Genomic DNA, 56,224 nt, shown 5'->3' with positions numbered 1-56,224 from the left:
AGTTAAAAGGCGTCCAAGTGGAAGTAACAGAAGAAAGCTATACGTCACAAGACTGTCCGTTTTGCGGGGGCAGACACCACGCGAATGGACGAAACTTTCGTTGTTCTGTTCACCAAACAGAAATCCATCGTGATGTAAACGGCGCGCAAAACATTGCCCGTAAACAACACCACATGGCCGCGAAGCCGCTTTTATCGGTTGTCTACAAGCAGCCCGTTTGGTATAAACGGTTTTTGTCAGATGAACAACGACAAAAAATGAAACATCCAAACGATCAGCCGAAAAAAGAAAAACGTATCGCCAGTCGGATGGCGTAGTCGGCACAGACCTTGCCCTCTTGAAGGACTGTTTTTCTTTCAAGAGTTGTTCGCCTAAGTTCCGCCTCTGTCTCTTTCAATGAAAGAAGGTAAGCGGGATGTTTGCGAAAAAGAACCCCATGGCTTCAGCCGTGGGAGTGGTCAGAATACATTAAACAGATCCTAACGATTTTTGGATGGCTGGCAATAAATAGTTTAATCACCCAACTGAAAACGGTGAATACACTAGGTATGTTCATTTTAAATGAAGGAGGAATCGTTCATGTATCAACCATATCATTACCCATATGTAGGATACGTGCCAGTGCAAGGGACAACGATTCAAGAGTTAGAGTATACTCAACAATGTTTGCAAACAGCTTTACAGTATATAAAGGAATCCGTTCAGGGCGAACGGGAAGATGAACTTTTTTATCAATATTTAATTTCGATTGCACCAACTCAAGAAGAGAAAGAGATCATTGCTTCAATAAGGGATGATGAGAAAAAACATAATCAAATGTTTAGAACGATTTACGAAGGTTTTACAGGACAAGAAGTTCAGAACGTGAATGGAGAGCAGTTTGAAAAACCGGCGAACTATATCGATGGGATAAAAAAGGCGTTATTTGGGGAATTAAAGGCTGTAGAAAAGTATCGGAAAATCAAGCAATGTTTGCCTGAAGGTGTGTATCAACATATGTTATTTGAAATTATTACCGATGAGTTGAAGCATGCAGCAAAATATAATTATTTATTTACGTTAAATAAATAATAAAGATCTATTTCCATCTACTTTTGCAGTCGATTTATTTGCCGCTGCATATACTCCATTTGCTTTCGTAATTGTTCTGTTTCTCGTCGCATCTGTACCATCTGCTGTTGTATTTGTTGATTCTGGTTATTCTCCACCTGTTGTTTTGCTTGTTCTTGCTGCTTCGCTTGTTCTCGTTCTGCTGTTAAACCGATCGTTGTCAGAATATCTCCTAAAGTAACCAATATCTGTCCAATATATTGTAATTCAGCGGGATAATCATAATCATCGTTTGTACTCTTTCCTATTTGATTATTCAGAGTAATCCCTCCATTCATAAATTACTCTAATTTATTCAAAATATCTTTAAAAAGTACATCAACTAATTTCAAAAGAACCGATCATTTTGTATGAAGATGATGAAAGACAATTTTACGTCAGTTCAATTTGAATAGCGATGGATAAAAATAAAAAGTATCAACGACCTCCAATTTGTCCATGATAACAAAAAAGGAGGTGTGATACGATGGCGAAAGATGTTCTTTGCGAGGTCAATAACTGCAAGCATTGGAGTTCAGGAAACAAATGTGAGGCCGATTCCATTTATGTCGTCAGTCATAAAGGAAAACAAGCGTCTAATACGGAAGAAACAGATTGTAAAACGTTTGTACCAGAAGTGTAATATTCCGGGGGGGTAACCATTTAGTTGGTTACCCTTTGTTTTTGATAGTATTGATAATAATTTTCATTTTCATTCATGTTTATGAAATTATATTTTTAATTTTGCCAGAACTGGATTATTTATTTCGTTTGTTTTTGATTTTCTAGCCTTTCGAAATAATGAATGTTTAATTCAATATTCACTTGGGGATAGTAAGTTTGGAAATTAACTACAATACTTGAGGGGGACAAATATGCTTGATGCGAAAACCGTTGAAATCGTTCAGTCAACAGCACCTGTGCTGAAAGAACATAGTAAGCAAATAGGAAAAAGGTTTTATGAATTACTCTTTTCGAAAGCGCCTGATTTGTATAACCTTTTTAACCAGACCAATCAAAAAAGAGGAATTCAGCAGGAAGCATTGGGCTACTCTGTTTATGCTGCAGGAGAACATATTACAAATTTGGAAGCAATCATGCCGGTGATCAAAAGGATTACTGAAAAGCATCGTGCGATTGGAGTTGTGCCTGAACAGTATCCAGTTGTCGGTGAAACGTTACTTGAAGCGGTGAAAGATGTACTCGGTGATGCAGCGACAGACGAAATTATTGACGCATGGGGACAGGCTTATAACTACATTGCCGACGCTTTTATTAGCATTGAAAGCAATCTCTATGATGAAACAGAACATCAGTCTGGTGGATGGGAAGATTTCCGAGACTTTTTAATTGATAAAAAGATAGAAGAAAGTGATGCTGTTACTTCTTTCTATTTAAAGCCGAAAGACGGACAAGCGATTGCATCTTATGAAGCAGGGCAGTATTTGACCATCAAAGCAAAAATTCCAGGCGAGAAATATACGCATATTCGTCATTACAGTCTTTCGGATTCACCTGGAAAAGACTATTACCGAATTAGTGTGAAACGGGAAGATGGACATGACGATGCGCCGGCCGGAATCGTTTCTACTTATTTACACGAACATACCCACGTTGGAGATACTCTTTCATTTTCCGCTCCTGCTGGTGACTTCGTGCTCGATCAAAATGATCTGCCAGTTGTTCTTATTAGTGGAGGAATTGGCGTGACGCCGTTGCTTAGTATGGTAAACATGATCGTAGAAAAGCAGCCAGAACGTCAAGTTACGTTTATCCATGCAACGATGAACAGCGGTACACATGCTTTTAAAGAGCACATCAAGCAATTAACGAATCATCACCAAAACGTAAAGTCATTTGTGTGTTATAATTCACCAACCGAGGAGGATCGAACCTCCCATCAATTTGACAAAGAAGGGTATGTGGATTTGGAGGTATTGCAATCCATCCTTCCATCAAAAGAAGCCATTTTTTACTTTTGCGGACCAATACCTTTCATGGAAGCCATAAATAAAGCATTACATCAATGGGGTGTACCAAAAGAACATATCCATTATGAAGTGTTTAATCCGATCGCTATTTTAGGCGGCGAAAGTTAAGGAAATGACGGCCGAATAAACATGTCGAACGGGATTTTAAAGTGGTCTAAACTAGAAAAAAGCTGATTTCTCCAAATGTAACGTAAGGGGGAAAACAGCTTTTTTGTTTATTGACAATATCGGTAAAGTCACATAATTATTGATCTTCTTTTTTAGCGATAAAAAAGGTCGTGATGAAAAAGAGAATGAAGCTAATTAATAACGTAGTTCCTCCTACGATATAGAGAACTAAAGATACCCCTTCAGGAAAATTAAATGGTTTTAGAAAGTAAACCCACATGCCCAGCACTAAACCGGTGGTGCCAATAATGGCTGTCCACGTATGAGCGATCGCTAGTTTTTTGGACGTAATCGTGAATATTTCGTAATAAACACCCCACGCAAATAATGTTAACCACCCAACAACAAGAATATGCGCATGAATGGGACGAAACGCGTAGGATCCAGCGCCAGCCATATGTGAACCTAAAAAGGCACCGATCACAGAAAATAAGGCTGAAAACCGTATAAGTGCTAAATTTCTACTCTTCATAAATCGCTCCTCCTAATAGTTAAATAGAAAAATAATTTCTACTTATTATACAGTTCATTTTACAAAACGAAAATGAACGGAAGATGAACATCTTATTACATTACTATAGGTGACTATTTATTTTTTTCCAGCTAACAAACTATTTACGGTAAAGTAGCTCAATGGTATAATCCTCTAAATACGTTCAGTTAGGGGTTCAATACGATGAATAAATATAAATTTTTTACAGCGGCAACGGCTGTTACTGTTGCTGCTGTTAGTGTTTCAGCACCAGCTAGCGCAGCATCAGTTCATCCATTTACCGATGTAGGGGCAAATTACGATGAAGCCGTTAGTTTTTTATATGAAAATGAAATTATTAAAGGGGTATCGTCTACTAAATTTGGTACTCATCAGCCATTAACAAGAGGCGATGCAGCCGTCATTTTAGCCAATACACTCTGGCTCGATACGGAAAGTGCACCGGATGCTGGATTTACGGATTTAAACAACCGGGTTAAAGGTTCGGTGAATGCGCTGGCAGAAGCCGGCATTGTGTCAGGTGTGACGGAAACAGAATTTAGACCGAACGAGACATTGAGCCGCGGTGCCATGGCAAAATTTCTTGTGTTAGGATTCGAATTGCAGGGTTATGAAATAGAAACGCCATTTACAGATGCAGGTGGTGTGTTTGCTCCTTATATTGAGGCTATGTATGGCGCTGAGATTACGAGCGGCAAGACACCGACTTCATATGGCACGCATCTTAATATTACACGAGGCGAATTTTCAAATTTGTTGTACAAAGCATTTTTATTTATGATTGAAAACACCTATTATCCAACTGTTGAAAGTGCACAAGTAACATCGACAACGACAACTCAAATTGTTTTTACAGAAGCAGTTCCGGATGAATATAGACCGACGGAAATAGCGGACTTCTTCTACTTTTCAGTTAAATTAGAAGATGGTTCGGAGACGGATTTTGAGCCAACTTTATCGACACTATCACCAGACCGCAAAACATTGACGATTCAGCATAAAAATTATGATTTAGACGGAAAAAAAGGCGTACTGCTCATTGATGATATGGAAAACATCACGGAAGTGCCATTTAACTATGAACAAACTGAGATCACGACAAGCTATTATCCATCAAATGAAATATTTGATTTTACACAACTGCCTGGAACAGTGGGAACGTCCGTATAAAAGGAAGCAGAGAGCCAAATGGCTTTCTGCTTTTTTGCTAATATCCGGGAAGCTGGGTGATGGTTTTTCATAGAATAATAGGAGGAAATTCTTTTAATCAAACTTCACTAAGTGCTTTTTTAAATAATTGCTGCGATCGCGAATAAATTGAAAGATAAACTCGGGTTCACCCTCAAATGTATGGATCGCTTTCTTTTTATAAGGATCAGAAAGGACATGTTGTCTAAGAGCTTGATGCAGAGAAAGTACTTTCGATTCCAAATGTTCGACTGTAAATATAGTCTCTAAAGTTTCCTCTAATATATCCCGGTAAAGTTTACGGAATTCGGGTACTTGCAGAAGTAGACAGCAAAGGTTATTGTCTTTCTTTCCTTCAATAGGTACGTAATCACAACGCATCACTCCACCGTCAACTTTTCGTCCCCATGTGGCATCATAATCCCAAGGGATGATTTCGAATAAACCTGTCTCACTGTTGCGGTAAAGGGCATAGTTGTGAGTAAAACCGTCATTATTCATTGTGCAGACGGCTCCAGCAAACCAGCGTAAATATTGATTAACATTAAGATACTGAGAAATTTCATCAGGGAATTTAGAAAGGTGGGTATGATTGATTTTATAAATTAAATCGTGAAGAAAATCATCGTCTGATGGGTTTCCAACCACTCGTTTATAACCTGAAAGAAGCGACTTTTTACGTTTCTCATCTCTTGTAAGAGAAAAATTAGCATCATTGTTGAGGGCATAATAAATAGGACCTGAAGGAAGACTTCTCTTTTTCAAGAATAAATCGTCCACGGATTCTAGTTGCAGATAGACACCTTTAGAAGAGCCATTTCGAATTAAATTAATATGCTGGCTGTACGGCGATAAAACACCAAGTTCTTGGAAGAAGTCAAAGGAAAGTTTATTGCGTATAAGAGAGGGATCTTTGTATTCTGCATTAAGATGAATTTCACGAGATCCAGAACAATGTTCTGGTTTAACGAATCCGATCCAATAAGATCTTTTGCGAAACTTCCGTGTATAAGATCCCCGGTAGGCAATATCGATATCGTAGGTCATGTTATCTATTTTTAAATAGGCAGGAACGGGGTCATCATTCCATAAATCGCTTCGCAGTTCTTCTAGATCCTCTTCTTTAATGATCAAAAAGTAAGAGGGGATGAGATAGGACATATCTTCTCTTTCCTTTCTATAGGGTGATAAAGTGAATCTGGGGGGTTTTACTATCCGTTAATCTGCGATAAAATTGAGACGCTTAAGCTGTATCTGTATGGAAAGTTACTTACTCTCATCATTGTACGCAGTTAATGAACAAAGTGATTTTATAACGACATACATTTAAAGGCACCTACAAAAAAACCAAGGAACGTATCCCTTGGTTTTTTTCGTTTACACGAATTCTTCTTCTTTGGCCCATCCTATTATTTGATCTAGCCTTTCCGTGGATTACGTCTTTTACGTACTCTTTTAGTCGACGTACAGCCAGTTGTAGTAGTATCTGTTGTAGTAGCGCCAGTTGTAGTAGTGTCCGTTGTTGTACAGCCAGTTGTAGTAGTATCTGTTGTTGTACAGCCAGTTGTAGTAGTATCTGTTGTAGTAGCGCCAGTTGTAGTAGTGTCCGTTGTTGTACAGCCAGTTGTAGTAGTATCTGTTGTTGTACAGCCAGTTGTAGTAGTGTCCGTTGTTGTACAGCCAGTTGTAGTAGTATCTGTTGTAGTAGCGCCAGTTGTAGTAGTGTCCGTTGTTGTACAGCCAGTTGTAGTAGCGTCCGTTGTTGTACAGCCAGTTGTAGTAGTATCTGTTGTTGTACAGCCAGTTGTAGTAGCGTCCGTTGTTGTACAGCCAGTTGTAGTAGTGTCTGTTGTTGTACGGCCTGTTGTAGTAGTCGTTATCTTACGGCCTTTCCCTTTTCTTTTTGGCAAAAAAATCCCCTCCTTTTAACAATTTAATACACTGTATTCCAAAATTCATAAAGGTGACACGGCAAATAATACAGAGCGTATATTGTAATTAATACAGAGCGTATATTGTAATTGTAGTGGTTTGTTTGGCGAAACAAGTGTATCGGGAGGAAGATATACAACCTTTTCTTTTTTCCAAGCAGTAAGGGGGTGAAGAGAACGAGATAGTGCAACCCAAAGGAAAAGGGGAAGAGGCAAATAAAAGAGGGAGTGAGACATCCGTTAAAATAAGCAGGTTATTTGTATATGCCTGACAGCCCAGAGTTTGAACAACTAATACATAGAGAAATGGACGTTAAAAGGGCGCCTATCCGAAATGATTATCACCACTATCGAAAGAGTTGAATAAGGTAAAGAGGAAAGTGAAAAATATAAGGGAGGTCCTTATTTTGGATGAGCAATATTTACAATCCGAAGAAGAACTGTTGTCGTTAAGCGAAAATCATTATTTAGAGGATGCAGTAGAAGCACAGCTGCCGTATTATTACCGTAGACCAAGACTGAGACCACCATTATTTCCATTGTTCCCATTGTTCCCATTTTTTCCGTACCCTCCATATCCATACTACCGACCTTATCCACATTATCCGTATTACCCTTATTAAGAGGGAAAATAAGACGGTTTAATCTTAACTAAAGCGATCTTAGATGAAATAGTTTTTCCTAAGCTATGGCTTATCATTACCGTTGTTGAATAAGCATTGTCCTAAAATTGGTCCCTCGATGCGTTAGTGTGTCGGAGGACTTTTCTTTTTTCTTCTTTGAACGATATGATTCTATCATTTTCGCTGCTTTAACTATGCTATACTAGCTTCAAAAAGGAGGGAGTGCTTTCATGAAAAGGTTTCAACTCTGGCTGCTCGTCTTAATGCTAGTCTTCCCGACTCTTGCATCCGCAGCTGTGACAGATGAGTTTGCGATTTCAAAAGGCGTGACTTATACGGAGATGATAGAAGAGGGAACAACGAAGCAATCTATCAGAGTGATGGAGATTGATGCGACCGATCCATATACGAAAATAAAAGCGGGTATACCAGATCCATTGAATCAATTACTCCAGACTTCGAAGCAGGCGCTTGAAGCAAGTCAGGAAGGGCATGAAGTCATCGGAGCGATTAATGGTTCTTTTTTTACCCGTCAACCGATGCCGCTTTATTTTGTGGCGATCGACAATCATCTTGTTAACGGCGGCACAATTGAGTCGGGAATAGACCAATTTGTAAATGTTCCGCTTGCATTTGGCATGAACAAAAACGGCAAGGGACAAATAGATGAATACATGACTACTTTTACATACACACATAGTGGCAACACCGGTACAATCGCGGGCCATAATGGGCAGCGCAGTCTGAATACAACGATGGTGTACACACCGAATTTTTCAGACGGAACAACGGCAACGAATCCATATGGATATGAAGTAATTGTGTCAGGAGCAGGAGCCGATCCGTCTTTGCGGTTTGGTGAAAGCTTAACTGGCAAAGTCGTTGGTTTCCGGCCATATGGAGAAATAAATGGTGCCACTATCCCGGCTGACGGCTTTGTGTTATCCGCACATGGCACGGAAACAGAAGCGCTGCGCAACATGAAAATCGGCGATACCGTTTCAGTATCAGCAGACATTGAAGAAAAATGGCAGGATGCTGAATTTATGATCGGCAGCGGCCCAATGCTTGTCAAAGATGGAAAAGTGGCGCTGAGCATGGACCCGAATAGTGCGCGGGCAAGAGAGCGGGCGCCGCGTACCGCAGTTGCCATTGACAAAACAGGAGACAAAGTAGCGTTTATTACGGTCGATGGGCGGCAGCCTGGTTACAGCACCGGCATGAGTTTATTAGAGTTTGCTACGTACATTCAATCACTTGGCTATGACCGGGCACTGAACATGGATGGCGGCGGCTCTACGACGATGCTTGCACGTAAACCGGGTGATTTTACGGTGACCATTCAAAACAAACCATCTGACTTCGGGTTTGAACGTCCGGTGTCTACCGTTTTAATGGCCGTGACCACGGCGCCAAAAGGCGTACCAACGACCATTCACGCGAAAAAGTCATCGGATGCGGAGCTGGTTGTCGGCGAATCGACGAACATTATCATTGAATCGATTATGGACGAATACGGCAATCCGATCAAAATAGAAAATGTTCAAATTACCTCAGATGTCGGTACAGTATCTGGAACGACATTTACTGCAACGAAAGCGGGGACAGGCTACATTTCGGTGAAAAAAGGCGCAGCGGAAATAAAGCTGCCGGTGACCGTTAAAGCAGCACCGGAAAACGAAGCGGTTTTACTGGATTCATTTGAAACGAATACGTGGTCGGTACCATCTGTCCATAACGTAGCCTATGAAGGCAGCCGTTCTTTGAAAATAGACAGCACGGTCTCGGCAGGTCAGCCTCTTACACTAGCCAACAGTCCGAGTTTTGTGAGCATGCGCGTTTATGGACAGGCCGATCACGCACAGGTGACCGGAACATTTTTAGATGCAAATGGCCTGGCGCATACTGCTTCATTCGGTACGGTTACATGGAATGGGTGGAAATACGTATCGGTACCGGTTCAAAGTAATTGGGTGAAAATGGTCTCCCTATCTGTTACAAAGCCAGGTATATATGTCGATGCGCTGAAATCGGTTTACGGCACGTCGTATAAAGAAGAGCTGTTCCGCGATGTACCAGCTGGTTTCCGGGCTGAAGCAGACATTGCGTCACTTGTTGACAAAGCGATTATTAGCGGTTTTCCAGATGGTACATTTAAGCCGCAAACGACGTTAACGCGTGTGCAGGCTGCGATTATGATTCAACGGGCGCTTAACTTACCGGTCGATCAAGTGAAAGATCCTGGTTTCACTGATGTTCCGAAAACATACGCATCGTTCGGCAGCATTGCAGCTGTTGCAGAAGCCGGTATCATGCTTGGCCGCACGGGACAAAAATTTGATCCGCAGGCGGAGCTGACCCGTGCTGAAATGGCCGCCGTCTTAAAGCGGGCATTGAAACTTCCTGAAACAACGAAAAATTATTTTCCAGACAACCGATCTGGCGCATTTTCATACAGCTCGATCAATGCACTTGCAGAAGCCGGCATTACACTTGGCTTCCCGGATGGAACCTTTCGCCCGGCCGAGCCGATCAAACGTGCCGACTTCAGCATTTTCCTAAAACGCGGTCTCGACAAACAATCTCTCTGGTGATACTAGAGAGATTGTTTTATTTTTGAGAAAAGAGATCTTCTTCCCCCTATACGTCATTATGTTGTTCTTTCATCGTATATTGTAGGAGAAGGGGGGGAATCAATCATGTATTTTGACTTGAATGTGATTGAAAATATACTATCCACTTTTTTTCAAAAAGGCATATGGGTGGTGGGCTTTTTCTTCTTGTTAAATAAGACATTTGTAAGCAAAAAATTAGTAGACATTTCGAAAGTCATCACGATCATTGTGTTAGCCTTCTATCTGCTCTATTCAATTATAGGAAGTATTTAGTTTTTACATCCTTTCTGCTTAAGTTAAGATCAGTTCTTCCGTTGGATCAGAGGTACCTGCTTTTTGCAAAAAGCGGTGAATCGCCTCATTAAATTCTCTGAAATGCCGAGGCGGCACTTCATGAAAAGCCCCTTTTATGTAATTTACTTTTACATGGAGGGCTGCCTCTTGAAAAGGCTTGCGGTAATGATGCATCGTTTTTTCATTTGAACCATAGATGAGAAGGACAGGCATTTTTAAGAGGTGAAGCCGTTCTGTGGATGAATAGGAAAGCCCTGCCTCACAAAATTCATAGACACGCTCCGGATTGGATTTACAAGCGTATTCAAAAAACTCTTCTTCATCTTCTTTCGTCACTTTATGTGTTTTTGCCTGCACTTTAGCAATGAGCGGTATGTGATGTCGTTTCGCTAAAGTCATGCCAAGTTTAATGGTGCTTGTTAGGAAGAAACTATTTACTTCGGAGTACCCTCCGGACAAAATTAATGCTTCTGTTCGCTCCGGATACCGTAAAGCAAATTCTTGGGCAATCGTGCCGCCATTTGAGAAAGCACAAATAACCGCTTTGGTTATCCCGATTTCATCCAGCAGCTTTTTTAAGTCTTCTGCTAAAAGGGGAATCGATAAACGTGTGTTTCCAGCGGTACTCTGTCCATGGCCTCGAAGATCGTAAAAAATCGTTTGATAGCGATCAGCCAGCTCTTCCTGATGTTTAAAAACTTTATGCCCGATAACCGGCGGGTGAATAAAGACAATGGGTTTTCCTTTTCCTTTGACCAGGTAATAAAGCGAGACAGAGTCATCTATCTTTAAATGTGGCATCAGAGCAACTCCATTCATGTCTATGTAAGTTTAACAGTTTAGTGCAGGCAGATATTTTGACGGTCTGTGTGAATCCATATAAGATCAGTTTTTCTCTTGCATGAGCGATTGCAGTTTTAGCTCTTTGTGAAGGTTCATTCTAATATCGAATGAAACACGTTTTCTTTCCACTTTTTTCTCTTCCTTTCTTGTTTTCTTCTTTTTAACGCTTTCAGCTAATGCTTGTACCGGCGTGATGACAGTTTGCTGGCGCTTTAAGTTTTTAATTCGACGTTGTCCGTAAACCCATATAAAGACAGCAGTGCAGCATGAGAAACTCAAACCAGCGTATTCATTTTTGTCTTGTCGCAGCCGTTTATTATCCCTTTTGTTAAAAATCTATTGTTCTTTGGAAGAGAATATCATACTGAAGTGAGCAAACATAAGTAATTTGAGAATAATTTGAAAATTAAGTATTGATATTAGTCAATTAATAGAATATAATCTTCTTTGATAACGATTATCATTATCGGTTAAATAGGAGGAATAATATGTCTACATACTCATCTGCAAGAAAATCTTCATTTTCTTTGCTAGCACTTGTTTTATCCATGTTGATGCTCTTAGCTGGCTGTGGAACCCAGTCATCAAAGGGAACATCAAGTGAGGGTGGCGGAGAAGCGGAACCAAAAGCGGAAACAGAAAGTCCCCGGGAAATTACCCATGCGATGGGAACAACAACCATTGAAGGGACACCAAAGAAAGTTGTTACGTTATACCAAGGAGCAACAGATGCCGCTGTGGAAATCGGCATTAAGCCCGTTGGTGTGGTTGAATCATGGCTGGAACAGCCGATTTATAACTACCTGAAAGAAGATTTAGATGGCGTCCAAATTGTTGGACAGGAAACACAGCCGAATTTAGAAGAAATTGCAAAGTTGGAGCCGGATTTAATTATTGCGTCGAAACTGCGCCACGAAGAAATTTACGAGCAATTGTCTCAAATTGCGCCAACTGTTGTACATGAAACGGTATTTGATTTTAAAGGAACAGTTGAAATGATGGGTGAAGCGATGAACCAGGAAGAAAAAGCAAACGAGCTTCTTTCTGCATGGGACAGCCGCGTTGCTGACTTTCAAGGGAAAATCCAAGAAAAAATGGGCGACCAGTGGCCGCTTCACGTATCTGTTCTCAACTTTAGAGAAGACCATGCCCGCATTTATGTGACAGGTTTTGCCGGTTCTATTTTAACTGAACTAGGTTTTGCCGGTCCTAAAAATATTACGGATAAAAGTCTAGAGGTTGTTAAGCTGACGGACAAAGAAAGCATTTCTCAAATGAACGCGGACGTCTTTTATTTGTTTATGGAAGACAATGAAGCTGTGAAGAAAACACATGATGAATGGACGAACCATCCATTATGGAAAAACCTCGATGCTGTAAAAGCTAATCAAGTGTATACAGTGGATGAAATCATTTGGAATATGGGCGGCGGAATCAGAGCAGCTAACTTAATGCTGGATGATATTTATGACAGATTTGAATTAGAAAAATAATTATGTAAGCACAGGGATAGGAGGAGGAGTATATTCTTTCTCCTATTTTTGTATACCTTTTTTTATGTTCGTTTTGTAAAGAGTATGAGATCATTAAAGATTGAAAGAAGGATTGATATGGAGCATTTACTTTCTCGTCCATCTTTGAAAATAGGAGGATTATTTGTTTGCATTTCTCTATTTATTGTCTCCTTCATGCTGAGCATGGCACTTGGCCAGACAACGATTCCACTGCAGACAACCTTCGATGCCCTATTCAACTATGACGAGTCGAACACGGAACATATTATCATTACAACATCGCGAACGACGAGAGCAATTATAGCGTCTGTCATTGGTGCCAATCTTGCCATAGCGGGTGCTCTTATGCAGGCGTTAACGAGAAATCCATTGGCAGCTCCTGATATTTTTGGCATTAATGCCGGTGCACTCTTTTTTATCGTTTTTTCTGCCACTTTTTTTTCCGTTAACTCATTGGTTAGTTATATGTGGATCGCTTTTTTAGGAGCAGCTGTTGCTGGAGTACTCGTTTTCTTCCTTGGTTCGGTCGGAAGAGATGGATTAACTCCTATTAAAATTGTATTGGCCGGGTCGGCGATAACGGCTCTTTTTGTTTCGTTTACGCAAGGCCTACTAGTGATTGATGAGCAGGCCATACAAAGTATTTTATTTTGGCTGGCGGGATCGGTTGCGGGACGCAGTATGGATATGCTGCTGCCTGTATTGCCATTTATGCTGGGTGCCGGTTTTCTTACCTTTTTTTTAGGCCGGCCTATTAATATTTTAATGTCTGGTGATGACGTGGCGAAAGGCCTTGGACAGCGGACGGTTTTTGTGAAGGTTATGATTGGGATTATTGTGGTGCTGCTAGCTGGCGGATCAGTAGCTGTAGCCGGCTCGATCGGATTTATTGGCTTAATTGTACCGCATATAGTTCGGGGTCTCGTAGGTCCTGATTACCGATGGGTCATTCCCTTTAGTGCTTTAATTGGAGCTATTCTTTTGTTATTAGCTGATATGGCAGCAAGGTTTGTGATTATGCCGCAGGAAATGCCCATTGGAGTGATGACTGCTGTAATAGGTGCTCCATTTTTTGTTTATATTGCACGCAGGGGGTTATCGAAAAATGACTAGTTTTCTCACAGTAAGAACAAAATCGGGCTCTATTTCATTCCAAACGTATAAAAAAACATGGAGGATCATTCTGCTTCTCAGTTTATTATCATTGGTGCTTTTCATGATCAGTTTATCAGTGGGAAGCAGTTTTATCGCTCCCAACGCGGTGATCAAACAGTTACTCGGCTATGGGAATGGCGAGTATGACTTTGTCCTAAATACATTGAGGCTGCCTAGAGTATTGCTTGCTTTTATGGTTGGAGCGGCCCTTGCCGTATCTGGATTGATTTTGCAGGGAGTGATCAGAAATCCCCTCGCTTCCCCGGATATTATCGGGATCACAAGCGGGGCCTCCGTTGGCGCCATCGTCTTTATTGTTTATTTAATGGGGGCAGTAAGCCTGACATGGCTTCCTGCAGCCGCAATCGGAGGAGCAGCTATTTCAGCCATCATTATTTATGGGCTGTCATGGAAAAAAGGCGTCACGCCGATCCGCCTTGTACTGATGGGAATTGGCATCGCCGCAATCATGAAAGCTTTCGTCATGATGATGCTTGTAATGAGTGAAGCAGCTGTAACGACTAAATCTTACCTTTGGTTGACAGGCAGCTTATATGGTACGAATTGGATAGACGTTTATTCGATGCTGCCATGGATTCTTCTCTTTATTCCTATTACACTTTTCTTTTCCAGGACTGTTAATGCCACCGAATTGGGTGACGATGTAGCTGCGGGTCTTGGTGTAAAAGTGGAATTGCAGCGTCTTGTGCTTCTTTTTATCAGTGTTGTTCTGGCCGGGTCTGCGGTAGCATTTGCAGGTGGAATTGAGTTTGTCGGGTTAATTGCACCTCACATTGGCAGAATGATTGCCGGACGTTCGTTTGGCGGGTTAGTCCCTATATCTGCCCTCATTGGCGGAATCATTGTCATGCTGGCTGATATGGCAGCGAGGACAGCCTTTCTACCGCTCGATATCCCAGCAGGCGTTTTTACAGCGGGGATTGGAGCACCGTTTTTTATTTATTTGTTGTACAGAAACCGAAATAAGTGAAGAAATGACATAGATTGTAAAGAAAGGACTGAGACGATGAGTGTGTTAGAAGCACAGTCTTTAACTCTGAGTTATGGAGAAAATTATATTATCGAAAATCTTGACCTAGAAATACCTGAGGGGGAAATAACCGTTTTAGTCGGGGCAAACGGCTGCGGGAAATCAACTTTATTGCGATCACTTGCCCGTCTTTTAAAGCCAAAGTCAGGGGGTATTTTATTGGAGGGTGATCTGGTAGGAAGCTTATCAACAAAAGAGGTCGCAAAACGTCTTGCCATTCTTCCTCAAGGCCCGATCGCCCCAGAGGGCCTTACTGTTTTGCAGCTGATTAAGCAAGGAAGATATCCCCATCAAAGCTGGTTAAAGCAATGGTCGAGAGAGGATGAAAAAATTGTTCAACAAGCCCTTGAAGCGACCCGTATGCAGGAATTTTCTGAAAGAGCGGTTGACTCATTATCTGGCGGGCAAAGACAAAGAGCGTGGATTGCGATGACACTGGCACAGAAAACCAATATTATTTTGCTGGATGAACCGACCACATATTTAGACATGACCCATCAAATAGAGATTTTGGACCTTTTGTTTGATCTGAATGAACAGGAAAATCGCACGGTTGTTATGGTTCTGCATGATTTAAACCTAGCTTGTCGATATGCGCATCATATTGTGGCAATTCGCGATAAAAAAATATACGCACAAGGGAAACCAGAAGATATCGTAAACACTGGTATGGTAAGAGATGTATTTCAAATGAATTGCGACATCACGGAAGACCCTTTATTTGGCACACCGATGTGTATTCCGCATGGAAAAGGCAGACAGATTAATAAAAAGAAGCAGCAGAATATTTTGTTGTAAGTTATATAATAGCATTGAATATGCAGGAGCCGGGTGATGATGAATGAGCTTAAAGCATTCAATATATAGGCAGAGTTTCACAAGCTTCACACAAGATCTCAATAATCGATCGTTACCACATCCCAGATAATTAATAGAAATTCCATTCAAAGCATCTACTCATGAACTCCTATTGTTAGCCATATATTGAAACAATATAAGGTAGTATATAGAGGAGGAGCATATGCACACAAAAGAAATGCGTTTACGAAAAATTCAACATCTTGCTCATGAAATCATGTACGAGATGAATGCAAGAAAAGAGCTAGAACAGTCTGATCCATTAAGGATTATGATTGATAATTTATCTCGGGCAATTGGCGATTTATCAGATCCATTAGGCAACTATTCGATCAGCTATATAGAGGAAAAAGTGGCTAATGCTCATTACTTGCTATTTAAAAACGAAAAAAAGAAACAGTTTCATCCTTAAATTCTCTTGGAATGCCTCAGTATAACGCAGCTAATCTAAACTTTTTTACTCCATTCCTTTTCAAAAGAGATATAAAAAATAAAAATAATTCAACAAACTTGAATGAAAATGATATTTATTATCAATAATATATAGAAAAGGGTAACCATCATGATGGTTACCCTAGAATAATTAAGCTTCTGCTTCAAAGGTTTTACAATCCGTTTCTTCACTTTGGGCTGCTTGTTTGCCTTTATGGCTAACTACATAAATAGAATCTGCAGTACATTTGTTTCCAGAATCCCAATACCTACAGTTGTTCACTTCACAAAGAACATCCTTCCTTTGTTTAGATACCCTCGTTTCCTTTTTTAAAGCATTCTCCAAATGAAAATTTTTCAGGAAGACAATTTATTCTATTTTCCCCAAAACATCCTTTGTTTGATTAAAAGCAAAAAGGGTATTCTTTTCTAGACGAATATATTGAAGAAAGAAGGGGAAAACGGGAATGGAAATGCTTTTTATCTTCCTATACTTGCTGATTATTCTGCTTGTTATTGAGATATCGGTCATTCTGTTTAATTTTACGGGTCTTGAAAAGCCGGTTTCCCGCTATCAAGTCATTTCCATGCTGACAGGAACCGGATTTACGACGGATGAATCCCAATTAATTATTGATCACCCTGTTCGAAGAAAAATTAGTGCCTTTTTAATTTTATTTGGTGCTTTTTCTCTTGCGGTGATCATTTCCGCGATTACCAATATGTTATCCAATGATTTACGTTTAACCGAGTTACTTTGGATTAATGGTGTTCTGCTCATTATTCTGCTTATCGGCAAAGCCCCTTTTCTGCGGAATAAACTACAGGGGAAAATAGATGATGAAATGCAGAAAAAGCTAGACATATCTGAACTTCCGATCAAAGACGCCTTATACCTGGATGAAAATGATGTCGTAACGGAAGTCGCGATAAAGGAAGACTCTGATCTTGCAGGAACGAAGATATTGGATCTGTTTAAAAATGAAGAAGACATTACCCTGCTCTTTATCAAACGGGGGGAAATCAACATTCGAAACACGATGCATAATGAAAGCGTTCAGGCCGGAGATGATCTTTTTCTTTATGGGAATAGGGAAGAGATTGAAAAGAAGTTTTTAAATAAAAACGGAACAGAGGAACATCAAGAAATTGAACGTTCTTAGACTGTAAAAACGATTCTTTTTATTTCACAAAAGAAAACCGCTGATCGGAATCGGATACCCTCCTAGTTTCATCGTGTCTTGACGATGCGATCCACCATACGAGTCTAACTCCAGAACTTCAGGATGAAGGAAGAACATATTGGAATTCTCTCAATGAATTGGTTGAAAATGGGATATAAATCACCGATATAAGAACGGAGTAGGTCTAGCTAGAAGGTTAATTAATGAAAATTTCAAACGGATTATTTTGTTATACAAATAGTCTTGCTACTAATCAAAATGGTGTGACTAATAAAGAGAAGCAATACCTTAATCAGAGTAATAAACAAAAAATTGGCACTGTAGAGATATTTGATCAAAGAGAGAGTAGCAGTAGGATTTTATTAGATAAAGGAACAGCTGCACATACGACTATACAGGTGGACTACGGCATATTTAGTAGAATAAGAAATTATACGCTAACAATTCTGAAAGTAATTGGACAGAGTTAGGGGGTGACGGAGAGAAAAGATGGATTGTTATTAATGGCCAACGATTCGAGTCGCCCTTAAGTCAGGAAGAAAAAAAGCAGCTGAGAAAGCAAGTGAAAATACACTTTTAGACATGCTGATTGAATACGAAAACAAAAAAGAAGAGAACGGAAAAAAACGGAGGGAAAATCACTCTTTTCCCAGTCTTATAAGAAGTAGTTGGACAATATGCAAGTATTTTATTTTACGAGTGAAAGCATTTCTTCAAGAAGGAGAAATGCTTCTTTGTTGAAGAAAGAAGCAGGTATATTGAAGAAGACAAATAATAATTGTTAAAATAACCAATATGCGATATATTGGTTTTATGAAAAAAGATATGATAAAACCAATTAAACGTTTGTCTTTGAGAGATGAAGTATATAAAACTTTAAAAAAGTCAATCATCACTTTGGAATTACATCCAGAAGAACGCTTAAATGACAAAAAGTTAGCAGAGAAGTTTGGAATAAGTCGTACCCCTGTTAGGGAGGCCCTTAAACGACTAGAAGACGAAGGTCTTGTTGAGTCACTTCCGGGGTCATCGACTCGTGTAGCACCATTAAAATTAGAGGAGGCGAAAGATGCTTTTACGGTTGTAGCCGTTTTACATGCTTTAGCTGCTAGACTTGCATGCCCATTATTAAAGGATAAGGATATTGAAGAATTAGAGTTTTATAATAAGACGTTGCGTCTTTTAATTGAAAAAGGTGATGTTGTTAAGGCGATTGAGGCCGATGCAAATTTTCACAGGGTTTTCTTAGATGTCGCTGGAAATTCTGAAATAGTATTCGCATTAGAACGTAGTGTACCAAAAATTCAACGATTAGAGTTTTCACAATTTACTGTGCTAAAAGGGTTGAATTCGGTTGAACAGCACAATCAAATTATATCAGCTTGTAAAAATAAGGAGTATGGAATAGTCGTCCATCTTGTAGAAGAAAACTGGCTTAGTCTTGGCGAACTATTAACACAACAAACGGGGCCGAGGTGAGTTTAGTTGCAACCCATTTTAATAGGTATTTTTGCAGCCTTTTTTTTTGCTTTTACATTTGTTCTCAATACAGCTATGGAGTTGTCTGGCGGTAGTTGGATTTGGAGTGCATCACTCCGTTATATTTTTATGATTCCATTTCTTTTATGTATTGTAATAATAAGGAAAAATCTACGGCCGCTCTTAAATGAAATGAGAAAATATCCTGGAAAATGGATGTTATGGAGTTTTGTTGGGTTTGGATTATTTTATGCTCCCTTATGTTTTGCAGCCGCTTATTCGCCTGGCTGGCTTATCGCGGGAACATGGCAAATAACGATTATTTCAGGTGCCTTACTTGCACCGCTGTTTTTTGAAACGATATACACAAAAAACGGACTTTTACAGGTAAGAGGGAAAATTCCCATTAAAGGACTTATCATGTCACATATCATTTTGTTAGGCATTGTTCTCATGCAATTTGAATACGCAAAACATCTTTCTGTAGGAACATTATTACTTGGCGTTATCCCCGTTCTAATCGCATCATTTGCTTATCCTTTAGGGAATCGCAAAATGATGGATGTGTGCGAAGGGCGTTTAGATGCTTATCAACGTGTATTGGGAATGACGTTGGCGAGTCTTCCATTCTGGTTTTTACTTTCGTTATATGGCTTTTATACAGTAGGATTACCAAGTAAAGGACAGAGTTTTCAATCTTTATTGGTGGCACTTTTTTCTGGAGTCATTGCGACTGTCCTCTTTTTTAAAGCAACAGATATGGTGAGAGGAAATATGCAAAAATTAGCTGCTGTTGAAGCAACGCAATCAATGGAAGTGCTTTTTGCATTGGCCGGGGAATTACTCCTTTTGTCAACGCCGATTCCATCTCTATTATCTTGGTACGGTATCTTGATCGTCATTCTTGGCATGATTTTGCATAGTTACATCTCAAATAAAAAGGTATTGGTTGAATAGATGTTTAGAAATAAAACATAATTGACTGGTAAGGTGTTTCATATAAACAAAAAAGAAAGGAAGTACACATATGGCGATTACATATCCTCACATTGAAGATTCGAGTTTAACGCATTATATTTCTCCAGAAGGAGAGTATCAACTCTTTGAAAATGAAGAACATTATGCAGAAAAAGTGAGAGAGTGGGGGCTTTCCTCCACAAAAGAAGTGAAAAAAGAATTTTGGTACAAAGATAAAACGTATCAACGGCTGGTCACAATTAAAGGATATGAGGAGTTTGGTGTTTCAAACACATTTAATACGCTTGTTATTGAATTTCAAGATGGCCATTTAAGCTGTATTTACCCGGACTATCTAAAAGATATGCAATCATCTAATTTTGGAAAAGAAAACAATGTAAATAAGACAGAAGCTGAAGATCATTCTGCTTCCTCAACACCGCCAACTGAAAAGCCGAAAGCAGAAAGTGCAAAGAAAGGAATGTCCGATACAGCACCGCAGCCTTCAGATACAAAATTAAAGAAGGCTGAACAAACAAAAATCGAATTGCCGGCAGAGAAGGTGCACTTTACGGCAACAGTAAAACAGTTTGCCCTAAGTTGGAATCATTTTAATGAAGAAAATGATGAAGTCGTCGTATTGGATCAAGTTCAAATTGAGCAAGAACATCCAATTGACGTTGGGATTGCTTGGTGCAGTCACAGTAAGACGCTAAAAAAAATGGAACTGCAACCAGGAGAAAAAATTGAATTTGACGGAAAAATAGTGAAAAAGAAATTGCCAAAAGGGAAAGAAGCAGAAGAAGAGTTTATCTTAAATGAACCGGCATTATTTAAAATAAACAATCCATCCAAAATTGTTAAACAATAGTCTTTCTATATAAGTGACAGAAAATACCTCCCTTGGACACCAAGCGGGGGTATTTCTGGATTTTCCATTGAAGAAGGGAATCTTACAATACATATACATTCACCAAATAGATCATGAATGGAATGGTTAATAAGGCCAAGAGCGTAGATAGGACCGTCGTTATCGCGCCAAGGTTTTCATCTGCGGAATATTTGGCAAACAGAATAGATGCCAGTGTCAGCGTGGGCATCATGGACTGAATGAGAACGGTTTGCAGGATGGTCCGTTCAAGGTTTAAAAAGAGCATGAGTACAGCTACTATTCCAGGAAGGAGTAACAGCTTAGTTGTTAAGGGAATCCACACTTTTGATCCGGATTCTTTCACTTTTGATTTTCGCAGCGTTGTGACAAGAACTCCAATATAAAACATCGCTAACGGTGCTGCTAATGCGGCTAATTGATCAACAAGGTTAATGATCAATAAGGGAGGAGTAAATTGGACATAAGCAATGGTTAACCCTGCTGCAATGGCTATAATGGGCAGGTTAATGACAGATTTAAATGTTTGAATGTCAAAAAACTTATTCCTTTGAAGCATAAATGCTCCTACAGTCCATGTGGTAAAGTCCATTCCTGCATCGAAAATAGCTGCATAAAGGGCACCTTCAGGGCCAAGAAGCAGCGCGCATAAAGGAATCCCAATAAATCCTGTATTACCAAGACCCGATAGCAAGGCTAATTCTCTTTTAATCGTAGATTGACGATAAAAAACAAACGAAAGCAGCCATCCAACCCCGATTCCAATCAGATTGATCAAAATAGATAAACAAAAAACGAGTACCATCATCTTAAACATATTCTCGTTCATTTCTACATGGAAAATGCTCGATAATATAATGCACGGAATGGCGACATTCACGATTACACTAATGAAAACTCCTCTTGTGTCCTCATTGAATTTGAACGTTTTTGAGAGGAGGGTCCCTATGAGAATCATACAGGATATAATAGCAATTGATTGAATAACGATGTTTAGTTCCATTTTGATACCAACCTGTCTACATAATATGACAAAAAGTCTCCAAAAAAGAGTATACAACTGATTTTGAAAAAGGAACAGGGGATTTTTTACATGAGAATGTAAAATGAAAAAGAGCCGATTTTAGAGCGGACAGGGAATCAACTTTTTTATCGATTTATTTTACAGGTATTACACATAAAGCCAATCGTGTTTTAGCTCTGAAAGGACGAACTTTCGATACTATTCTTTAGTAAGGAAGAATAAGTTCAATATAGACAAGCCATTTATTCTCATCGGTTACATGGATCAAGTCAATTTGGAGGGATGTTCATGGTAACAGTCTATACACACGAACCCTTTACTGATTTTACGAAAGAAGAAAACAAAATGGCCTTTCAGCAAGCGCTTGCTTATGTGAATAATGAACTTGGACAAGAATACCCGCTTGTCATTAATGGTGAAAAAATCGTGTCAAGAGTAAGAGTAAAGTCTATTAATCCGGCAAAAAAAACTGAAATGATTGGCATAGTATCCATGGCGGACAAACAATTGGCAGAAAAGGCGATGCAGGCGGCACTTCAAGCATTTGAAATGTGGAAAACAACAGACGCCGCGTATCGTGCCAACATTTTATTCCGCGCTGCCGCGATCATCCGCCGTCGGAAGCATGAGTTTTCAAGCTGGCTCGTAAAAGAAGCGGGGAAGCCATGGAAAGAAGCAGATGCAGATACGGCAGAAGCAATTGATTTTCTTGAATATTACGCAAGGCAGATGCTTGAATTGAAAAACGGTGCGCCAGTTAACAGCCGTCCGGGTGAGCAAAATGTGTTCCACTACATTCCTCTCGGGGTTGGCATTGTCATATCGCCGTTCAATTTTCCGTTGGCGATTATGGCGGGAACGGTTGTCGCTGCGCTTGTCACGGGCAATACTGTTCTTTTAAAGCCGGCCGAGACAGCACCAGTTGTGGCCGCAAAATTTGTGGAAGTGATGGAGGAAGCGGGTCTTCCGCCAGGTGTCTTGAATTACATTCCGGGAAGCGGCGCTGAAATTGGGGATTATCTTGTGGAGCACCCGAAAACACGGTTTGTATCGTTTACGGGCTCTCGTGCTGTCGGCTGCCGCATTTATGAACGTGCGGCAAAAGTACAGGAAGGACAAATTTGGCTGAAACGGGTTATTGCGGAAATGGGCGGAAAAGATACGGTTCTTGTTGATTTTGACGCTGATCTTGACCTGGCTGCTTCATCCATCGTTTACTCGGCCTTTGGCTTTTCCGGTCAAAAATGTTCAGCGGGCTCCCGTGCAGTCATTCATCAGGATGTGTACGAGGAAGTGCTTGAAAAAGTGGTGAAACTAACTGAAACATTAAAGGTGGGCAATCCGGAACAGGCGGATACGTATATGGGACCGGTCATTGATGAAAAAGCATACCGAAAAATTATGGACTATATAGAGATTGGCAAAGAAGAAGGCCGCTTGATGACAGGTGGAACAGGAAATACGGAAAAGGGATACTTTATTCAACCGACGATTTTTGCGGATGTAAAAGAAAAAGGCCGTCTAATGCAGGAAGAAATCTTTGGACCGGTAGTGGCCATTTGCAAAGCGGCCGATTTTGATCATATGATGGCCATTGCGAATAACACGGATTACGGCTTAACAGGGGCATTGATTTCCAATAATCGCGAACATATTAAACGGGCACGAAAAGAATTCCATGTTGGCAATCTATACTTTAACCGCGGCTGTACGGGCGCGATTGTCGGATATCAGCCATTTGGCGGATTTAATATGTCAGGAACCGATTCAAAAGCGGGGAGCCCGGATTACTTGCTTCTCCATCTGCAGGGGCAGACAATATCGGAGGCGTTTTGAAGGGAAAAAGGGTCTCCGCAAAAATCTGTTATTCAATAAAGAGGGGATGAGCATCCGCTTATAAAGTGAAACTTCATTCAGTGGGGGTTTAGGCCCATAGGACGTGGGTCATGCAGACGTTGTCGCAGGACGTGACGGGTTTAGTCTGCGTTCCGTATCACCCACTGAATAAGAGGAACTCAGGTAAAGAGCGCCGCGTCCTCGAGGTAATACCTGAGTGACCAGGCTCAGCCTGGCCCGAACCAATCGGGCTTTTACGGGCAGTTGATCCCTAACGAAGCCTTCTTTTCTTTGAGAAGTCTTGAAGTGGGGGTCTTACTGCCCGTTTATGCGGGATAAATAGTGGTTCATCCCTTCGTTTTGCAGTCATTACAAACATCTTAATTCTTTAGAAAAAAACCTTTCAACGCAAAGGAAATATTTTGAGGCCGTTCAGCGAGCCGGCGCATGAAATAACCAAACCAGTCATCGCCAAAGGGGATATAGACGCGCATTTTATATCCTTCTTGAACTAGACTTACTTGCATCTCTGTTCTGAAACCATACAGCATTTGAAATTCAAATTGATCACGCTTAATTTCATTTTGCTCCGCCAATTCTTTTACTTTAGAAATAATCTGATGATCATGGGTCGCAATCGCTGTATAACTTCCGCTCAATAAATGTTCTTCAATGATTCTCATATAATTTTCATCTACTTTTTTCTTCTCCTGATAAGCAACTTCAGAAGATTCTTTATATGCCCCTTTTACTAAACGAAGGGGAATGCCTTTCAACTCTTTCACATCCTGTTCGGCTCGAAACAAATAAGCTTGAATGACGGTACCGACATTGCTGTACGTTTCCCGCAGCTCTCTTAAAATGTCTAAGGTTATTTGGCAATGCGCGTAATCTTCCATATCGATTCGGACGAAGTTATTGTATTTTTTAGCGGTTTTGACAATTCGATGCATATTTTCGACACAGAAATCCCGGTCAATATCTAAACCAAGCTGGGTCATTTTAACTGACAAGTTGCTATTGACACCAGCCTTGGCGATGGCTTCCAATGTTCTTACATTCCATTCAGTCGCCTTTATCGCATCTTCCCGGCTTGAAACAAATTCTCCTAAATGATCGAGGGTACAAAGAAGTCCTTTTTCATTTAATCGTTGAACGTGATGGATCGCGCTTTCTATGGTTCTTCCCGCTACGACTTGGGATGCACCAAATTGAAGTCCCCATTTCTTTGCGGCTGTATTTAAAGCTTTATTTTTTGAAACATAGAGAAATACATTTTTCGAAATCCTGGCTAACATTGATATCCCCCCCTAAAGATATTTAATGTTATTTAGATGATTTCATGCTGGCTAACTTCGGGAAATGGTTCGGCCTTTCCTATCAGTGTACTTATTATATTCGCTTGTATATGTATATGTATATGCATAAAGGAATAAACTTCGCTGTTTCAGAGGAAGGATACGTTTCAAGAAAATCATCAAAAGAATGAAAATATCCTAAACAATAAGATCGTTGTTTTTCTTTTAAAAGATAACTTATGGGGAATACTATTTTCGTCTGATTACTTTTAGAAAAATATGGGAGGGAAAGACACTATGGAAAAAATTGAAGCTGGCGATATCTTAACTTTGGTTGATGAAAACGATCAAGAGCAAGAATTTGAAGTGCTGGACATGTTAAGTCTAGATGGAAACGAATACGTAGCTGTCGGATCTGTAGAAGAAGATCAAGAAGAGCTAGAAGAAGAAATTGAAGTTTTCTTTTTCAAAGTTGAAGCGGACGAGCAATTATCCATTATCGAGGACGACGAGGAATTTGAAAAAGTATTTGCTGCATTTGACAACAGGATAGAAGAGTAAAAACAAAGGAATATAATTTTTGAAAGACCAGAAAAGAGTCTAGCCAACACGTTAGACTCTTTTTGCTCTTTCTATCACGATACGTTGTATGCGCTATTGTAAATGGAGGATGAAGGCGTGACGCTCTCGCTTCATCCTGATAAGGGCTCTCACTCTGAATTTATTTGTCCAATTATGTGTAGCCGAGTGAAATATCAACAAAGGAAGATGTATATTTGTCCGGTTAATTCTGCACGGTTTGCGCTACTCCCATCGACGTTTTTCTTCTAATATGCGGCTTACGGTAGAATGATCAATAATCGCTTGTGCCTGATCAGATGAGAGTCCTCGATCCTTTTGCAGCCAGTGATACATATGAAGTTGAACGGTCTCAAACGGTTCTAATTCGTGTTTTCTTGTTTGTTTGTCAAGTCTGAGCAAATAGTCTTTATGAAGTTCAAAATAAGTAGTTTTATTCATATGAATCTCTCCTTTTTATACTGTATACCCAAAAAGAGCAAAAGAAAAAACGGAATTCCTCTGTTCATTTTACTAGATTTAGTGTATTATTTTCTTAAGGGAAGATAAAGTTTTTAAGATAAGTAGAAATATTTTTAAAATTGAAAGCGTTTCCAATTATTGTTCATTGATTTAAAAAGGTGACATGAGATAATGATAATAGAAGAATACTTATAGATGTAAACACGTTTTTAATTTAATTGGTACGGCTAAATAAAGAAATATCAGTTGACATAGACTAAATACAGGAAGGGGCAAGGAGCATGTTAAAAAGAGGGGATTGGATTACTGCTCAGATCGATAATTATCACGTGGTCGGTTTTATTGAGAACATCTCGGTGGCACGCAACGAAGTATTTATTACTAAAGTAGCAAATCAGGTTGAAGGTGTGACGTACGCGATAAAACCAACACCGAAACTATTTACCGTTGATCGTATTGAAGAACTTCCATTAACACTTGAAAAAGAAGATTGGGATTGTTTAATTGATCTGGCCATTCAGACGGATGACAAGAAATGGTTTGAACAACTGGTTGAAAGAATGTTACTTGATGAAAAAGAAAAAAGAGAAACGCAATCAACTTTGTCTTCCTTCAAGCCCGACGGTTTTTACAGTGAACGCTTGTAAAAATGAGAATTTGGTTAAATATTGCTATATAAAAACCGTTTAGATTTTCCAAACGGTTTTTTTTGATGGAATGCAATAAATGAGTGAAGGTGTTAGAACATAATCAAAATGTGAAGCATGTTTTAGCGTGTTCTCTATCGTATCCGCTTGTTATCCTTTAACCCATTCTATTTCTAATACAATGCCGGCTGCCCTCATCATCGTCAGAACGGGGCAGCGGGCATCTGTTTTTTCTTTCAGTTCAGCAATCCGCTCGGCTGATTCATTTGTTGCGACGCTTACTTTAAGCCATACTTTTTTAAAAAAGACTTGTGCTCCTGCTCCTCCTCGCATTCCTCGCGGGTCAAAGCGGCCTTTCACATCAAACTTCATTGACTGAAGATCAAAGTTCATTTCCTGTGCTACCATAGCGGCCACTATATTTTCACACCCTGCCAAAGAAGCCAAAAGATAAGAAAGCGGGTCGGGCCCCTCATCGTTTCCACCTAAAATAGGCGGTTCATCAATGATAATTTCATGTTGCTTTGCTTTTACAGTCGTTTTCATTTTTTCTGTTATACCTGTAACGTGAAAGGTCATTATATCGTTTAAATTCAATCTATTGATCCTCCTGTTTATGAATGTTGCTTCTGTATCTTGCCACTATAATGAAAAATTAAACGTTCTATAGGCAGTGAACATGAGGATCGGCATCTAACTGGAGATCATTTGAACGGGGTATAAACTTGCTAATCTTTTCAGATGGATTGATACGGCTTGGAAAAATTCCAGTTCAATAAGCGATTAAGGGCTTATGAGCAAAAGTGAAAAGGATTACGGATAAATTACATCGTGTTGAACATACTAATCAGAACTTTTATAGACGAGGCGAATCATATTGAAAAAGAAAGCAATCCTGATTTTAAGTATCTCTTTTGTTGTCTTAATGGCTGCTGCCTTTATCTTCAAGGTTTTAAATGGAGACTCTGCTAGCTGGTTAGATGCGCTTGGCCGAATTTTAGTCAGTTTGCTGCCTATATTGCTTCTCTTTCTGAAAAAAATCCCATTTAGTTTGTCTCTCATCATTAGTTTTTATATTTTGCTGTTCTGTACGTTCTTTTTGGGAGCCATTCTGAAATTTTATGATCGTTTTCCTTGGTGGGATACGACTCTTCATTTCTTCGGAAGTGTTTTTATGGCCTTTGTTGGCATGACAATGTATTCACTTTTCATACCTGTACGGGCAGAAAAGGATATTTCCCGATGGATGATCTTTACATTTGTTTTCTCATTCGCTGTGACGGGAAGCGCCATTTGGGAAAGCATTGAATTTGTTGGGTCCGTTACCACTATACTGAAAGAAGACAGCAGTAAGGATATAATGACCGATTTGCTGGCAGGTGTGGCAGGAGCCTGTTTGATAGCCGTTTATGCCTTGCTTCAAAAAAAGACAAATGTCGGAAATAATATGGGCAGCGGCACTGGCGAATGAATGTCTGTTTTTAAAGATGAAGAAGGGTTTAAAAAATGATCCAAATCGCTGTACTGTTCATTACAGATATACCAAAATCTTATCGTTTCGCTTATGATATCGCAGCAATACATGAAGCGGGGATCATTATGGGATTTGATGATAAAACATTTCATCATGAGGAAGAAATGACACGTAACGAAATGGTGGCCATCCTCCATCATGCGTTACATACAAAGACATCAGTTAAAGTCACTGAGCATATGAGGACATCGTGACGAAGGTTTCAATCGATAAAACAGGTCTTTTCAAAGGTGAAAATTCTACAATAATCATCATGCAACACGTGAAGCATTTACGGCTGCTATCTATAATGCTGTCAATGCAAAAAAAGAAAAAATAAGTCCCCGATCCGTCCGGATCAGGGCTTATTTTTATACAAAATTTTTGAACTTCTCTGTCTATGAAGAATGCTGCTAGAATGGCTAAGGGTGTTTGATAGCACATATCGAGAGAAGAATGGCTTAAAGATTGAAAATGAAGATTACCAGAAGAACGCCGTTGCTAAGACAATCCCCGTAATGAAACCGAGAGCCAATGGATAACCATATCCGCCTCCAAATCCTCCGAAAAATCCATAGCCAAAGCCTCCAGGGCTTTTAGGACGCAGCCAAACATAATCCTTATTAACTCTAGTAATTTCTCCCACATGAACCCGGCCATTACGATCTGTTATTCTGACCATTTTCCCGTGGTATTTACAGCAACGATTATACATATTTGAATAGGGCATACATATCCTCCTTTTAATCTTATTTACATGCTTGCATGTATATTATTAACATATGTAGAAAATGAGATTTCGTAATAGACACTTGTCTTCATCTACGCACTATATTTATTAAAATGAAAATATAGTGTCCTCCTTTAATAATGAGACATCCGAGATCATATAAATAAGAAAGTACGTATGCGTAAAAAAGGGGGGAGACATTTGTCGGTTATAGAGACACAAACATGGCTGAATACGTTCGTGAAAGCATGCAAAGAACAACCATCAAGAGAGCCCTACTTTATTCAATGTGAGACTTTATGTGATCCACTAAAAGACTGGTTTTCTAAAATAAGCGCTGAAGAACTGCATTATCACTTATTAGAACAAGGATTATGTGAACCCGGGGAATGGAAAGAGATTGTAACGGCTGTTCAGAAGATGGAAAAAATCAACGCGTGGAGACTAGTGAATCAGGAATACCAACGATTAAAAAAGAAATGGAATGGTCCAGAGGCTCCGATCTTTATTTTTCCAATTAAAAATGCTCACCTTCCAGCGAGGAAAAATGGTATTAAAAAAAATGGGGTAACATTTATGGGAGCGATTTTTTTATTTTTATCGCCTGATCTAGTAAGAGAAGAAATAAAGGCTATATTCGCTCATGAATATAACCATGTGTGCCGGTTAGCCTATTTAGATATAAAGAATGAAAAGCTATCTCTAAAAGATTCGCTTATTATTGAAGGACTCGGGGAGTTTGCCGTTAAAGAATTATATGGCGAAAAGTGGTTAGCCCCATGGGCCCATCTTTATTCATATGAAGAGAGCATAGGATTGTGGGAGCGTCACTTTGTTCCGTCATTGACTGTGATGGGGAAGGAAAAACACGATCTTTTTTTATATGGTGATCATCGACAACTTCCGAAATGGATTGGGTATCATATAGGGTTTCAAATCGTGGATTCCTATCAAATGCGTCACGGTCCTTTTCAGAATAACGAATTGTACGCTAAAACGTCTGAAGAGTTGATCGCCGGATCTAAGTTTCCATATAAGTAACTAATCAGGAAAAATAAAAAATTAGTTGAAACCACACCGAAACACACGAAAACCAAGAGGGACGGTGGATTGATGGATAAAAGAGTGATGATTTTCCCATAGATCATATAATTCATCGCTAAGATTTTTCGATGGATTTATATCCGTAATGTCCGTTTGGATGAGTTCAGAAGAGGGTTTTATCATGTCGATGTGTGTAAACCCGATCTGTTGCAGTGTCCTTTTCCATTCCTCTTCGCTCAAAACTTCGTGTATGCCATATAGGGTGCACACTTTTTTTTGTACTTTTCTTGATAAGGGTTTTTCCGCGGTCATTTCAATTAGGATCATCCGTCCATCCTTTTTTAATAATCTGAACAGTTCATTTAACGTCTTAGAAATAGCAGTAAACGTAATAACAGATTCCGCTAGAATGAAATCAAAACTATTATCTTCAAAATGTAATTTTTGTGCATCTCCTTCGATCACTTGTACGGTTGACTTTTGATTCTTAAAGCGTTCTCTTGCTTTGTCAAGCATAATGGGGTGATTATCTACGGCTGTCACTTGACAACCATATTTTTGGTGGAGAAAAGCGGCTGTTTGTCCGGTCCCGCAGCCAATATCTAAAACTGAACTGCATGGGGTAATGAATTCATCTTGCAAGAGGAGTTTTGTTAAAGGAAAACCACCAGGGTGCGCTCCGCCAATTCCAAAATAGGCTAATAAATCTAAATAGTTATGGCTCATCAAGTATCCCCTATTCCTAAAAATTTTTTGCTAGTAGTGGTACTATATACCAACTTATGTTGAACCTTAAGCGAGGTGCATGTGAAAATGATGGATTATTTTAAGTTTCACTGGTCAATCGATTTGTTTCTTTTCAAGTAAAAGAATCTAATACAACGCTCTTCAAAGATGTGTGATCCGTTTCAACTAAGTTTTCGAGCAGGTTTTTAATTTATGTCTACAGTTCGGTTTTCCCCAATGTCCTTTATCACCCCTGAAAGGTTTGTCCATAAACTCGTAGGTAGTAAGAATACTTCTGAGAAAAGTAGATTATAATGGTTTTGGTATTGAATATAAGATTATTATGTATATAGTTAGATCGACACTAAAGGAAAAACTATATAAAAAAATCAAGTTGCATCTCTATGTAAAAATGAATATAATCGGGACATAAGAGAACGATTATTCCTATATTCACGTTATAAATAGGAAATTCTACTAAAGCATTTATAGGCTTTTTATGGCTCCTTTCTGCCTGAAGGGGGCCTTTTTATCAATTTTGGAGGTGAGGAAATGGATACTGATGACCCAAATTCGATAGGTACTTTCAAGAACATGACAAGATTGAGGCAGCAAAAGTGTTCCTGTTCCTCTTGTACCACCAAAGAAGATCCTAGCAACCTTTAAATGCCTCGAATAAATTAGACGAGGTGAATGATGGATGATTAAGACATATCTTTATAGAAATGACAATGACAAACAAGAAATGATCTCCAATATTAACTTATCGGATGTTAATAAGCATTTAAGCGATGCAGATAGTTTGTTGTGGATTGATATTTATGATGTACAAAGCCATGAATTGTATGAAGTGGCAAAGATTTTTGATTTTCATCCTTTAGCGATTGAGGATTGCCTTCATGATAGCCCGCGGGCAAAGATGGATAATTATGAGGATTATAAATTTTTCGTTCTCCATGCCCTTCGTTATAACGAGGATAGTGATAATGAGATTACCACCCTTGAGCTGAACGTTTTTGTTGGTCCAAACTATGTGGTAACTATTCACAAGCGCAAGTTAAAATGGCTTGGACAAATGGACGCAATCTGTTCTAAGAATACAAAATATATGAATAAGGGTGCGGACTTTCTTTTATACGCTTTAATTGATGGGATCACCGATGAATATTTCCCTATTCTTGACCGAATTAGTATTCGGATTGATGAGTTAGAAAATGAAATTTATGATGAAGCAATAAGAGGAGTAACGGAAGAGTTTCTGGCGTTAAAACGCACCATCATATTAATTCGGCGAGTGATCCTCCCGCAGCGTAGAATCTTTTTAACGGTTGATGGGAAATGGAAGTTCGATATTAGAGAAGAAAACGTTCCATTTTATACGGATCTGATTGATCATCTGGAGCGTATTGTAGACGCAACAGAAACATTTAGAGATTTAGTAAACAGTGCACTGGATACTTATTATTCAATCATCAATGCAAAATCCTCAGAAAAATTAAACGTTCTTACATTGATATCAACGATCATGCTGCCTTTAACATTTGTGACAGGTTTTTTTGGAATGAATGTTCCTTTGCCTTATCAGGATTCTCCCATTGCAACGATTCTTATCTTTTCATTTCTAGTTCTATTAACTTTTGGAATGTGGAAATACTTTAAAAAGAAGCAGCTATTATAACGAATTAAGGTGTTAGTCCCTTTAAAACGATGTTTAAATAGACAAGATTATCGACAAACGAAAAGATGCCTTAATCCCATACTAGGATAAAGGCATTTCAGACTGTCAACAAAGCCGCTTTTCAAATCTTCGATTTGAGGCGGCTTTGTCTTTTTAGCGTTATTGTGTGGATCTATTCAAACTGGTCGTGATGTTTTCCACGACCAGCTTGCCATTTTTCTGAGGTTCATGGCAGCGAAAGTAAGCATCGCCTGCATGGTGTAACCGCCAAGTAGAAATGGACACTTTCTTACCTAAAAATGCTGAATAAGAATGAACATTATTTTCCAGTAGAGACGTGCACTTTATCTGGAGAGGCGGGCATGATAGCCTACTTCGGCTAAGCCAGATTCTTTGATTCATCTGGCTTCATGGCTCATAATCTTGCCCACAGAGGCTCCATGTAAAGTGACAACGTGCACCCACAAATTCCAGTAAAAGTGTTCACTTCAATTTTGCAAAAAGTGTTCAAAGTTATCAGGCGGTTACAAGGTTCTGGTGCAAACCTCAAATTTTGTTAAAATATAAGGTTAATACTGAATATTTCTAGTTTTTATACCATGAAAATTCGGTATTAATTTTTTTATGATGGTTTGTTTGTCTGATTCTTTTTGTACTAGAACCAACAGGAGAAGCAGCCAAGGATTTTTTGAAAAAGCACTTGGTTGATTTGCTTTGACTTGATCCTAAACTACTAGATCTTAAAATGAACCACTCATCATTACTCTTTCACGCGTTTTTTGGCGCCATTCGTTTAATAATTGTCTAGCCTCTTCATAGTTTTCCTTTACTAATGCCTTGTAGATTGCCCGATTATAATGTGCACCTGAGAAAAGTCTTTGTTTTGGATAAAGTTTATAGCTTGCAACGGAATTCATCAAAATTTTATCTCGATGTGCATCCATAATTTGCAACATCACATTGTTTTTTGAAGTGGATATGAAGCTTCTAATAAATGATAGTGAAAGATTGGCATATTCGAAATAGCTACCTTGTTCTTTTTCTTTTAGTTGACGGTCTAATATATCTTTTAACTCACTAATAATAAACGTGTAAAGATCGGAATGTTCGACTAATTCTAGCACATACATCTGATGAGCAAAAGTCACCTCAAACATTTCGATAATTTCTTTGGAAGAGATTTCTTTTACCATTACCCCTCTATTTTTTAATGCAACGACAAGACCTTCTAATTCCAAGCGAGCGATCGCATTGGAAATCGGAGTCCGACTCATTTCCAGCTCCTCTGCAAGTTTATATATAGATAACAGACTTCCCGGCATGTATTCACAGGATAGAATTTTCTGTCGAATTGTTGTGTAAGCAGTATCAATAAGAGATGTAGACATCATTTTAAATTCCTTTCGCTCAAACTATAAAATAAATAGAAATTTTAATAAGGGAATTTTCCCTACAATTTTTTCATGTCTTTTTAATGTGTCAAACAAGAAGTAGTATCAGTGAAATGATTCATGTTGAAGCTTCATATCATTTTATTATACCCATTCGGCATAGTTTTTTAAGGAAAAAAACAGGTATTTACAAACTTTAATATTTTTTAACAATTTCTGATTAATTAAATAAATCATTTACATCAGATTAACATGCTATTAACATGCTACTGGCATACTGAAAAAGAATGATAGATATTGAAAAGGAGGATCCTGATGAATAAATTAATAGATCAAAAAAAAGCGATTGAAATTTATTACGAAAATGAAAAGTTTACTGCTGATAAGCGCCCATGGTTTGGTGAATTAAAGCCAACAGAGACAGGGGATTTTTCCTTTGCTGTTGTAGGTGACCGCTGCGGTATTACAACTCCGGGACTGTTTGAAAAAGGTCTAGAGCTTGTTCAAGCATTAAAGCCAGATTTTGTGTTATCTGTGGGAGATTTAATTGAAGGCTATTGGAATAGTGAAGCAGAAGCAAATGAGGAATGGGATTATGTTGATCATCTGTTAAAAAAAATCGAACTTCCTTTTTTTCATGTTGTTGGAAATCATGATTATGGGAATGAAACGATGGTAAAGGTTTGGCGTGAGCGTAAAGGCTTTGAATACTATGCATTCCGATATCATGATGCACTATTTTTATTTGTTAACACTGAAGAGTCACCAGGTGCAATGTCAGATGACTTTCTCGACGGATTTCGTAAGGTGACTGAAGCTGTGAAGCGTGAGCCTGAAAAATCAAAGGAGCATGTTCAAGAATTTTTTAATCAAATGATGAGTCAATTTTCAAGCGAGGATTTGGAAAAAGGAAATGTTCCAAATATCAGCAATGAGCAGCTTGCTTTTTTTGAAAATGTTCTAAAAGAGAACGAAGATGTAAACTGGACTTTTGTATTAATGCATAAGCCATCATGGAAAACAACAGACCCGCAGTACAAACGTCTTGAGGATATGCTGAAGAATAGAACATACACAATGTTTGCCGGACATCTTCATCAGTTAGAGGTTATGAAAAGAAACGGTCACGATCATATTCAAATGGGAAGAACAGGTGCATGCTGGCACGGTGAAGGGGTAGGATCCATTGATCATATCCTCTTGGTAACCGTTAAAGATGGGGAAACGAACTTTAAAGTAATTGATCTTGATGGGGTGTCCACATTAGAAAAGTACTCACTGGCCGAATAACTGCTAGTATTTAAGGCTCCTTTCTATCATGAAATTTAAGGGGAAATAGTAAAAAATCTATTTATTAATGACTTGAGGGTGATGTAAATGACAGAAGAAACGATACCACAGTGTTTATTGCCTCTTAAAGGTGTATTCAATTTTCGTGACATGGGTGGTTTAGGGACTATAGACGGAAGAAAGGTAAAAAAAGGGATTTTATTCCGTGCAGCTGAATTAACGGGATTAAAGGAAGAAGATTTAACCTATTTAGAAGCATTAAACCTAAAGATTGTTTTTGATTACCGTAGCAATAGTGAGGCAGACAGTAAACCAGACCCGATCATAGGACAAGCGAAAAACGAACGAGTTCCAGTAAATAGTCACGACCAAACCGCTTCTAATACAGAAAATATGGTTAGTGTATTAACGAGTGAGATGTTCACAAATTTATATGGTAGAATGCCTATTCAAAATGCGTCGTATCAAAGACTTATGACACTTCTCCAAAGACCGGAAGAAAATTTGCCGCTTGTTCATCATTGTACGGGCGGACGTGACCGTACGGGCGTCGGTGCAATGCTCATACTTATGACACTTGGTGTACCATATGAAATGGTAATAGAAGATTTCTTGTTATCGAACCATACGTTAGCCAATTATCATAAACAAATATTTGATGAAGTTGCTCAAATTGTATCTAAAGAGGAACTTGCCCGATTTAGAGATGCGTTTCTTTTGCAAGAAAATTATCTGCAAGCATCAATGGATTCTATCGTAAGGACATATGGAAATTTCGATACATATCTTGCAGAAGAATTTGGCATAACAGAAGAAATACGAGAAAGCATTAAAGATTTTTGTTTAGAATAAGTGTTCTATGAAATATTTGATTTTTAAAAAATAATAGCCGAGCCGGAGGTATTTTTATGAGCAAACTTAATTTTCTCCATATTACAGATACACACATTTTGCAAGAATACAAAGGTAGTCTACTAGAAAAGATGGATCGACCAAATAGTAATCCGTCAGATAACTTAATCAAAGTTTTAGAAAATGTAAAATCTTTAACACAAAAGCCGGATTTCATTTTAATTAGTGGGGATTTGGTACATGAGGGTAACGCAAGCGATTATGCATACTTTAAACAAATCATCGAGGATCATGTAAAAGACATCCCTGTTTATACAGCTCTTGGTAACCATGACGTTACGGCTGCGTATTGGGAAGGTTACGAAGGGAAAGTGAATTGTACAGATCAACTTTTCTATGAAACGAATATCAATGGTTACAGACTAATTGTCCTGGATTCAAGCTATGATCATAGCGGCGTTGGTATGGTTGATTCAGAACAGCTGGATTGGCTCGCCAATGTACTAAAAACTCCAGCTGAAAATGGCAGCTTAGTGGTCGTTCATCACCCACTTGAAGTAGGTGAAGTGAAAGATGGTCACGCTCTTACTAATTCTAAGGAACTTCTAAGCATCATTTGTGATATGGATGTAATCGCCGTGTTAAGTGGACATACCCACCAGAATAAATTGAGTAATATTGGTAAAATTCTGTTATCCACCGCAGATGGTATGGCATTTGGTGGTCATGTTAGTAACGAGAGCATGCAAATGAATGATCGAACGGGTTTCAGCTTATGTACGGTTGATGAAAATGGACTTGCTGTTCAAACAGTAAGATTCCCTGATGATATAACAGTATTGTTTAGTTTTTCTTTGAAAGAATTGCAAGAATTACACTCTAAATAAAAAATTTTTTTGAACGAAAGGATACGACAAATGAAATCTACTAAAAAGTTTTTTTCACTATTTATTGTTGCTATGTTCGTATTTTCAGTTTTGAGTGCATGTTCAGCATCTACAGAAACTTCAGGTGAAGCAGAATTAGGTAAATTAGATCCACAGAATCCAACGAAAGTTACTTTTTATTCGTATAGTTTAGGCTTTCCAACAATGAAAGGTGGAATGGAGCATTTAATTCAAGAATTTAATGACACGGTTGGGAAGGAAAAAGGCGTTATTGTTGAAGGCATTGCAGATCAGACAACGCAGCAGTTTAAAGCTGATATAGCTGCAGGAAAACAAGTAGATGTTATTCAACATGCCTTTGGAACGTTAGATAGTTCAAAAGAAACACTGGGTCTAAAAGCCTATGAAGATGTATTTCCTAAAAATGAATTGGAAGAACATTTTAATAGTATTTCTCCTAATGCATTAGAATTAGGAAAAATTGATGGCAAGATGTATGGATTAGCCTTTACATTTAGTACCCCAATTGTTTTTATTAATGGAAAATTATTTGAAGAAGCTGGCTTAGACCCAAACAACCCACCTAAAACATGGGATGAAGTAAAAGAGTATTCTTTAAAAATTAAAGAAGCAACTGGAAAAGATGGTTTTGGCTTAGCTCCGAATAACGGTTGGACAACAGAAGGGGTTATTTTGAGTAATGGTGGCGAAGTGCTTTCTGAGGATAGAAAGGAAGCAAAGTTTGCTAGTAAAGAAAGCGTTGAAGCCATTGAAATGTGGAAAGATCTCTATCAAAATGGTTCGCATGCAGTCGGTACTGACACGGAATTACCCGAACAGTTCATGGCGGGCAACCTAGGAATGTATATTACGTCTACAGCTTTGCATAGTGGGTTTAAAAAGGCTGCTGAAGCTGGTGGTTGGAAATTATATGGTGCAGAACTTCCACAATTCGGTGAAGCAAAATCAGTGCCAGTAAACTCAGGAAGTGTTTTAGCGGTAAGACCAGACTCACAAGAAAAAAATGCGGCGGTTTGGGAGTTTATTAAGTTTGTAACAGGGGATGAAGGCTATACGATTATTACTTCAGAAGTAGGTTACTTGCCTTTACGCACAGGACTCGCAGATGATCCGAAATACTTGAAAGATTTTGTTGAAAAAAATCCGTTATATAAAATCAATCTAGAACAATTAGAACAAATTCATCCAGTAGCCATTTGGCCAGGGGAGTATGCAACAGAAGCTTCATCGATCTTTATGGATGCGATTGTAAAAGCAGTATCAACAGATGCAGATGTATCAGAGACGTTAACAGAAGCCGAAAATCAAATAAACGAAATGATCAAATAAAGAGTCTTAACATTCGTTTAGATTACCTATAAAAAAATGTGCTGTAAATCTAAATTAAATTTTTACAGCACATTTATAACATTGCTTGAAGAAGGGAAACGGTATGAGTAGATTACTCGAAAATAATTATCAACCGCCATTGTCAAATAAAACCCCCGTTATTAGAAAAAGTGTATCGAAAACAGCCAAGATAAGAAAAAAGCTCAAACCATATTTCTATTTATTTCCGGCTCTATTGTTGCTTGGCATCTGGATGTATAAACCGTTACTTCAAACTTTTTTATTAGCTTTCCAAAAGTGGAGTATGGTACCAGGAACTATACCTGAATTTGTTGGATTTGAAAACTTCTTCCGTTTATTCAATACGAAGGATTTCGTAATATCAATCGAAAACACAATCTTTTATACAATTGGTTTACTGCCTTTTTCTATTATCATTCCATTATTATTGGCGGTTTCTACACATGATATGGTCGGGAAAGTAAAAAATGTTTATCGCGTTCTCTTTTTTATCCCAATGATTTTAGCGCCAGTTACTGTTAGTGCAATTTGGAGATGGTTATTTCATCCTACCAATGGTTTAGTGAATATCCTTTTATTAAAAATAGGATTAATTGAGGATAATATTGCGTTCTTTTCAGATCCGCGTTTTGCCAAATGGATCATTTTATTTATGACAGGTTGGAGTTTAATTGGTTTTAGTACAATTATGTTTTCCGCTGCTTTAACAGGCATAAACAAAGACTATTATGAGGCAGCATCTTTAGACGGTTCGAGCAGGTTTAAACGTTTTATAGATATTACATTACCTTTATTATCGCCAACTATTCTTTTTATGCTGACGATGAGTATTCTATTTTCAAGTCAGTTTACATTTGCATATATTGATATTTTAACAGCTGGAGGGCCTTTTGGTTCATCAACAAATATTTACTACGAAATGTATAAATACGGATTTTCAAATCTGAATGCTGGTTTAAGTTCAGCAGCTGCGATCTTGTTCTTTTTCGTTTTCGCGATAATCGCATTAACACTTAATTATGTTTCTAGAAAATTTGCATTTTATGATAATTAAGATAGGAGTTCATGAAAATGAAGAAAAAAGTAAAGTTTATAAGCGTGATCCAACATCTTTTATTAATTATCATGTGCATCATTGCAATTTTTCCTATCTATTGGATGGTTATTTCATCGTTCAAGAATGAATCAGAGATTTTTACTGCTTCATTCATTCCTTTAAAACCTACGATTGAAAACTATGTTTATGCTTTTTCGGAAATGCCGATTGTCAAAATGATGTTTAATTCATTCATCATTTCAATCCTTATGACAGCACTTCAGCTTATTACCAGTCTTTTAGCAGGTTACGCGCTTGTACGCTGGAAATTTAAAGGAAGCTTATTCATTTACTCTTTGCTTAGCTTATCATGGTTAATTCCATTTCAAGCGATTATGATTCCAAACTATGTGCTTATCAATCAAATGGGATTGAATGAACAATTATTAGGAGTAGTATTGCCGTTTGCTGTATCGACCTTTGCTATACTATCACTTTATCAAAGTTTTAAAGCATTTCCTATTGCGTTGATCGAAGCAGCAAGACTTGATGGGGAAAGTGATTTCGGCATTTTAGTTAATGTGATATTACCAAATATTAAATCAACGGTAGCTTCACTCGGTATCTTATTGTTTATTAACGGTTGGAATGAATATTTATGGCCAATGCTCATAACGAAGCAGATGGAAAATGCACCAATCCAAATCGGATTAAAATCCTTCGTAAATTCAGATGTTAATCTGTGGGGTTCACTTATGGCAGCGACAACAGTTTCATGTCTTCCTATTTTAATTATTTATCTGGTATTACAGAGACAAGTAGTCGATTCTTTTGTGCGATTTGGAATTAAATAATCAATTCAATATTGTTTAAGCCTACTTTAGGAGTTGGAAAAATGGGAAAAATAAATATTAATCATATAAAAAAATCTTTTCATTCTAATGAAATATTAAAAGGCATTGATGTAGAAATTCCTGACGGCTCGTTTACCATTCTACTAGGGCCTTCAGGATGTGGAAAATCAACATTACTAAGAATTATTGCAGGTCTTGAAGAACCAACAAGCGGCAGCTTGCTTATTAATGAGGAAGACGTCACATTTGAGGAACCAAAAGATAGAAATATTGCGATGGTCTTTCAAAACTATGCACTATACCCTCATATGACAGTATATAAGAATATCGAATATGGACTTAAAATTAAAAAAGTACCTAAACAAGAACGAGAAGAAGTCGTTCAAAATGTCTTAAGAATGGTAGAACTTACAGATCATGCGAATAAACGTCCAGCTCAATTATCAGGTGGACAACGGCAACGCGTTGCTCTTGCCCGTGCAATTGTTAAGCGCCCACATGCTTTTTTGATGGATGAACCCCTTTCAAACTTAGACGCTAAACTAAGAAACCAAATGAGACAAGAATTAATTGAACTGCATCAACAGTTGAAAACAACATTTTTATATGTTACTCATGATCAAGTAGAAGCAATGTCAATGGGATCGTATATCATTATTATGAATCAAGGAGAAATCATGCAGCAAGGTAAGCCGAAAGAGATCTATACGAATCCGGCAAATTTATTTGTAGCGCAATTTATCGGTTCACCGCCGACAAATATCATTGAATACGATGATATGTATTTAGGAATACGCCCAGAAGATATTAGCATTGTGAACACGAATCAAATTGACAGTGATGTAAAAATATCTGGGAAAATCCTTACAGCAGAGCAACTTGGTGGAGAGACAATATATCGTGTGAAAACAACGATTGGTAATTTAAATGTTAGAACACAGAGCTGTTGGGATGAAATTAGTGAAAATGTGGATGTTCATTTCTCTTTTGACAAATTAATGGTGTTTAATAAAGAGGGAAATCGAGTTGAAAAAGATGATCATATAATGAGAACAATTAAGAAATTAAAAAATGAAAAAGAGCTTGTATATATTTGAATATGCTTAGAATTATTTTTTAACTAAAATGATATTATAATCAAGGAGCTACAATCTCTGAAGCAGTTGAAAAAGCCGGGATGTCCCGAATGACCCTTTATCGAAAGGTGAACCAAAACGATTCGAAAAACCTCGTTGAAATCCAGCGAGGTTTATTAATTATTCCCTATCACCACTTTTAACTGGTTATATAAGAACAAGATTCTAATACCAGATATAACAAATGTATACGACAATATAGAAGAAAAAGGGATTGAGCATGTAACTGCTAGAAGGGTTGCAGACATAGCTGGCTATACGAGTTCAACGATTTATAATTATTTCAAAGAATTATCACACTTGATTTTTTTCGCCTCGATGAGATTCTTAGATGATTATAATAAAGATCTTTCTACTTACACTCAAAAGGCAAAAACGCCTCTAGATAAATACTTAGTTTCTTGGGAGTGTTTTTGTAAACATTCTTTTGCTAAACCACAAATTTATCATGCTATTTTCATATCTGATTTAGGAGAACATCCAAATGAATTAATAAAACATTACTATAGTATATACAGCAATGACTTCGATAAGTTTCCTGACCAACTTAAAAATATTATGTTAGAACATGATATAGCGAAACGCTCAAAACCATTGCTTATCGAAGCAGCAAAAGATGAAAATTTTAATGAGGAGAATATAGACTTTGTTTTACAAGTAGCTGTTCTAGTATGGAAGGGGATGCTGACAACAATCCTCAATAATCGTTTAAGTTATTCTCCCGAACAAGCTACGAAAGTAACAATGGATTATATAAAAGAGATCACTTTAAAATATCAAAATTCAAACTAAAAGCAGCTGGAGTCAAACGAGTAAATGCATGCAACGGACATGTCAGTCCAGAATAATCTACGCCTGTAGAGATCGTGTAAGACGTAAGGCTGTGATCAATGAAGCAGGAAGCCTCATCTCTGTAAACAACCGGTAAGGGAAGGGTGTTAAGGGAAGAATCAATCATGCAAAAAAGGCTGATCCGCCACCATGGGTCAACCCTTTTTGCAAACCATTTATTTTTTCGCTTTAGTCTCCCCCTACTCAGTCTAAAAGATTGGGTCTTTTTTTATTTACACAATGTTCCTGTTTGACCTCCAACTACTACTTTATTTTCAGCGATTAAAAGGCGTCAAAGCATAGTTTTGAAGACTGTACAATTAGATTATAGTATATTGACACAATTCTCTTTTTTATGTTAACTTAATTTTAAATATGGTTAACTAAAGAGGTGTAATGCATGAAAACAACTTCTACACACTCTTCACTTACGTATACGTATGAAGAATTGTCCAAAAAAAATAAGGAATACCTGTGGCATCCGTTTACACAAATGAAAGAATACATGGAGGACAACCCGCTCATTATTGAACGCGGGGAGGGAAGAAAGCTATATGATATACAAGGAAATGCTTATTGGGATGGTGTTTCCTCTATTTGGCTGAACGTACATGGTCATCAAGTGAAGGAGCTCGATAATGCGATTACGGATCAGTTAGAAAAAATTGCACACTCTACACTGCTTGGCATGGCCAATATACCATCTATTCTGCTTGCTGAAAAGGTGATTGAACTCATGCCAAAGGGGCTCAAAAAAGTATTTTATTCTGATGCAGGAGCAACGGCAGTAGAGATTGCGATTAAAATGGCCGTTCAATACTGGCAGCATAAGGGAAAGAAGGGAAAACATAAATTTATTACGATGAAGGAAGCCTACCACGGGGATACGATCGGTGCTGTTTCGGTCGGTGCCATTGATTTGTACCATGAAACCTTTCATGCGCTTTTATTTCCTTCTATTAAGCTTTCCTATCCTTATACCTATCGTTCCCCGTATAAACAAGAAGAGATTGTTAAAAAGAACCTTAAAGAAATGGAGCAGTTATTACGAGAGCAATCGGATGAAATTGCGGCAGTTATTGTAGAGCCGATTGTACAAGGCGCAAGCGGAATCATTGTCATGCCTGAAGGATATTTAAAAGGACTACGCGAACTCTGCACGCAATACAATGTACTACTCATAGCGGATGAAGTGGCAACAGGATTTGGAAGAACAGGGAAGATGTTTGCTTGCGAGCATGAAGGCGTAACACCGGATCTATTGACAGCAGGAAAAGGGCTTACTGGGGGATATTTACCGGTAGCTATAACGGTTGCGACAGATGAAATCTATAATGCATTTTTAGGGGATTATGAGGAGCAAAAAACATTTTTTCATGGTCATAGCTATACGGGAAACCCGCTAGGATGCGCAGTTGCTCTTGCAAATTTGGAACTGTTTAAAACAAGCAATCTTGTCCAAGAGGTTGCTAATAAGTCAGTGTATATAGCAAACAGATTGCAAGCTTTCTATCGTTTAAAACATGTAGGTGATATTAGACAAAAAGGATTTATGGTAGGCATTGAGCTTGTGAAGGAGAGAGAAACGGAAGAACCGTACTCTTGGACGGAGCGCGTGGGGGGACGGACATGTCGCCGCGCTCGCGAACTAGGTATGCTTCTTCGTCCTCTCGGCAATACGATCGTGTTTATGCCTCCGCTAGCGTCCACTATAGAAGAACTGAATGAAATGATTGACATTTTGTATGAAGCAATAGTAGATACAACGGAGAGAGAAGGATGAAAGGGTTCTTTGTAACGGCGACAGATACAGAGGTTGGGAAGACGGTTGTGGCAGGGGCATTAGCAGGTGTTCTACGAAAAAGAGGGTATGACGTCGGCGTGTGTAAGCCAATTCAAAGCGGACATCTTTCCTGTGACCCTGCAGGCGATGCATCCCGCTTACAATATTTATCTGGAGTAGAGACATATGCTTCTCATATTTGTCCATATTCTGTCAAGGAGCCGCTCGCTCCTAGCTTGGCTATGAAGCGTGCTGGAAAGCAAGTGTTTTTGGCAGACGTTGTAAGATGCTGCAAGAATATACAAGAGTATTTCGAGTATATCATCGTGGAAGGGGCGGGTGGTTTAATGGTTCCATATACCGAAGACGCACTAGTAGCAGACTTTGCTCAAGCTCTTCGTATGCCTCTCCTTATTGTTGCCCGCCCGACCCTTGGTACCGTAAATCACACGTTAATGACAATCGAATGTGCTAAGGCAAGAGGTTTGAAGGTTGCCGGAGTAATTCTTTCAGGATATCGGGAGAAAGCGCTGGAGAGGGTAAAAGAAAACCGAGATATGATTGAACAGTTCAGCGGTGTACCTGTTTTAGGAATGATTCCTTGGCTAGGTAAAGAATTTGCAAGAGAATATGCACTTGAAGCCGCAGAGTATTCTATTCATATTTCTAAGCTGGAGGAGTGGCTTGCATGAATTGGTATCCATATTTGCAGAGCGAATTGGCACTCAGGGAAGAGCGTCAGCAAATTCGAAAACTTCATGTAACAGAAAACGGTCCTGATTGCTGGATTATAAAAGATGGAAAAAGGCTATTGAATCTAGCTTCCAATAACTATTTAGGTTTGGCGGGTGACAAAAGAGTAATAGAAGCTGCGATAGAGGCTGTTTCTCTGTACGGAGCAGGTGCAACAGCTTCAAGATTGATTGTCGGCAATTATCCTCTATATGAGGAGACAGAACAAGATATTGCAAACTGGAAAGGCACGGAAAGCGCTTTGCTCATTGGCAGCGGATATACAGCCAATTTGGGAGCGTTGTCCGCCCTTTTAGGAAGACATGATGTTGTATACAGTGATCGGCTGAACCATGCCAGCATTACAGATGGAATTATATTGAGCCGGGCTGAGCAAAAGCGTTATAAACATAACGATTTAGAGCATTTAGAGAAGCTTCTTCAGGAGACGCCTGCCAATAAACGAAAGCTCATTGTAACCGACACAGTGTTTAGTATGGACGGCGATACGGCGTATTTGCGTGAACTTGTGCATATAAAAGAAAAATACAATGCTCTTCTTATGATTGACGAGGCTCATGCAAGTGGAGTGTATGGTCAAAATGGGGCGGGTCTCGCTCAGGAGCTGGCTGAACGCATTGATCTTCATATGGGCACTTTCAGCAAAGCGCTTGGCTGTAGCGGAGCCTATCTGGCAGGAAGCAAGCTGTTAATGGATTATTTAACAAACACAATGCGCAGCTTTATTTTCACAACAGGGATGCCGCCTAGTACTGTCGGCTCTATTAAACGCGCCATTGAAATTGTCCGTGATGAATCAACCAGACGCGCTTTGCTTATGCAAAATGGAACATTGCTTCGCGGCCTATTAAAGCAAGCGGGATTTAATACGGGGAGCAGCAGTACTCACATCGTACCTATTGTCATTGGATCAAATGAAGCAACGATTAGCTTCAGTCAGATGCTGCAGGAAAAAGGGATTGCAGCCATTGCTGTTCGTCCACCGACTGTTCCAGAAAACAGTTCGCGCATTCGTTTGACTGTTACATCTGATCATAGACCTGAAGATATACAATGGGCGGTAAAGGTCATAACAGAAACCGGACTAAGAGAAGGTGTTATTTCTTCATGAGACCGACACTTATTATGCTTTCAGGGTGGGGGATGGATACCCCGGTTTGGGATGAAATGTGCAAGCACTTATCCTCTTACCGTATTCGATTTATAAATTGGCATCATTTGAAAAGGACGGGGGATATAGAAAATCGTGTTCGTCATATCATTCGGCAAGAAAAGAAGGTTATTTTGATCGGCTGGTCGCTTGGTGCTATTGCTGCATTAGGAACAGCGTCACAAGAGCCTGTATGCGGTATAGTGCTCATAGGAGGGACCGCAAGATTTACGCAAGATACTGACTATGCAGGGTGGAAAGCTAAGTTTGTGGACCGACTAAAGCAGAGTGTACAGATAGAAACGGACGGTGCTCTTAATAGGTTTGATGAAAGTATGTTCTCACCTACTGAACAAATATGGAAGGAGTCATTTCCAGCCGTGCGTGCACATTTTGCAAAGGACGATACAAACTCGCTTTCTATAGGGCTGGATTACTTGATACATCGTGACGTAAGGCCACTTCTTTCTACAATACCTGTTCCTCTTCTTTTGCTGCATGGAGAGAAGGATCGTGTCTGTTCAGTGGAAGCTGCCCGCTACATTGATAAAAGAACGAATGCCTGTTTACATGTATGGGAGGATGCTGGACATGCGCTTCCTATTACAAGAGCGAAGGAATGTGCTCATCTAATTCAACAATTTGCAGAAGTGGGGAACGAACATGATCAACAAATCGCTGCTTCAAAAACGTTTTAATAAAGCGGCCTCAACCTATGACGAATATGCGAATGTGCAAAAGAAAATGGGGGATGTGCTTATTCAAAATCTGTGTCAAATTTACACATCACAGGCCCGCCTTTCTATTTTAGAGCTGGGCTGCGGGACAGGATATGTGACAGAACAACTAGTAAACTCCTTTCCCTATGCTTCTGTCATATCGGTTGACTTTGCACCGGATATGATTGAACAGGCGAAAAAAAGAATAGGAGCCGAAAAAGCTGCTTTTATATGCGGAGACATTGAGCAACTTGATTTTTCAGGGCGATATGATGTCATTATTTCAAATGCAACATTTCAGTGGATGAATGATTTGCAAGGAACGATAGAGCGTTTGTTCCAATCATTGCAGGATAACGGCACTATGATGTTTACGACATTCGGCAATGAAACGTTTAAAGAGCTTCATTATTCATTCCAACAGGCAGTAAGAAGTTTGGCATTGAAAGAGAATAGGGCCATCGGACAGTCATTTTTTACGCCACAGCAACTAAAGGCATTATGTGAACTGTATGGTCCTGTTTCCATGCAGGAAGCGCATTACATAGAACGGTTTTCAAGCGTCCGCGATTTTCTGGATTCTGTTCGCAAAATCGGAGCAGCCAACAGCAACGACGGGGTGTCGAGTCAAAGCCCTCGCGTTTTTCGCAGTATGATCCGGTTATATGAAGAGCAGTTTCAACAAAACGGCTCTATACAAGCGACATATCACGCACTATTTTGTGCCATGACAAAACAGGGAAGTCGAAAGTAACTCTAAAACTAGGAGCCGTTCCCATTCCCTTATAAAAGCCGATTGTTTCTAAAAAACAATCGGCTTTTTATTTTGATTATGGTCTTAGTGTAGGAAATGAAAAATAGGGTTATTTCCTCCGTTCCTGTTACTTTAATTGAATAGCGAGAGTGACATTCGTTATTTGGCAGCTATCTGAACGAGAATTAAGGAGTGTATAGACAAAATGAAAAAGTGGAAGGTTATTATCATCTCGATATTGGTATTGGTTAAGTGAAACCTTTCTAAATTAGAAAAATAAACGCTTGAGAAATGAGAGGGCCCTTTAATGGCAGAAAAAGGTGTGAAGAATTTTACAAAAGATAGTCAACAAGATTATCCAGGTCCCATGATCGTCGTCGGCGGTGGCATTGGTGGATTGGCTACAGCTCTTGGGATCGCGAAAATAAAACAAATGGTCAAGGTACTTGAACAGGCACTTGAGTTTGGAGAGGTAGGTGCAGGAATCCAGCTAGCAGCGAATGCGACGAATGTTTTAACACGTTTAGGCGTTATGGATAAAATTAGCGAGATTGCCGTTTTTCCAAAAAGGCTTGTCTTAATGGATGCCTTTAGCGGAGAGGAATTATCCGCTTTAGACCTTGGTGATAGTTATAAAGAACGATATGGGGCGCCTTATATCGTTTTACATCGTTCAGATCTTCACCGAGTTCTCGTCGAAGCTTGTGAAGAAAACCCGTATATTGAGATGGTGACCGATCAAAAAATCGAAAAAATAGTAGAAGCTGAAAGCTGTGTCACTGTAACGGCTGCTAATGGAGACCGCCATACGGGAAAAGCGGTTATTGGTGCAGATGGAATATGGTCTAATACGCGGAAGTTGTTTGTTGAAGACCAAGCTGTGTGTTCTCAATACGTAGCATACCGAGGGGCAATTCCGATAGAAGATGTGACAACACATGGTGATCTCGATGATGTGTACATGTGGATTGGGCCTAACTTGCATCTTGTTCAATACCCCGTTAGAAGAGGAGAGCTTTACAATCAAGTTGTCGTATTTAAAAGCACTCAATATAAACCGGAAATTGAAAAAACAGATCAATGGGGAACGCCAGAAGAGATGGATCAAGTTTTTGCTGGAAGCTGTGAGCCTGTTCAAACCGCTATTGCCTTCATTCAACGTCAACGCCGCTGGCCGATGTATGACCGTAATCCAATCAGCAATTGGACAAAAGGACGTATAACACTTACAGGCGACGCGGCTCATCCGATGCTGCAATACTTAGCACAAGGCGCGTGTCAGGCACTGGAAGATGCCTCTTATTTAGCAGATATGCTTCATAAGCACGGTGACAATTTGGAGCAGGCATTTATCGAATACCAAAAAGAACGAATGCCACGTACGGCTCATGTGCAAACAAGTGCAAGAACGTGGGGTGAAATTATTCATAGTACAAACCGAGAAGCCATTCTTCTTCGCAATACGATTATGAAAAATCGGACAGACCAAGATTTCCAATTTGTTGATCCATTCCATGGTTATAAAAAATAATGTGAAAGCGCACATGTAATATTGAGAAAGGGAAGCCAAACCACTTTTTTTGTAACGTACAAACATAAATAAATGGAAAAGAGTGATGAATGAAATGGAAAACAATGTTCCTTTTTGTTTCCTTTTAAAGAGGGCTCCCTTTCATCAATTTTTTGCAAATAGTGTTATCATGATGCTTGATGTAAATGGAGTTGAAGGGTGAATATTATGGCAAAGATAAACGCAGCGGAGCTCATAGCAAACAGCAAATTTAATCGGTTTCATTTTGGCCTGCTGACATGGTGTTTCTTCATTATCCTTTTTGATGGATATGACCTGGTCATTTATGGAACGGTTGTCCCTGTCTTGATTGAAGAATGGAACCTTACTTCAGTAGAAGCAGGGGCAATGGGAAGCTATGGACTATTTGGCATGATGTTTGGTGCAATCATTTTTGGAACACTGGCTGACCGTATTGGAAGAAAAAACGTCATTGCCATTACGTTACTCTTTTTTAGTGTATTTACATTTTTATGTGGTTTTGCTGAAACGCCAACGCTTTTTTCTATTTATCGCTTTTTAGCAGGATTAGGGCTTGGAGGCATTATGCCAAACGTTATCGCTTTGTTGACAGATTATGCACCTAAGTCCATGAAAAGTATGATCGTATCCATCGTGTTATGCGGCTATTCTGTCGGGGGGATACTTGCCCCTTTATTAGGAATTTTATTGATGCCGACCTTCGGATGGGAATTCATCTTTTGGGTTGCAGGGCTGCCGTTACTGGTTCTGCCTTTCATGTATAGACAGTTACCGGAAACGGCGAGTCACCTCATCAGAAAAGGGAAAAAAGAAGAATTATTCGCTATTCTTTCAAAGGTAAACCCTGACGCCGCGTTGCATAAAAATGATGAGATTATGGAAGTACAAGCAAAGGAGACGAAAGTTCCTCTTGTTGGTTTATTTAGGGAGAAGCGAGCATTAAGTACAATCATGTTCTGGATTGCTTTTTTCAGTTGCTTATTGATGATATACGGGCTGAATACGTGGCTGCCGAAGTTAATGATTGAAGCAGGATATGCTCTGAATTCAAGCTTAGGTTTCCTTATTGTTCTTCAAAGCGGGGCCATTATAGGAACCCTTATCATCGGCCGGCTATGTGATAAATACGGCTCTAAAAAGATGCTTGTTCCGATGTATGCTTCAGGGGCCGTTGCTTTAACGCTGCTTGGATTTGGCGGGAATACGTTCGTGATTTATTTATTGGTCGCTATTGCAGGCGCTGCTACAATTGGTTCGCAAAATATCGTACAAGCTTATGTATCCCAGTACTATCCTGCCTATATAAGATCGACAGCTTTAGGCATGGCGTCAGGTATCGGCCGAATTGGTGGGATGCTTGGCCCCATTTTGGGCGGTTTCCTTTTATCGGTTGCGTTACCTATGCAAGTGAATTTCATCGCATATGCGATTCCAGGTTTGATCGCCGCAATTGCCCTGGCAATAGTGCCTGCAAAACATGCTAGTAAAAAGATCTAATAAAGGCGTACAGAGCTAGTGTTACGCTAAGCATGACCCGTGCGGAAGGAGAATGATCCCTGTCTGCACGGGATTTTTTGCAGCTATTTAAAGAAAACCATTTGTATCCGTATTTAAACAAGAGAAGAGCAATAGGCTCACTCAATCATTTACTACGATTCATGATCATGAGCACAGTATCTCTGTATAAGCTACAAAGGGGGAAGGAGCGGCTGTTCATACCCGCGAATTGGTCATACGCAATGCCAAAAGGCAACGGTCCTAGCCTGTTACAATCATCAAGATGGAAATATTGCTGATACTCCCAAGGTACTGTCGGCCAAAAAATTGGCCAACCGTCCCCATCCAGATGCCCCGGAGAACACCGAACCAACTAGCTATTAATCTTTTCGATTATGAAATTTCTGAGTGGTGTTAGTTTTCCAAGTATCGATAAAGCGTCGATTTGCTGATCCCGGTTTCGTTTTTGATTTCAGCTAAACTGTACTTTTTGCTTTCGTACATAATAATGGCACGTTGTACATTCTCATCGGGCTTTCTCGGTCTTCCGGTCGCAATGCCTTTTTGTTTGGCTTCATGCAGTCCTTTTTTTGTTTTTTCGCTGATTACATCACTTTGAAACTCCACAAGATGCTTTACAATCTCAATAAAGGGATAACCATCCGGGCTGCTCGTGTCCACGCCTTCTTTAATCGACAGAAGAAAAGCTCCTTTTTCTTCAATCATTTGTAGAAGCTCCACAAGGTGCCGGGTGGAGTCAGCCATTGTAAAAAGATTGACTGCGATGATTTTATCGCCTTTTTGAAGATGAAGAAGCATATCGTCAAGCTTTGTTCTTCTTTTAGCGGAAGAATGCTCTTCTTTGACTGTAATGACACATTCGTAATCCAACAAGGTTTTTAATTGAATTTCGCAGTTCGGATCTTTTTGAGAGGGTCTTATGTAGCCTATATTCACTTTCTTTTCTCCTCACTTTTAAAACGTTATGCTCATCATAACATATTTTTTCGTTTCTTTTCGTTCCAAAAGGGTTTCGTTTTGGAACGAAAGGTGGTAGACTGTTTTTAGTTTAAACCGGGACTGGCTTTCAAGGGAGTTGAAAGCAAAAAAAATAGATAAACAGAGGAGATTAAAAAAGTGGTAGAGAAGTTAAAGCAAGAATGGTTTTCAAATATTAGAGGAGATATCCTGGCAGGAATTGTCGTTGCATTAGCGTTAATTCCAGAAGCCATCGCTTTTTCCATTATCGCTGGAGTTGATCCGATGGTAGGATTATATGCCTCTTTTTGTATTGCAGTCGTTATTGCCTTTATAGGCGGACGTCCGGGCATGATTTCAGCTGCAACCGGCGCGATGGCTCTCGTAATGGTAACACTGGTGAAGGATCATGGTTTGCAGTATTTATTTGCGGCGACTATTTTAACTGGCATTCTTCAGCTGACGTTTGGCTGGCTAAAAGTGGCCCGTTTCATGAAATTTATCCCACGCTCAGTCATGGTAGGATTTGTGAATGCTCTTGCCATTTTAATTTTTATGGCGCAGGTGCCGCATTTTGTGGGCGTTTCGACTATAACCTATGTATTTGTAGCAGCCACGCTTGCGATTATTTACATTTTGCCGCGGTTTGTTAAAGCAGTCCCTTCACCGCTTGTGGCCATTATCGTTATGACGGTTATCGCGATTTACGGTGGATTTGAGTTACGGACAGTAGGCGATCTCGGAACGATTACTCAGTCTTTGCCATCCTTCTTCATTCCGGATGTGCCGCTTAATTTTGAGACACTGTCCATTATTTTTCCAACAGCTTTGGCACTATCTATCGTCGGTCTTCTTGAGTCCCTTTTGACCGCTTCGATCGTGGATGACATGACGGATACAGGAAGTAACAAAAACAAGGAAGCACGCGGCCAGGGGATTGCCAATATCATTAACGGATTTTTTGGCGGCATGGCCGGCTGTGCCATGATCGGACAGTCTGTTATCAATGTAAAATCGGGCGGACGTGGCCGGTTATCCACTTTTACAGCCGGTGTTGTCCTCATATTTTTAATTATGGTGCTTGGCGGATTGGTTGTGCAAATTCCAATGCCAGCACTTGTTGGGGTCATGATCATGGTGTCGATTGGTACATTTGATTGGTCATCATTAAAAGCCATGACCAAAATTCCGATTACAGATACCATTGTCATGGTTGTGACTGTTGTGACAGTCGTCATAACCCATGATTTATCGAAAGGTGTGTTTGCCGGCATTATTTTAAGTGCCCTTTTCTTCACAGCGAAAATATCAAAAGTACGCGTCGTGTCATCACGTAATGGACTTACGTTAGACTACCGTGCCCAGGGGCAAATCTTTTTTGCTTCCGTTACGGATTTCGTAGATGAATTTGATTATCAGCCTGACGGAATTAAAAACGTGAATATTGATTTCTCAGAAGCACATGTTTGGGACGATTCTGGAGTGGCCGCTATTGATAAAATCGTTTTAAAATACCGCGATAACGGCATAAATGTGTCGTTAAGTGGATTAAATAAAGCCAGTTCGTCAATGATTCAAAAGATGGCTGTTCATGATAAGCCGGCTGGAAAACTGTCCGGGCATTGATTTATTTAAAAGCGCATTGTGTAAAAGCAATGCGCTTTTTATAAAAATAAAAAGGGGGAACCCCATTGAGTGGAAAAATTTTGTTGGCGTCTGATGGTTCCGAGCATGCATTGCGTGCCACAGATGAGGCTATTAAGCTCGCAAAAGGTCTTGAGAAAGAGATTATTGTGGCCTATGTCGTTGATTTTGATCAATCAAAAGAAGACGTTTTGCATAGTAACGGTTCATTTGCACGGGAACAAAAGCGAAAGAAGCAGCTAGAAAGTACGAAACAAAAACTAGATGAGGCAGGAGTAGCCCATTCGTTAAAACTTCTTCATGGTGTACCAGGACCTGCTATCGTTGAATACGCAAACAAAAATGAAATTGATTATATTGTACTGGGCAGCCGCGGATTGAATGGTCTACAAGAAATGGTACTCGGCGGCGTCAGCCATAAAGTAGCAAAACGTGCCCGGTGTCCGGTTATGATCGTCAAATAAGAAAAGAGAGAGGCTGGTTGAAATTCAACAGTCGCTCTCTTTTTCTTTTTATTATTGGAATTTTTATAAGCTATAAAGAATACACCGGATGATCTAGCCGAGTACTAGCTATTATTTATACGTAAAGGAATAAAAAAAATGGATCGGGGTTGGCTATGGAAAGAGGTACTCCTTGTTCTGAGTAGAATATTAATAATAAAATCGAATGGACAAGTAAGATGAGGAAGATTTATTTTCAGAAATGAAATAGAGAAAAAAATCAACTGAATTTTAGAGCTGAAAGTCGGGGCTTAGACTTTTGAGTAGTTGCATTTTTATGAAAATTTATTATTATAGTAAAGAAATGAAAGATTAAAGGATAATATTAAATATTATATAAAAAAACGTAATTTTTTAATTTTTTTCAGGGAATGAAGAGAAAAAGTCACAGGTAACTAAAAAATTAAAGGCAAACTACTTGAAAGAGTAGGACGCAAAGCCACGGATCTAAGGTTAAGTGACTACGATAGCCGGGCTGCAGAAATGGGAAGGTACCCATCGCCATGAGTGACGATAAAGACCGACTTATTTTTAGTCATGAGCTCAGTCGTTTATATAGCGATTATGAGCGTTGCCAAAAGATGAGGATTAAAGAAGAAATATTGAAAGAAATTAACCTTCTAAAAGAAGCGATTAAACTTCTTTAGAAGGTTAATTAATAGCATGCAGGCTGTTTCATTCTGTAAAAAATATATGGAAAGCCAAGGTCAGAAATAATGAGAGGTGATGGCCATGTTGTTGAATCAGAAATACGAAATCTTTCCAACAGAAGAACAAGAGGAAATGTTAGACCGCTGGCTGCATTATTGCCGTCAACTCTACAATTCTGCCCTTTTGGACAAAGAACGCAAGTATAAACAAAACAAAGAAAACTATAACCGTGATGATATGCAAAGACAATTGACGATGGACAAAAAAGAACATGTATTTCTAAAAGATATGCCTTCGCAGCCTTTGCAGGAGGTTTTTGTTCGTCTAAAAAAGCGTTCGACAGCTTCTTTCGTAAAGACTCAAAGTATCCAAAAGTGAAGAAGTACAAAGACTATAACAGTATGTCTTTTCCTCAATTTGGCTTCAATAACAAAGGGTATCGAATGGCCATGTCCTTTTCAGACAACAGCAAGCTGTACAATACAAAGTTAGGTGAAATAGATATTCTGCTTCACCGTCCGATTAAAGGCAAAATCAAGCAGCTTATCATCAAACGTCAAGGCCGCAAATGGTATGCTATTTTCTGTGTCGAAAGACAAGCAACGCCATCATCTATTGATGCGAATAATTCAGTTGGTATGGACGTTGGCATCCATAAGTATGCGGTTCTTTCTAATGGAACGGAATATGAGAATCCAAGATTTCTACGCAAGAAAGAGAAACAGTTGAAGAAAGCACAGCGTCAGCTCTCTAGGAAGAAAAGAGTCACTGCCAATTATATCAAGCAGGTGCAACGTGTCCGCCAGCTTCATGAAAAAGTGGCGAATCAGCGCCGTGATTTCCTTCATAAGCTAAGCTATAACTTGTCAAAGGATTATTCCGTTATTGCGGTAGAAAATCTAACTATCCGAAACATGGTGAAAAATAAAAAACGATCCAAGTCCATTTCTGATGCTGGATGGGGGATGTTCAGAAATATGCTGGCCTACAAGTGCGAGAAACAGGGCGGTATACTGATCAAAGTAGAACCGAAGTACACCTCACAAGACTGCTCTTCTTGCGGCGAGCGTGTAAAGAAATCCCTGTCTATCCGTACACACGTCTGCACAAAATGCGGCGTTGTATTAGATCGTGACCACAATGCCAGTCTGAACATTCTTAAAAAAGGACTAGAACAATTGTCTGCGACTGAGTAAAGCATCATCACTGTAGGGCAGGGTCATGTCCAAACAGTATAATCCACGCCTGTGGAGATCGTGTAAGACGTATCAGGTCACCCTGTTATGCTGTGATCTGTGAATCAGGAAGCGCCCACTTCAAACAATCCGAAAGGGTGTTAAGTGGTGAGTTGTTCACTAATAGGAACTACCTTTAAAGAAAATCAAATCAATAGGTCCATGTTTTTCAGAGGCACTCATGAAAACAGCATAATGGTTAAGATCATAAACAAGCGTCCAACCCGTTCCTTCCACATCGTCATACCATTCCTCATCGGGCTGCCCAAGTAGTTGTTTCGCTTTTGTTAATGTGAAGTCTGGATCATGCGGAGCATATTCAATGCCCGTCATTTTAGCATTCAAGCTGGTACTATCATCAAAATAGTAGGCACATCGGCCATAATACTGCGCATACCCACCGTTCCAGTAAAATGCATCACGGGGCTGGCCTAACGTGCTGCGCACCATTTTAATGGTTTTATTTTTATAAAATGGAACCGAACAAACGCCCACTTTTCCTTTAGAAGCACTTGTTAAGAAATCTTTTTGAACGGCCAACTGACGGAATTTCGGGTCGATGGCTCTCGCTAAGAAGACGGAAAATTGCACTCGTGTCAGTTTCTGGTTCGGGAGGTACTGTCCTTTTTCGTCAATGGTCGTAATTTTATTGGCGGCCATCGCGTGAATAGCCTGACTGAGCGCCTTATTGCTTCCACTGTCATAAATACGGCCGGAATAGGTACCGGAGAGATGAAAGGCTTTTACAAGCACAAGCGCCATTTCGCCGCGTGTCATGGCGCGATTCGGTTCGAATTTGACCGTTTTCGGAAAAATACCGGCATTTGTGAGCGCTGCAATGTCATGGTACGCATAAAAGTCTGTTTTCACATCGCTAAAGCCGGGATTTGTGACGTTCGTTTTTGGTAGTTTAAGAGCGCGGGTCATCATAATGGCGACTTGGGCACGTGTTACTTCGTTTTGTGGACCAAATGTTCCATTTGTGTTCCCCTGAATGATCCCTTTCGCAGCTAAATACTCGATTTGCTTGTTTGCCCAGTAAGTGGCGGGAACATCTTTAAATCGG

General features: G+C 39.3%; 59 protein-coding genes, 1 pseudogene and 1 riboswitch (1 of these 61 cut by a window edge). Of the genes and pseudogenes, 45 read left to right on the top strand and 15 right to left on the bottom strand.

Annotated elements, in window-relative coordinates; translation table 11 throughout:
- Both ACZYRN_RS11515 and ACZYRN_RS11510 read left to right on the top strand, forming a co-directional pair.
- Positions 1-317 (top strand): zinc ribbon domain-containing protein (locus ACZYRN_RS11515; protein ID WP_488911733.1); only part of this gene is annotated, 317 nt, incomplete at its 5' end.
- 262 nt (positions 318-579) lie between these two features.
- The gene (locus ACZYRN_RS11510; protein WP_488911732.1) at positions 580-1,071 is read left to right on the top strand and encodes a ferritin family protein; all 492 of its coding nucleotides are present in this window, start codon (positions 580-582) and stop codon (positions 1,069-1,071) included.
- Between the two features lie 17 nt (positions 1,072-1,088).
- Here ACZYRN_RS11510 and ACZYRN_RS11505 read toward each other — a convergent pair whose 3' ends face one another.
- On the bottom strand, positions 1,089-1,388 hold the full coding sequence (locus tag ACZYRN_RS11505) for a hypothetical protein (protein ID WP_488911731.1): 300 nt from the start codon (positions 1,386-1,388) through the stop codon (positions 1,089-1,091).
- Between the two features lie 188 nt (positions 1,389-1,576).
- On the opposite strand from ACZYRN_RS11505, the gene ACZYRN_RS11500 reads away from it, so the two are divergent.
- Both ACZYRN_RS11500 and hmpA read left to right on the top strand, forming a co-directional pair.
- A complete protein-coding gene (locus ACZYRN_RS11500) occupies positions 1,577-1,732 on the top strand; it encodes a DUF1540 domain-containing protein (RefSeq protein WP_488911730.1) in 156 nt (51 codons plus the stop codon).
- 232 nt (positions 1,733-1,964) lie between these two features.
- On the top strand, positions 1,965-3,188 hold the full coding sequence (gene hmpA / locus ACZYRN_RS11495; protein ID WP_488911729.1) for an NO-inducible flavohemoprotein: 1,224 nt from the start codon (positions 1,965-1,967) through the stop codon (positions 3,186-3,188).
- A 136-nt stretch (positions 3,189-3,324) separates the two neighbouring features.
- On the opposite strand, the gene ACZYRN_RS11490 is transcribed toward hmpA, so the two are convergent.
- Positions 3,325-3,720 (bottom strand): hypothetical protein, encoded by a 396-nt coding sequence (locus ACZYRN_RS11490; protein ID WP_488911728.1) that lies wholly within the window; start codon positions 3,718-3,720, stop codon positions 3,325-3,327.
- Positions 3,721-3,924: 204 nt separating this feature from the next.
- Between ACZYRN_RS11490 and ACZYRN_RS11485 the strand changes: the two genes are divergently transcribed.
- A complete protein-coding gene (locus ACZYRN_RS11485; protein ID WP_488911727.1) occupies positions 3,925-4,911 on the top strand; it encodes an S-layer homology domain-containing protein in 987 nt (328 codons plus the stop codon).
- Positions 4,912-5,004: 93 nt separating this feature from the next.
- Here the strand turns inward: ACZYRN_RS11485 and ACZYRN_RS11480 are convergent, their stop codons facing one another.
- Positions 5,005-6,090, bottom strand: coding sequence for a CotH kinase family protein (locus ACZYRN_RS11480; protein WP_488911726.1), 1,086 nt, complete (start codon positions 6,088-6,090; stop codon positions 5,005-5,007).
- Between the two features lie 351 nt (positions 6,091-6,441).
- On the opposite strand from ACZYRN_RS11480, the gene ACZYRN_RS11475 reads away from it, so the two are divergent.
- The 4 genes from ACZYRN_RS11475 to ACZYRN_RS11460 all read left to right on the top strand — a co-directional run bounded on the left by ACZYRN_RS11475 (position 6,442) and on the right by ACZYRN_RS11460 (position 10,371).
- A complete protein-coding gene (locus ACZYRN_RS11475) occupies positions 6,442-6,858 on the top strand; it encodes a hypothetical protein (protein WP_488911725.1) in 417 nt (138 codons plus the stop codon).
- A gap of 409 nt (positions 6,859-7,267) precedes the next feature.
- Positions 7,268-7,483, top strand: a complete 216-nt coding sequence (locus ACZYRN_RS11470; RefSeq protein WP_488911724.1) for a hypothetical protein — start codon at positions 7,268-7,270, stop codon at positions 7,481-7,483.
- A gap of 230 nt (positions 7,484-7,713) precedes the next feature.
- Entirely contained in the window at positions 7,714-10,077 is a 2,364-nt protein-coding gene (locus ACZYRN_RS11465; RefSeq protein ID WP_488911723.1) for a phosphodiester glycosidase family protein, read from the top strand.
- A gap of 105 nt (positions 10,078-10,182) precedes the next feature.
- A complete protein-coding gene (locus ACZYRN_RS11460; protein WP_488911722.1) occupies positions 10,183-10,371 on the top strand; it encodes a hypothetical protein in 189 nt (62 codons plus the stop codon).
- An 18-nt stretch (positions 10,372-10,389) separates the two neighbouring features.
- On the opposite strand, the gene ACZYRN_RS11455 is transcribed toward ACZYRN_RS11460, so the two are convergent.
- Positions 10,390-11,193, bottom strand: a complete 804-nt coding sequence (locus ACZYRN_RS11455) for an alpha/beta fold hydrolase (protein ID WP_488911721.1) — start codon at positions 11,191-11,193, stop codon at positions 10,390-10,392.
- Positions 11,194-11,277: 84 nt separating this feature from the next.
- On the bottom strand, positions 11,278-11,460 hold the full coding sequence (locus tag ACZYRN_RS11450; protein WP_488911761.1) for a hypothetical protein: 183 nt from the start codon (positions 11,458-11,460) through the stop codon (positions 11,278-11,280).
- 263 nt (positions 11,461-11,723) lie between these two features.
- On the opposite strand from ACZYRN_RS11450, the gene ACZYRN_RS11445 reads away from it, so the two are divergent.
- The 5 genes from ACZYRN_RS11445 (at position 11,724) to ACZYRN_RS11425 (ending at position 16,225) form a co-directional block, all read left to right on the top strand.
- Positions 11,724-12,728, top strand: a complete 1,005-nt coding sequence (locus ACZYRN_RS11445; RefSeq protein WP_488911720.1) for an ABC transporter substrate-binding protein — start codon at positions 11,724-11,726, stop codon at positions 12,726-12,728.
- Positions 12,729-12,845: 117 nt separating this feature from the next.
- Positions 12,846-13,862 (top strand): FecCD family ABC transporter permease, encoded by a 1,017-nt coding sequence (locus ACZYRN_RS11440; RefSeq protein WP_488911719.1) that lies wholly within the window; start codon positions 12,846-12,848, stop codon positions 13,860-13,862.
- A complete protein-coding gene (locus tag ACZYRN_RS11435) occupies positions 13,855-14,895 on the top strand; it encodes a FecCD family ABC transporter permease (RefSeq protein ID WP_488911718.1) in 1,041 nt (346 codons plus the stop codon). Before ACZYRN_RS11440 ends, ACZYRN_RS11435 begins: the two co-directional genes overlap by 8 nt.
- A 36-nt stretch (positions 14,896-14,931) precedes the next feature.
- Positions 14,932-15,753 carry an ABC transporter ATP-binding protein gene (locus tag ACZYRN_RS11430; RefSeq protein ID WP_488911717.1) on the top strand — a complete coding sequence of 274 codons (822 nt, stop codon included), beginning with the start codon at positions 14,932-14,934 and terminating at the stop codon, positions 15,751-15,753.
- 223 nt (positions 15,754-15,976) lie between these two features.
- A complete protein-coding gene (locus ACZYRN_RS11425; RefSeq protein WP_488911716.1) occupies positions 15,977-16,225 on the top strand; it encodes a hypothetical protein in 249 nt (82 codons plus the stop codon).
- 171 nt (positions 16,226-16,396) lie between these two features.
- Here the strand turns inward: ACZYRN_RS11425 and ACZYRN_RS11420 are convergent, their stop codons facing one another.
- Positions 16,397-16,528 (bottom strand): DUF1540 domain-containing protein, encoded by a 132-nt coding sequence (locus tag ACZYRN_RS11420; protein WP_488911760.1) that lies wholly within the window; start codon positions 16,526-16,528, stop codon positions 16,397-16,399.
- A gap of 184 nt (positions 16,529-16,712) precedes the next feature.
- Here ACZYRN_RS11420 and ACZYRN_RS11415 point away from each other — a divergent pair, with 184 nt between their 5' ends.
- The 5 genes from ACZYRN_RS11415 to ACZYRN_RS11395 all read left to right on the top strand — a co-directional run bounded on the left by ACZYRN_RS11415 (position 16,713) and on the right by ACZYRN_RS11395 (position 20,736).
- Positions 16,713-17,408 carry a TrkA C-terminal domain-containing protein gene (locus ACZYRN_RS11415; RefSeq protein ID WP_488911715.1) on the top strand — a complete coding sequence of 232 codons (696 nt, stop codon included), beginning with the start codon at positions 16,713-16,715 and terminating at the stop codon, positions 17,406-17,408.
- Between the two features lie 224 nt (positions 17,409-17,632).
- Positions 17,633-17,899, top strand: coding sequence for a hypothetical protein (locus ACZYRN_RS11410; RefSeq protein ID WP_488911714.1), 267 nt, complete (start codon positions 17,633-17,635; stop codon positions 17,897-17,899).
- Positions 17,900-18,242: 343 nt separating this feature from the next.
- Complete coding sequence (locus ACZYRN_RS11405) at positions 18,243-18,908, top strand: GntR family transcriptional regulator (RefSeq protein ID WP_488911713.1); 666 nt, start codon at positions 18,243-18,245, stop codon at positions 18,906-18,908.
- 6 nt (positions 18,909-18,914) lie between these two features.
- The gene (locus ACZYRN_RS11400; protein WP_488911712.1) at positions 18,915-19,865 is read left to right on the top strand and encodes a DMT family transporter; all 951 of its coding nucleotides are present in this window, start codon (positions 18,915-18,917) and stop codon (positions 19,863-19,865) included.
- A 70-nt stretch (positions 19,866-19,935) separates the two neighbouring features.
- Positions 19,936-20,736, top strand: coding sequence for a hypothetical protein (locus ACZYRN_RS11395; RefSeq protein ID WP_488911711.1), 801 nt, complete (start codon positions 19,936-19,938; stop codon positions 20,734-20,736).
- An 82-nt stretch (positions 20,737-20,818) separates the two neighbouring features.
- Here ACZYRN_RS11395 and ACZYRN_RS11390 read toward each other — a convergent pair whose 3' ends face one another.
- Positions 20,819-21,757 (bottom strand): AEC family transporter, encoded by a 939-nt coding sequence (locus tag ACZYRN_RS11390; RefSeq protein WP_488911710.1) that lies wholly within the window; start codon positions 21,755-21,757, stop codon positions 20,819-20,821.
- Between the two features lie 309 nt (positions 21,758-22,066).
- Between ACZYRN_RS11390 and pruA the strand changes: the two genes are divergently transcribed.
- A complete protein-coding gene (pruA, locus tag ACZYRN_RS11385; protein WP_488911709.1) occupies positions 22,067-23,614 on the top strand; it encodes an L-glutamate gamma-semialdehyde dehydrogenase in 1,548 nt (515 codons plus the stop codon).
- Positions 23,615-23,994: 380 nt separating this feature from the next.
- Here the strand turns inward: pruA and ACZYRN_RS11380 are convergent, their stop codons facing one another.
- Complete coding sequence (locus ACZYRN_RS11380) at positions 23,995-24,912, bottom strand: proline dehydrogenase family protein (RefSeq protein WP_488911708.1); 918 nt, start codon at positions 24,910-24,912, stop codon at positions 23,995-23,997.
- Positions 24,913-25,209: 297 nt separating this feature from the next.
- Here ACZYRN_RS11380 and ACZYRN_RS11375 point away from each other — a divergent pair, with 297 nt between their 5' ends.
- Entirely contained in the window at positions 25,210-25,473 is a 264-nt protein-coding gene (locus ACZYRN_RS11375) for a DUF1292 domain-containing protein (protein WP_488911707.1), read from the top strand.
- A gap of 243 nt (positions 25,474-25,716) precedes the next feature.
- Here the strand turns inward: ACZYRN_RS11375 and ACZYRN_RS11370 are convergent, their stop codons facing one another.
- Positions 25,717-25,932: a hypothetical protein gene (locus ACZYRN_RS11370; protein ID WP_488911706.1), complete on the bottom strand. Its 216-nt coding sequence runs from the start codon at positions 25,930-25,932 to the stop codon at positions 25,717-25,719.
- Positions 25,933-26,234: 302 nt separating this feature from the next.
- Here ACZYRN_RS11370 and ACZYRN_RS11365 point away from each other — a divergent pair, with 302 nt between their 5' ends.
- Positions 26,235-26,600 (top strand): hypothetical protein, encoded by a 366-nt coding sequence (locus ACZYRN_RS11365; RefSeq protein WP_488911705.1) that lies wholly within the window; start codon positions 26,235-26,237, stop codon positions 26,598-26,600.
- Between the two features lie 150 nt (positions 26,601-26,750).
- Here ACZYRN_RS11365 and ACZYRN_RS11360 read toward each other — a convergent pair whose 3' ends face one another.
- The gene (locus tag ACZYRN_RS11360; RefSeq protein WP_488911759.1) at positions 26,751-27,179 is read right to left on the bottom strand and encodes an OsmC family protein; all 429 of its coding nucleotides are present in this window, start codon (positions 27,177-27,179) and stop codon (positions 26,751-26,753) included.
- Positions 27,180-27,477: 298 nt separating this feature from the next.
- Between ACZYRN_RS11360 and ACZYRN_RS11355 the strand changes: the two genes are divergently transcribed.
- Together ACZYRN_RS11355 and ACZYRN_RS11350 are read left to right on the top strand one after the other, a co-directional pair.
- Positions 27,478-28,071: a DUF2238 domain-containing protein gene (locus ACZYRN_RS11355; RefSeq protein WP_488911704.1), complete on the top strand. Its 594-nt coding sequence runs from the start codon at positions 27,478-27,480 to the stop codon at positions 28,069-28,071.
- A gap of 35 nt (positions 28,072-28,106) precedes the next feature.
- Positions 28,107-28,328 (top strand): S-layer homology domain-containing protein, encoded by a 222-nt coding sequence (locus ACZYRN_RS11350; protein WP_488911703.1) that lies wholly within the window; start codon positions 28,107-28,109, stop codon positions 28,326-28,328.
- A 266-nt stretch (positions 28,329-28,594) separates the two neighbouring features.
- On the opposite strand, the gene ACZYRN_RS11345 is transcribed toward ACZYRN_RS11350, so the two are convergent.
- Positions 28,595-28,843 carry a hypothetical protein gene (locus ACZYRN_RS11345; RefSeq protein ID WP_488911702.1) on the bottom strand — a complete coding sequence of 83 codons (249 nt, stop codon included), beginning with the start codon at positions 28,841-28,843 and terminating at the stop codon, positions 28,595-28,597.
- Between the two features lie 201 nt (positions 28,844-29,044).
- On the opposite strand from ACZYRN_RS11345, the gene ACZYRN_RS11340 reads away from it, so the two are divergent.
- Positions 29,045-29,884, top strand: a complete 840-nt coding sequence (locus ACZYRN_RS11340; RefSeq protein WP_488911701.1) for a DUF2268 domain-containing putative Zn-dependent protease — start codon at positions 29,045-29,047, stop codon at positions 29,882-29,884.
- A 21-nt stretch (positions 29,885-29,905) separates the two neighbouring features.
- On the opposite strand, the gene ACZYRN_RS11335 is transcribed toward ACZYRN_RS11340, so the two are convergent.
- Complete coding sequence (locus tag ACZYRN_RS11335; RefSeq protein ID WP_488911700.1) at positions 29,906-30,613, bottom strand: class I SAM-dependent methyltransferase; 708 nt, start codon at positions 30,611-30,613, stop codon at positions 29,906-29,908.
- A gap of 700 nt (positions 30,614-31,313) precedes the next feature.
- Between ACZYRN_RS11335 and corA the strand changes: the two genes are divergently transcribed.
- The gene (gene corA, locus ACZYRN_RS11330; RefSeq protein ID WP_488911699.1) at positions 31,314-32,291 is read left to right on the top strand and encodes a magnesium/cobalt transporter CorA; all 978 of its coding nucleotides are present in this window, start codon (positions 31,314-31,316) and stop codon (positions 32,289-32,291) included.
- Between the two features lie 740 nt (positions 32,292-33,031).
- On the opposite strand, the gene ACZYRN_RS11325 is transcribed toward corA, so the two are convergent.
- On the bottom strand, positions 33,032-33,682 hold the full coding sequence (locus ACZYRN_RS11325) for a GntR family transcriptional regulator (protein WP_488911698.1): 651 nt from the start codon (positions 33,680-33,682) through the stop codon (positions 33,032-33,034).
- Positions 33,683-33,997: 315 nt separating this feature from the next.
- Here ACZYRN_RS11325 and ACZYRN_RS11320 point away from each other — a divergent pair, with 315 nt between their 5' ends.
- From ACZYRN_RS11320 to ACZYRN_RS11250, 15 genes are all read left to right on the top strand, one after another.
- Positions 33,998-34,972, top strand: a complete 975-nt coding sequence (locus ACZYRN_RS11320) for a metallophosphoesterase family protein (RefSeq protein WP_488911697.1) — start codon at positions 33,998-34,000, stop codon at positions 34,970-34,972.
- Positions 34,973-35,059: 87 nt separating this feature from the next.
- The gene (locus tag ACZYRN_RS11315) at positions 35,060-35,824 is read left to right on the top strand and encodes a tyrosine-protein phosphatase (protein WP_488911696.1); all 765 of its coding nucleotides are present in this window, start codon (positions 35,060-35,062) and stop codon (positions 35,822-35,824) included.
- 56 nt (positions 35,825-35,880) lie between these two features.
- Positions 35,881-36,711, top strand: a complete 831-nt coding sequence (locus ACZYRN_RS11310) for a metallophosphoesterase family protein (protein ID WP_488911694.1) — start codon at positions 35,881-35,883, stop codon at positions 36,709-36,711.
- Positions 36,712-36,741: 30 nt separating this feature from the next.
- Positions 36,742-38,061, top strand: a complete 1,320-nt coding sequence (locus ACZYRN_RS11305; protein ID WP_488911692.1) for an ABC transporter substrate-binding protein — start codon at positions 36,742-36,744, stop codon at positions 38,059-38,061.
- 103 nt (positions 38,062-38,164) lie between these two features.
- Complete coding sequence (locus ACZYRN_RS11300) at positions 38,165-39,136, top strand: carbohydrate ABC transporter permease (protein WP_488911690.1); 972 nt, start codon at positions 38,165-38,167, stop codon at positions 39,134-39,136.
- 17 nt (positions 39,137-39,153) lie between these two features.
- Positions 39,154-39,972: a carbohydrate ABC transporter permease gene (locus ACZYRN_RS11295; RefSeq protein ID WP_488911688.1), complete on the top strand. Its 819-nt coding sequence runs from the start codon at positions 39,154-39,156 to the stop codon at positions 39,970-39,972.
- A 41-nt stretch (positions 39,973-40,013) separates the two neighbouring features.
- Positions 40,014-41,069: an ABC transporter ATP-binding protein gene (locus ACZYRN_RS11290; RefSeq protein WP_488911686.1), complete on the top strand. Its 1,056-nt coding sequence runs from the start codon at positions 40,014-40,016 to the stop codon at positions 41,067-41,069.
- Between the two features lie 357 nt (positions 41,070-41,426).
- On the top strand, positions 41,427-41,900 hold the full coding sequence (locus tag ACZYRN_RS11285) for a TetR/AcrR family transcriptional regulator (RefSeq protein WP_488911684.1): 474 nt from the start codon (positions 41,427-41,429) through the stop codon (positions 41,898-41,900).
- A gap of 439 nt (positions 41,901-42,339) precedes the next feature.
- On the top strand, positions 42,340-43,722 hold the full coding sequence (gene bioA / locus ACZYRN_RS11280; RefSeq protein WP_488911682.1) for an adenosylmethionine--8-amino-7-oxononanoate transaminase: 1,383 nt from the start codon (positions 42,340-42,342) through the stop codon (positions 43,720-43,722).
- A complete protein-coding gene (gene bioD / locus ACZYRN_RS11275; protein ID WP_488911680.1) occupies positions 43,719-44,414 on the top strand; it encodes a dethiobiotin synthase in 696 nt (231 codons plus the stop codon). Before bioA ends, bioD begins: the two co-directional genes overlap by 4 nt.
- A complete protein-coding gene (gene bioF, locus ACZYRN_RS11270) occupies positions 44,411-45,586 on the top strand; it encodes an 8-amino-7-oxononanoate synthase (protein ID WP_488911679.1) in 1,176 nt (391 codons plus the stop codon). The genes bioD and bioF overlap by 4 nt, the downstream gene beginning before the upstream one ends.
- The gene (locus tag ACZYRN_RS11265) at positions 45,583-46,323 is read left to right on the top strand and encodes an alpha/beta fold hydrolase (protein WP_488911678.1); all 741 of its coding nucleotides are present in this window, start codon (positions 45,583-45,585) and stop codon (positions 46,321-46,323) included. The genes bioF and ACZYRN_RS11265 overlap by 4 nt, the downstream gene beginning before the upstream one ends.
- A complete protein-coding gene (bioC, locus tag ACZYRN_RS11260; RefSeq protein ID WP_488911677.1) occupies positions 46,289-47,098 on the top strand; it encodes a malonyl-ACP O-methyltransferase BioC in 810 nt (269 codons plus the stop codon). Before ACZYRN_RS11265 ends, bioC begins: the two co-directional genes overlap by 35 nt.
- Before the next feature lie 307 nt (positions 47,099-47,405).
- Positions 47,406-48,629: an FAD-dependent monooxygenase gene (locus ACZYRN_RS11255; RefSeq protein WP_488911676.1), complete on the top strand. Its 1,224-nt coding sequence runs from the start codon at positions 47,406-47,408 to the stop codon at positions 48,627-48,629.
- Positions 48,630-48,836: 207 nt separating this feature from the next.
- Positions 48,837-50,147, top strand: a complete 1,311-nt coding sequence (locus tag ACZYRN_RS11250) for an MFS transporter (RefSeq protein WP_488911674.1) — start codon at positions 48,837-48,839, stop codon at positions 50,145-50,147.
- 414 nt (positions 50,148-50,561) lie between these two features.
- Here the strand turns inward: ACZYRN_RS11250 and ACZYRN_RS11245 are convergent, their stop codons facing one another.
- Positions 50,562-51,104: a recombinase family protein gene (locus tag ACZYRN_RS11245; protein ID WP_488911672.1), complete on the bottom strand. Its 543-nt coding sequence runs from the start codon at positions 51,102-51,104 to the stop codon at positions 50,562-50,564.
- A 180-nt stretch (positions 51,105-51,284) separates the two neighbouring features.
- On the opposite strand from ACZYRN_RS11245, the gene ACZYRN_RS11240 reads away from it, so the two are divergent.
- The 4 genes and pseudogenes from ACZYRN_RS11240 to ACZYRN_RS11225 all read left to right on the top strand — a co-directional run bounded on the left by ACZYRN_RS11240 (position 51,285) and on the right by ACZYRN_RS11225 (position 55,119).
- The gene (locus ACZYRN_RS11240) at positions 51,285-52,751 is read left to right on the top strand and encodes a SulP family inorganic anion transporter (protein ID WP_488911671.1); all 1,467 of its coding nucleotides are present in this window, start codon (positions 51,285-51,287) and stop codon (positions 52,749-52,751) included.
- Positions 52,752-52,816: 65 nt separating this feature from the next.
- Positions 52,817-53,233: a universal stress protein gene (locus tag ACZYRN_RS11235; protein WP_488911670.1), complete on the top strand. Its 417-nt coding sequence runs from the start codon at positions 52,817-52,819 to the stop codon at positions 53,231-53,233.
- A 437-nt stretch (positions 53,234-53,670) separates the two neighbouring features.
- A riboswitch (cyclic di-GMP riboswitch) is annotated at positions 53,671-53,755 on the top strand.
- 20 nt (positions 53,756-53,775) lie between these two features.
- Complete coding sequence (locus ACZYRN_RS11230; protein WP_488911668.1) at positions 53,776-53,919, top strand: hypothetical protein; 144 nt, start codon at positions 53,776-53,778, stop codon at positions 53,917-53,919.
- Between the two features lie 79 nt (positions 53,920-53,998).
- A pseudogene (locus ACZYRN_RS11225) lies at positions 53,999-55,119 on the top strand (RNA-guided endonuclease InsQ/TnpB family protein).
- Between the two features lie 159 nt (positions 55,120-55,278).
- Here ACZYRN_RS11225 and ACZYRN_RS11220 read toward each other — a convergent pair.
- On the bottom strand, positions 55,279-56,224 hold the 3' portion of the coding sequence (locus tag ACZYRN_RS11220; protein WP_488911667.1) for an S-layer homology domain-containing protein. 80 nt of this gene lie beyond the right edge of the window; only the last 946 of its 1,026 coding nucleotides appear in the window; its start codon lies beyond the right edge, outside the window — the gene reads right to left on this strand; it ends in the stop codon at positions 55,279-55,281.

This window comes from Domibacillus sp. F004 (assembly GCF_057814295.1).
The sequence above is the reverse complement of the archived record's forward strand: the minus strand, read 5'-3'. Positions and strand labels throughout refer to the sequence as shown.

Bases quoted from the DNA above. Each gene is read 5' to 3' on its own strand.
- ACZYRN_RS11455 (WP_488911721.1), bottom strand. From the start codon at position 11,193: ATGCCACATTTAAAGATAGATGACTCTGTCTCGCTTTATTACCTGGTC.
- hmpA (WP_488911729.1), top strand. From the start codon at position 1,965: ATGCTTGATGCGAAAACCGTTGAAATCGTTCAGTCAACAGCACCTGTG.
- ACZYRN_RS11305 (WP_488911692.1), top strand. From the start codon at position 36,742: ATGAAATCTACTAAAAAGTTTTTTTCACTATTTATTGTTGCTATGTTC.
- ACZYRN_RS11480 (WP_488911726.1), bottom strand. From the start codon at position 6,090: ATGTCCTATCTCATCCCCTCTTACTTTTTGATCATTAAAGAAGAGGAT.
- ACZYRN_RS11490 (WP_488911728.1), bottom strand. From the start codon at position 3,720: ATGAAGAGTAGAAATTTAGCACTTATACGGTTTTCAGCCTTATTTTCT.
- ACZYRN_RS11510 (WP_488911732.1), top strand. From the start codon at position 580: ATGTATCAACCATATCATTACCCATATGTAGGATACGTGCCAGTGCAA.
- ACZYRN_RS11430 (WP_488911717.1), top strand. From the start codon at position 14,932: ATGAGTGTGTTAGAAGCACAGTCTTTAACTCTGAGTTATGGAGAAAAT.
- ACZYRN_RS11395 (WP_488911711.1), top strand. From the start codon at position 19,936: ATGGCGATTACATATCCTCACATTGAAGATTCGAGTTTAACGCATTAT.
- ACZYRN_RS11485 (WP_488911727.1), top strand. From the start codon at position 3,925: ATGAATAAATATAAATTTTTTACAGCGGCAACGGCTGTTACTGTTGCT.
- corA (WP_488911699.1), top strand. From the start codon at position 31,314: ATGATTAAGACATATCTTTATAGAAATGACAATGACAAACAAGAAATG.
- ACZYRN_RS11365 (WP_488911705.1), top strand. From the start codon at position 26,235: ATGTTAAAAAGAGGGGATTGGATTACTGCTCAGATCGATAATTATCAC.
- ACZYRN_RS11415 (WP_488911715.1), top strand. From the start codon at position 16,713: ATGGAAATGCTTTTTATCTTCCTATACTTGCTGATTATTCTGCTTGTT.
- ACZYRN_RS11410 (WP_488911714.1), top strand. From the start codon at position 17,633: ATGAAAATTTCAAACGGATTATTTTGTTATACAAATAGTCTTGCTACT.
- ACZYRN_RS11310 (WP_488911694.1), top strand. From the start codon at position 35,881: ATGAGCAAACTTAATTTTCTCCATATTACAGATACACACATTTTGCAA.
- bioF (WP_488911679.1), top strand. From the start codon at position 44,411: ATGAATTGGTATCCATATTTGCAGAGCGAATTGGCACTCAGGGAAGAG.
- ACZYRN_RS11405 (WP_488911713.1), top strand. From the start codon at position 18,243: ATGAAAAAAGATATGATAAAACCAATTAAACGTTTGTCTTTGAGAGAT.
- ACZYRN_RS11300 (WP_488911690.1), top strand. From the start codon at position 38,165: ATGAGTAGATTACTCGAAAATAATTATCAACCGCCATTGTCAAATAAA.
- ACZYRN_RS11285 (WP_488911684.1), top strand. From the start codon at position 41,427: ATGAGATTCTTAGATGATTATAATAAAGATCTTTCTACTTACACTCAA.
- ACZYRN_RS11380 (WP_488911708.1), bottom strand. From the start codon at position 24,912: ATGTTAGCCAGGATTTCGAAAAATGTATTTCTCTATGTTTCAAAAAAT.
- ACZYRN_RS11255 (WP_488911676.1), top strand. From the start codon at position 47,406: ATGGCAGAAAAAGGTGTGAAGAATTTTACAAAAGATAGTCAACAAGAT.
- ACZYRN_RS11465 (WP_488911723.1), top strand. From the start codon at position 7,714: ATGAAAAGGTTTCAACTCTGGCTGCTCGTCTTAATGCTAGTCTTCCCG.
- pruA (WP_488911709.1), top strand. From the start codon at position 22,067: ATGGTAACAGTCTATACACACGAACCCTTTACTGATTTTACGAAAGAA.
- ACZYRN_RS11325 (WP_488911698.1), bottom strand. From the start codon at position 33,682: ATGATGTCTACATCTCTTATTGATACTGCTTACACAACAATTCGACAG.
- bioC (WP_488911677.1), top strand. From the start codon at position 46,289: ATGATCAACAAATCGCTGCTTCAAAAACGTTTTAATAAAGCGGCCTCA.
- ACZYRN_RS11375 (WP_488911707.1), top strand. From the start codon at position 25,210: ATGGAAAAAATTGAAGCTGGCGATATCTTAACTTTGGTTGATGAAAAC.
- ACZYRN_RS11500 (WP_488911730.1), top strand. From the start codon at position 1,577: ATGGCGAAAGATGTTCTTTGCGAGGTCAATAACTGCAAGCATTGGAGT.
- ACZYRN_RS11505 (WP_488911731.1), bottom strand. From the start codon at position 1,388: ATGAATGGAGGGATTACTCTGAATAATCAAATAGGAAAGAGTACAAAC.
- ACZYRN_RS11360 (WP_488911759.1), bottom strand. From the start codon at position 27,179: ATGACCTTTCACGTTACAGGTATAACAGAAAAAATGAAAACGACTGTA.
- ACZYRN_RS11250 (WP_488911674.1), top strand. From the start codon at position 48,837: ATGGCAAAGATAAACGCAGCGGAGCTCATAGCAAACAGCAAATTTAAT.
- ACZYRN_RS11290 (WP_488911686.1), top strand. From the start codon at position 40,014: ATGGGAAAAATAAATATTAATCATATAAAAAAATCTTTTCATTCTAAT.
- ACZYRN_RS11295 (WP_488911688.1), top strand. From the start codon at position 39,154: ATGAAGAAAAAAGTAAAGTTTATAAGCGTGATCCAACATCTTTTATTA.
- ACZYRN_RS11435 (WP_488911718.1), top strand. From the start codon at position 13,855: ATGACTAGTTTTCTCACAGTAAGAACAAAATCGGGCTCTATTTCATTC.
- ACZYRN_RS11350 (WP_488911703.1), top strand. From the start codon at position 28,107: ATGATCCAAATCGCTGTACTGTTCATTACAGATATACCAAAATCTTAT.
- ACZYRN_RS11440 (WP_488911719.1), top strand. From the start codon at position 12,846: ATGGAGCATTTACTTTCTCGTCCATCTTTGAAAATAGGAGGATTATTT.
- ACZYRN_RS11335 (WP_488911700.1), bottom strand. From the start codon at position 30,613: ATGAGCCATAACTATTTAGATTTATTAGCCTATTTTGGAATTGGCGGA.
- ACZYRN_RS11265 (WP_488911678.1), top strand. From the start codon at position 45,583: ATGAGACCGACACTTATTATGCTTTCAGGGTGGGGGATGGATACCCCG.
- ACZYRN_RS11320 (WP_488911697.1), top strand. From the start codon at position 33,998: ATGAATAAATTAATAGATCAAAAAAAAGCGATTGAAATTTATTACGAA.
- ACZYRN_RS11345 (WP_488911702.1), bottom strand. From the start codon at position 28,843: ATGCCCTATTCAAATATGTATAATCGTTGCTGTAAATACCACGGGAAA.
- ACZYRN_RS11445 (WP_488911720.1), top strand. From the start codon at position 11,724: ATGTCTACATACTCATCTGCAAGAAAATCTTCATTTTCTTTGCTAGCA.
- ACZYRN_RS11425 (WP_488911716.1), top strand. From the start codon at position 15,977: ATGCACACAAAAGAAATGCGTTTACGAAAAATTCAACATCTTGCTCAT.
- ACZYRN_RS11230 (WP_488911668.1), top strand. From the start codon at position 53,776: ATGAGTGACGATAAAGACCGACTTATTTTTAGTCATGAGCTCAGTCGT.
- bioA (WP_488911682.1), top strand. From the start codon at position 42,340: ATGAAAACAACTTCTACACACTCTTCACTTACGTATACGTATGAAGAA.
- ACZYRN_RS11460 (WP_488911722.1), top strand. From the start codon at position 10,183: ATGTATTTTGACTTGAATGTGATTGAAAATATACTATCCACTTTTTTT.
- bioD (WP_488911680.1), top strand. From the start codon at position 43,719: ATGAAAGGGTTCTTTGTAACGGCGACAGATACAGAGGTTGGGAAGACG.
- ACZYRN_RS11370 (WP_488911706.1), bottom strand. From the start codon at position 25,932: ATGAATAAAACTACTTATTTTGAACTTCATAAAGACTATTTGCTCAGA.
- ACZYRN_RS11315 (WP_488911696.1), top strand. From the start codon at position 35,060: ATGACAGAAGAAACGATACCACAGTGTTTATTGCCTCTTAAAGGTGTA.
- ACZYRN_RS11390 (WP_488911710.1), bottom strand. From the start codon at position 21,757: ATGGAACTAAACATCGTTATTCAATCAATTGCTATTATATCCTGTATG.